At 69.2% G+C, this 48487-nt stretch carries 45 protein-coding genes and 2 pseudogenes; 28 read left to right on the top strand and 19 right to left on the bottom strand.

The genetic code is table 11. The annotated features are described in order from the left end of the window. Window positions 1-140: 140 nt before the first annotated feature. The 3 genes from R6V09_RS02535 to R6V09_RS02525 all read right to left on the bottom strand — a co-directional run bounded on the left by R6V09_RS02535 (window position 141) and on the right by R6V09_RS02525 (window position 4256). Entirely contained in the window at window positions 141-524 is a 384-nt protein-coding gene (locus R6V09_RS02535; protein ID WP_317879667.1) for a BlaI/MecI/CopY family transcriptional regulator, read from the bottom strand. 149 nt (window positions 525-673) lie between these two features. Continuing rightward, window positions 674-3346, bottom strand: a complete 2673-nt coding sequence (locus R6V09_RS02530; RefSeq protein ID WP_317879666.1) for an ATP/GTP-binding protein — start codon at window positions 3344-3346, stop codon at window positions 674-676. Window positions 3347-3431: 85 nt separating this feature from the next. Next, a complete protein-coding gene (locus R6V09_RS02525) occupies window positions 3432-4256 on the bottom strand; it encodes a GntR family transcriptional regulator (protein ID WP_317879665.1) in 825 nt (274 codons plus the stop codon). Window positions 4257-4374: 118 nt separating this feature from the next. Between R6V09_RS02525 and R6V09_RS02520 the strand changes: the two genes are divergently transcribed. The 5 genes from R6V09_RS02520 (at window position 4375) to R6V09_RS02500 (ending at window position 10982) form a co-directional block, all read left to right on the top strand. Next, window positions 4375-4638 (top strand): hypothetical protein, encoded by a 264-nt coding sequence (locus R6V09_RS02520; protein ID WP_317879664.1) that lies wholly within the window; start codon window positions 4375-4377, stop codon window positions 4636-4638. Between the two features lie 66 nt (window positions 4639-4704). After that, complete coding sequence (locus R6V09_RS02515) at window positions 4705-5637, top strand: zeta toxin family protein (protein ID WP_317879663.1); 933 nt, start codon at window positions 4705-4707, stop codon at window positions 5635-5637. 15 nt (window positions 5638-5652) lie between these two features. After that, complete coding sequence (locus R6V09_RS02510; protein ID WP_317879662.1) at window positions 5653-6498, top strand: zeta toxin family protein; 846 nt, start codon at window positions 5653-5655, stop codon at window positions 6496-6498. A 357-nt stretch (window positions 6499-6855) separates the two neighbouring features. Further along, window positions 6856-7554, top strand: coding sequence for an SDR family oxidoreductase (locus tag R6V09_RS02505; protein ID WP_317879661.1), 699 nt, complete (start codon window positions 6856-6858; stop codon window positions 7552-7554). A 455-nt stretch (window positions 7555-8009) separates the two neighbouring features. Further along, window positions 8010-10982, top strand: a complete 2973-nt coding sequence (locus tag R6V09_RS02500) for an Ig-like domain-containing protein (protein WP_317879660.1) — start codon at window positions 8010-8012, stop codon at window positions 10980-10982. 57 nt (window positions 10983-11039) lie between these two features. On the opposite strand, the gene R6V09_RS02495 is transcribed toward R6V09_RS02500, so the two are convergent. Beyond that, window positions 11040-11363 carry a hypothetical protein gene (locus R6V09_RS02495; RefSeq protein WP_317879659.1) on the bottom strand — a complete coding sequence of 108 codons (324 nt, stop codon included), beginning with the start codon at window positions 11361-11363 and terminating at the stop codon, window positions 11040-11042. Window positions 11364-11806: 443 nt separating this feature from the next. Between R6V09_RS02495 and R6V09_RS02490 the strand changes: the two genes are divergently transcribed. The 4 genes from R6V09_RS02490 to R6V09_RS02475 all read left to right on the top strand — a co-directional run bounded on the left by R6V09_RS02490 (window position 11807) and on the right by R6V09_RS02475 (window position 15716). After that, complete coding sequence (locus tag R6V09_RS02490) at window positions 11807-12577, top strand: SDR family oxidoreductase (RefSeq protein WP_317879658.1); 771 nt, start codon at window positions 11807-11809, stop codon at window positions 12575-12577. Window positions 12578-12586: 9 nt separating this feature from the next. Beyond that, complete coding sequence (locus R6V09_RS02485) at window positions 12587-13438, top strand: enoyl-CoA hydratase/isomerase family protein (RefSeq protein WP_317879657.1); 852 nt, start codon at window positions 12587-12589, stop codon at window positions 13436-13438. A 167-nt stretch (window positions 13439-13605) separates the two neighbouring features. After that, window positions 13606-14028 (top strand): tautomerase family protein, encoded by a 423-nt coding sequence (locus R6V09_RS02480; protein WP_317879656.1) that lies wholly within the window; start codon window positions 13606-13608, stop codon window positions 14026-14028. A 554-nt stretch (window positions 14029-14582) separates the two neighbouring features. Further along, a complete protein-coding gene (locus tag R6V09_RS02475; protein ID WP_317879655.1) occupies window positions 14583-15716 on the top strand; it encodes a glycoside hydrolase family 88 protein in 1134 nt (377 codons plus the stop codon). A gap of 151 nt (window positions 15717-15867) precedes the next feature. On the opposite strand, the gene R6V09_RS02470 is transcribed toward R6V09_RS02475, so the two are convergent. Both R6V09_RS02470 and R6V09_RS02465 read right to left on the bottom strand, forming a co-directional pair. Beyond that, on the bottom strand, window positions 15868-16914 hold the full coding sequence (locus tag R6V09_RS02470; RefSeq protein WP_317879654.1) for an LLM class flavin-dependent oxidoreductase: 1047 nt from the start codon (window positions 16912-16914) through the stop codon (window positions 15868-15870). Further along, on the bottom strand, window positions 16914-17426 hold the full coding sequence (locus R6V09_RS02465; protein WP_317879653.1) for an SRPBCC family protein: 513 nt from the start codon (window positions 17424-17426) through the stop codon (window positions 16914-16916). The genes R6V09_RS02470 and R6V09_RS02465 overlap by 1 nt, the downstream gene beginning before the upstream one ends. Window positions 17427-17543: 117 nt before the next feature. Between R6V09_RS02465 and R6V09_RS02460 the strand changes: the two genes are divergently transcribed. The 3 genes from R6V09_RS02460 to R6V09_RS02450 all read left to right on the top strand — a co-directional run bounded on the left by R6V09_RS02460 (window position 17544) and on the right by R6V09_RS02450 (window position 22382). After that, a complete protein-coding gene (locus R6V09_RS02460; RefSeq protein ID WP_317879652.1) occupies window positions 17544-18062 on the top strand; it encodes a winged helix-turn-helix transcriptional regulator in 519 nt (172 codons plus the stop codon). A gap of 376 nt (window positions 18063-18438) precedes the next feature. Then, window positions 18439-21195 carry an ATP-binding protein gene (locus R6V09_RS02455; RefSeq protein ID WP_317879651.1) on the top strand — a complete coding sequence of 919 codons (2757 nt, stop codon included), beginning with the start codon at window positions 18439-18441 and terminating at the stop codon, window positions 21193-21195. Between the two features lie 758 nt (window positions 21196-21953). Then, window positions 21954-22382 (top strand): OsmC family protein, encoded by a 429-nt coding sequence (locus R6V09_RS02450; protein WP_317879650.1) that lies wholly within the window; start codon window positions 21954-21956, stop codon window positions 22380-22382. 510 nt (window positions 22383-22892) lie between these two features. Here the strand turns inward: R6V09_RS02450 and R6V09_RS02445 are convergent. Together R6V09_RS02445 and R6V09_RS02440 are read right to left on the bottom strand one after the other, a co-directional pair. Next, window positions 22893-23042 (bottom strand): hypothetical protein, encoded by a 150-nt coding sequence (locus tag R6V09_RS02445; protein ID WP_317879649.1) that lies wholly within the window; start codon window positions 23040-23042, stop codon window positions 22893-22895. A 106-nt stretch (window positions 23043-23148) separates the two neighbouring features. Then, window positions 23149-24114 carry a GlxA family transcriptional regulator gene (locus R6V09_RS02440; protein WP_317879648.1) on the bottom strand — a complete coding sequence of 322 codons (966 nt, stop codon included), beginning with the start codon at window positions 24112-24114 and terminating at the stop codon, window positions 23149-23151. 57 nt (window positions 24115-24171) lie between these two features. Here R6V09_RS02440 and R6V09_RS02435 point away from each other — a divergent pair, with 57 nt between their 5' ends. The 5 genes from R6V09_RS02435 (at window position 24172) to R6V09_RS02415 (ending at window position 28231) form a co-directional block, all read left to right on the top strand. Continuing rightward, window positions 24172-24540 (top strand): DUF6616 family protein, encoded by a 369-nt coding sequence (locus R6V09_RS02435; RefSeq protein WP_317879647.1) that lies wholly within the window; start codon window positions 24172-24174, stop codon window positions 24538-24540. After that, complete coding sequence (locus tag R6V09_RS02430; RefSeq protein ID WP_317879646.1) at window positions 24537-25199, top strand: HD domain-containing protein; 663 nt, start codon at window positions 24537-24539, stop codon at window positions 25197-25199. Before R6V09_RS02435 ends, R6V09_RS02430 begins: the two co-directional genes overlap by 4 nt. Before the next feature lie 315 nt (window positions 25200-25514). Continuing rightward, window positions 25515-26552, top strand: coding sequence for an AraC family transcriptional regulator (locus R6V09_RS02425; RefSeq protein ID WP_317879645.1), 1038 nt, complete (start codon window positions 25515-25517; stop codon window positions 26550-26552). A 141-nt stretch (window positions 26553-26693) separates the two neighbouring features. Next, entirely contained in the window at window positions 26694-27725 is a 1032-nt protein-coding gene (locus tag R6V09_RS02420; protein WP_317879644.1) for a carbon-nitrogen hydrolase family protein, read from the top strand. A 359-nt stretch (window positions 27726-28084) separates the two neighbouring features. Further along, window positions 28085-28231 (top strand): hypothetical protein, encoded by a 147-nt coding sequence (locus R6V09_RS02415; RefSeq protein ID WP_317879643.1) that lies wholly within the window; start codon window positions 28085-28087, stop codon window positions 28229-28231. A gap of 53 nt (window positions 28232-28284) precedes the next feature. On the opposite strand, the gene R6V09_RS02410 is transcribed toward R6V09_RS02415, so the two are convergent. Then, window positions 28285-28917, bottom strand: a complete 633-nt coding sequence (locus tag R6V09_RS02410; protein ID WP_317879642.1) for an HD domain-containing protein — start codon at window positions 28915-28917, stop codon at window positions 28285-28287. Window positions 28918-29184: 267 nt separating this feature from the next. On the opposite strand from R6V09_RS02410, the gene R6V09_RS02405 reads away from it, so the two are divergent. The 6 genes and pseudogenes from R6V09_RS02405 (at window position 29185) to R6V09_RS02385 (ending at window position 34210) form a co-directional block, all read left to right on the top strand. Beyond that, entirely contained in the window at window positions 29185-30081 is an 897-nt protein-coding gene (locus R6V09_RS02405; protein WP_317879641.1) for an AraC family transcriptional regulator, read from the top strand. Window positions 30082-30328: 247 nt separating this feature from the next. Beyond that, the gene (locus tag R6V09_RS02400) at window positions 30329-31111 is read left to right on the top strand and encodes an alpha/beta fold hydrolase (RefSeq protein WP_317879640.1); all 783 of its coding nucleotides are present in this window, start codon (window positions 30329-30331) and stop codon (window positions 31109-31111) included. Between the two features lie 81 nt (window positions 31112-31192). After that, window positions 31193-31570 (top strand): YybH family protein, encoded by a 378-nt coding sequence (locus R6V09_RS02395; RefSeq protein ID WP_317879639.1) that lies wholly within the window; start codon window positions 31193-31195, stop codon window positions 31568-31570. 388 nt (window positions 31571-31958) lie between these two features. After that, window positions 31959-32204 (top strand): annotated as a pseudogene (locus R6V09_RS54515) (hypothetical protein); the annotation flags it as partial. 46 nt (window positions 32205-32250) lie between these two features. Continuing rightward, the gene (locus R6V09_RS02390; RefSeq protein ID WP_317879638.1) at window positions 32251-32928 is read left to right on the top strand and encodes a response regulator transcription factor; all 678 of its coding nucleotides are present in this window, start codon (window positions 32251-32253) and stop codon (window positions 32926-32928) included. A gap of 40 nt (window positions 32929-32968) precedes the next feature. Next, on the top strand, window positions 32969-34210 hold the full coding sequence (locus R6V09_RS02385; RefSeq protein WP_317879637.1) for a sensor histidine kinase: 1242 nt from the start codon (window positions 32969-32971) through the stop codon (window positions 34208-34210). Window positions 34211-34263: 53 nt separating this feature from the next. Here the strand turns inward: R6V09_RS02385 and R6V09_RS02380 are convergent, their stop codons facing one another. Beyond that, window positions 34264-34725, bottom strand: a complete 462-nt coding sequence (locus R6V09_RS02380) for a winged helix-turn-helix transcriptional regulator (RefSeq protein WP_317879636.1) — start codon at window positions 34723-34725, stop codon at window positions 34264-34266. Window positions 34726-34857: 132 nt separating this feature from the next. On the opposite strand from R6V09_RS02380, the gene R6V09_RS02375 reads away from it, so the two are divergent. Together R6V09_RS02375 and R6V09_RS02370 are read left to right on the top strand one after the other, a co-directional pair. Next, window positions 34858-35475: a nuclear transport factor 2 family protein gene (locus R6V09_RS02375; RefSeq protein ID WP_317879635.1), complete on the top strand. Its 618-nt coding sequence runs from the start codon at window positions 34858-34860 to the stop codon at window positions 35473-35475. Between the two features lie 73 nt (window positions 35476-35548). After that, the gene (locus tag R6V09_RS02370; protein ID WP_317879634.1) at window positions 35549-36409 is read left to right on the top strand and encodes an MBL fold metallo-hydrolase; all 861 of its coding nucleotides are present in this window, start codon (window positions 35549-35551) and stop codon (window positions 36407-36409) included. 63 nt (window positions 36410-36472) lie between these two features. Here the strand turns inward: R6V09_RS02370 and hpaD are convergent, their stop codons facing one another. From hpaD to R6V09_RS02340, 6 genes are read right to left on the bottom strand one after another with little or no spacing between them, the layout of a single operon-like run. After that, window positions 36473-37474: a 3,4-dihydroxyphenylacetate 2,3-dioxygenase gene (hpaD, locus tag R6V09_RS02365; protein WP_317879633.1), complete on the bottom strand. Its 1002-nt coding sequence runs from the start codon at window positions 37472-37474 to the stop codon at window positions 36473-36475. Further along, on the bottom strand, window positions 37471-38958 hold the full coding sequence (hpaE, locus tag R6V09_RS02360) for a 5-carboxymethyl-2-hydroxymuconate semialdehyde dehydrogenase (RefSeq protein WP_317879632.1): 1488 nt from the start codon (window positions 38956-38958) through the stop codon (window positions 37471-37473). The genes hpaD and hpaE overlap by 4 nt, the downstream gene beginning before the upstream one ends. Continuing rightward, a complete protein-coding gene (gene dapA / locus R6V09_RS02355) occupies window positions 38955-39887 on the bottom strand; it encodes a 4-hydroxy-tetrahydrodipicolinate synthase (RefSeq protein ID WP_317879631.1) in 933 nt (310 codons plus the stop codon). Before dapA ends, hpaE begins: the two co-directional genes overlap by 4 nt. After that, entirely contained in the window at window positions 39884-41329 is a 1446-nt protein-coding gene (locus R6V09_RS02350; protein ID WP_317879630.1) for a fumarylacetoacetate hydrolase family protein, read from the bottom strand. Before R6V09_RS02350 ends, dapA begins: the two co-directional genes overlap by 4 nt. Further along, the gene (hpaB, locus tag R6V09_RS02345; protein WP_317879629.1) at window positions 41329-42780 is read right to left on the bottom strand and encodes a 4-hydroxyphenylacetate 3-monooxygenase, oxygenase component; all 1452 of its coding nucleotides are present in this window, start codon (window positions 42778-42780) and stop codon (window positions 41329-41331) included. Before hpaB ends, R6V09_RS02350 begins: the two co-directional genes overlap by 1 nt. Before the next feature lie 40 nt (window positions 42781-42820). Then, window positions 42821-43324, bottom strand: coding sequence for a flavin reductase family protein (locus R6V09_RS02340; protein ID WP_317879628.1), 504 nt, complete (start codon window positions 43322-43324; stop codon window positions 42821-42823). Between the two features lie 200 nt (window positions 43325-43524). Between R6V09_RS02340 and R6V09_RS02335 the strand changes: the two genes are divergently transcribed. Continuing rightward, window positions 43525-44064: a MarR family winged helix-turn-helix transcriptional regulator gene (locus tag R6V09_RS02335; RefSeq protein ID WP_317879627.1), complete on the top strand. Its 540-nt coding sequence runs from the start codon at window positions 43525-43527 to the stop codon at window positions 44062-44064. Between the two features lie 169 nt (window positions 44065-44233). After that, entirely contained in the window at window positions 44234-44605 is a 372-nt protein-coding gene (locus tag R6V09_RS02330) for a hypothetical protein (protein ID WP_317879626.1), read from the top strand. 303 nt (window positions 44606-44908) lie between these two features. On the opposite strand, the gene R6V09_RS02325 is transcribed toward R6V09_RS02330, so the two are convergent. Together R6V09_RS02325 and R6V09_RS02320 are read right to left on the bottom strand one after the other, a co-directional pair. Next, window positions 44909-46390, bottom strand: a complete 1482-nt coding sequence (locus tag R6V09_RS02325) for an MFS transporter (RefSeq protein WP_317879625.1) — start codon at window positions 46388-46390, stop codon at window positions 44909-44911. An 8-nt stretch (window positions 46391-46398) separates the two neighbouring features. Beyond that, window positions 46399-46698: a hypothetical protein gene (locus R6V09_RS02320; protein WP_317879624.1), complete on the bottom strand. Its 300-nt coding sequence runs from the start codon at window positions 46696-46698 to the stop codon at window positions 46399-46401. Between the two features lie 186 nt (window positions 46699-46884). Here R6V09_RS02320 and R6V09_RS02315 point away from each other — a divergent pair, with 186 nt between their 5' ends. Next, complete coding sequence (locus tag R6V09_RS02315) at window positions 46885-47928, top strand: RNA polymerase subunit sigma-70 (protein WP_317879623.1); 1044 nt, start codon at window positions 46885-46887, stop codon at window positions 47926-47928. A 216-nt stretch (window positions 47929-48144) separates the two neighbouring features. Here the strand turns inward: R6V09_RS02315 and R6V09_RS02310 are convergent. Next, window positions 48145-48487, bottom strand: a pseudogene (locus tag R6V09_RS02310) (hypothetical protein); the annotation flags it as partial.

The following is a 48487-nucleotide window of genomic DNA, read 5'->3' as shown; positions in this document are numbered from 1 at the left end:
CCAGCAGGTGGCCGCCGCGGTCACCACGGCGGCGGCGGTCAGCACCCGTGCGGCCGGCGCCGGAGCCACCCGTCTGCCGATCGCCGGGCTGATCACGGCGAGCAGCACCGACAGCGGCAACGGCGTGTAGACGTCGAACCTCACCCCGTGCCCCCGGCCAGCAGGTCGCGCAGCGCCTTCTCCTCCTCCGGCCGCAGACCGCTCACGAACTGCTGGAGCGCGCCGATCGGATCCGGGCCCCGGTCCAGCGCCTCGTGCATCGCCTCGGCGGTCAGCTCGGCCGCGTTCTTCGCCGGCCGGTAGGCCCCACGCCGTCCGTCCGCGTCCCGCAGGACGAGCCCCTTGTCGTAGAGCCGCTTGAGGATGGTGTGCACGGTGTTGTAGGCGAGCGGGCCGTCGATCTCGGCCTGGATCTCGGCCGGTGTCAGGGGGTGGTCGGTCGCCCAGAGTGCGGCGAGGACCTCGCTCTCCAGCTCACCGGCGCTGCGCCGTTCCGCCCGGGCCCGCGGGTCTGTGCCAGCCATGGGCGTCACCTTACAGCTTGTAGGGTGCGCCTTGCCTACCGCTGGCGCTCTGACCTGGCTCTTCTGCCTGGTGCGGAGCGGACACAGTCAGTTGACCTGAGGAGACAGTAGATTCCGAGATTCGAGGGACGGAGTTGGCCCCCGTTCGCCTAATAGGTGCTGCACCGTTCGGTGACCAGCGTGCGCCAGCGTCGGCGGATGGTCTCTTCGCTCTCAAGCCACCGGACGGGCGAGGCGTCTGGGGTGATGGGCCGGTTGCCCATGAAGCACGCGATGTCGGCGAGGTAGGCGTGGTCGCCGTCGTGGGTGAGCCGGCGCAGTCGCTGGATGGCGGCGGCGAGGAGTTCCCCGTCGGCGCGGACGGCGTGGTGGAAGCAGATGGCGAGCTCAAGCAGGGGGAGGAGGGACGTCAGTCCGGCGGTCTCGATCTCGGCGCGCAGAGCCTGGGCGCGTTCGCCGGTGTGCGTGCTGTGGCCCGCGTCGCGGATGAGGCCGGCGATGTGGACGGTCAGGGTGGTGGCGTGGAGTGTGAGGTCGGTCAGGAGGTGGTGGGCGAGGGTGATTTCACTGTCTGCGGTCGTGGGGTCCGCGAAGGCCAGGGCAAGTGCGCGGTGTGCCTGGGCGGTTGCGCGTTCTCCTGCGATGCCGCGTTGTTCGGCATCGTTGCGGGCCTGTTCGTAGTCCTCGGCTGCTCGTGTGACGTCGCCTTGAGGCCAGTGGATGTCGCCGAGTACGCGGTTTTGTCGGCCGGCCCACCCCAGGTTCTGGGCAACGGTCAGGGCGGTGGGGAAGTCGCCGGCCAGGCGGGCGAGGTGGGCCAGGCCGCGGCGGGCGGCGGGGGCGAGGCGGCCTCCTCCGTCGGCCACCTGCTGCATCCCTGTCCGCGAGGCGACCGAGTGGCCCAGGTCGCGGTGGGCTTTGGCCAGGTAGTAGAGCGCCATCTGCCCCAGTTCCTCCGGCAGCAGACCGGCGTCGACGACGGCGGCGAGCCGGGTGGCCGTGCTGCGGCGGTGTTCGTGTTGTCGACGGCCCAGTGCGGTGAGCAGTTCGACCAGGGCGTCGGCCGGTGTCTGCAGACGTGCCTCGTCGCCGGTGTCCCGCGGGGCGGGGGTGACCGGCTCCCACACCGAGTCGCTGACGTACTGCCAGGCCGCCTCGGTCAGCCAGCCCAGGTCGAGGTGGAACTCGGAGGCGAGGGCGAGACCTTGGCGTAGGCAGGCGATCAGCAGACGGCGGCCGGGGCCGGTGTGCTCGGCCCACTGCCGGCCTATGGCGCTGTGTGCGCGTTCGGCCGCATTTCGCCAGTCCCGGGGTGACCAGCGGTCGTCGGTGGTGTCTTCGGCGGTGCGCAGGGTTGAGCGGATGAGGGCGTGCAGGTGGTAGGGCCACAGGCTGGTGGTGGTGTGGCGGATGAAAGGCCGCTCCAGCAGGCGGAGCACGGGGGCGTCGCGGCTGATTCCGGCGGTGGCGGTGGCGAGGGGGATGTCGAACGCGTCCAGGAGGCTGACCGAGCGCAGAACGTGGCGTTCGTCGGGGGTGAGGTCGGTGAGGGTGCGGGCGATCAGGGCGGGGAAGTCGCCGTCGAAGTCGGCCGGTTGTGGGGTGAGGCCGTTGCGGCGGATTTCGAGAAAGCGCATGGCGGCCAGGTCGAGGTACAGGGGCAGGCCGTGGGAGCGTTCGGCGATCACACGTCGTAGCGTGGGGTCGATCAGGGGCCGGCCGTCGGTGGTGAGTCGGTGGGTGAGGTAGTTCTGGCGGTCCTCGTCGCTGAAGTTCCCGATCAGGATCTGACGGCGAGAGCCCGGATCGTCGGGGGTGGCGCGGGGCGTCGGCAAGCCGCGCTCGGCCAGCCCGGGCCAGGCCACCGGGCCGGTCCAGTCGAGTTGGCCGTGCAGAGCCGGGTCGGCCCACTGCAGCCGGCTGCGTCCGGTCACGACGAAGAAGACGTTGGGCATGAGCCACACCACGTGCTGCAGCAGCCGCTCCATGTCCCGGTGGGTGCGGTCCCCGATGTCCTCGAAGGTGTCCAGCAGCACCACCGGGGCGATCTGCTTACGGGCGGGTAAGCGGGCCAGCTCCCAGGCAAGCAGGTGCGGGTAGTACGAGAGCGCCTCCAGGTCGGTGTCGGCCTCCAGAAGGTCGGCCAACCGCGCGCAGCCGGCCAACGCGCTCACTGAGCGGCGGTGTTCGCGCAGCGCCCTCACCAGCGCCCCGGTGAGCTGCCCGACCGCGGAGCCGAGCATCCCGGGCAGTGCCAAGCCCTGGGCGACCTCGCCGAGAGCCGCCTGCATCTGCTGCGGAAGCGCCTGCCCGAAGCGGGTCAGCAGGCCGTCACGGCGCAGGTGTTCCTCCAACGGCTCGCCCGGATGCCGGTGGTCCCAGTAGCGGCGCAGCGCGATGTCGAACGCGGGCATGGGCCGACCGACCGCGGCCGCGACGGCAAGCCGGATCGTGACGACGACGCGCTCGAAGTCGGTGTTCGCCGAGCGCGCCAGGTCGAGCCGGAGAGGGACGATCCGCGGCCCGTGCCAGACCGGTTCACCCCATTGCGCCGGCCGGTGTTCGGCATTCGCCAGCGCGGCCTCCAGCCTCCGTGACAGCGTCGACTTGCCGATGCCGCCGACACCGTGGAAGACGAGCAGGTTGCGTCGCGGTGCCTCCAGGTCGGCGGCGTCGAAACCCGCAGCGCTCACGTGCCGCAGGTGGCCCTCCAGGGCGTTTACGAATATCCGCCACTGGTCCTCCCGGTTGGTGAACGCCTCAGCCGCTCCCACCCGGTGGTCGTTGGAGCCGAACAGAGCCCGCAGATCCCGACCCGCCATGCCAACCCCCTGATGGTCAAACGATCCCGACCTGCGACTGCCGGTCCGCATGGCCGGCAGCCCTTCACCACGTGCCACGCAGCGGTCACCGCTCGCGGGGGGTCCCGCCCTGTTTGCTCCGCCGGGTCTCGGCAGCGTGACCGTCGTCCCCCTGCGAGCGATGCCCGTCGCCGAGGGGATCGCAGGCCGGTATCGGGATGTCGTAGACCAGTTCCCAACGCGTCTGCGGGAGAAGGAAAGTGGCAGTCTCGACCGGCTGGCCGGTGTCGGCCAGGTGGGTCCGATCCAGCTTGACGATCAGTGTGCGGCGGGTGATCCCGAGCCGCAGTGCCTCATGGTCATTGGGGTGCCGGACGTGCGTACGGACCTGGGCGTGGCCGACGCGGACGCCGACCGAGGCCAGCCGGCGAGCCACGCCGGTACCGGCCAGCGGCCCGTCCTCCGGCAGAAGAACGGGCGTGCGATGAGTGAGAGCCATGGGCTCCCACGATTCGCCGAGGGCCAAAGGGCGGGCGTCGCCCAGGTACTCGTAGCGGGTACGGACACACAGGGTGTCGACGTCGACCGCCAGCCGCCGGGCGATCGGCTCTGGAGCCGGGACCTTGACGTCCGACCGGTACTCCATGCCCGGGGTGAGCCCGGCCTGCCGGATCGCGTCCGGAATAGGCAGCAGCACGGGCAGCGCGATGCGTGTCTGCGGGGCACGGGCGAAGACGCCGATGCTTTTACGCCCCTCCAGCACGCCGGTGTCGATCAGTAGTTCCTGGCCCCGCTGGATCGCGGCCGGACTCGTCTGGTACTCGCGAGCCAGCTGGGCCCGCGGCGGCAGCTGCTCACCCGGGGACCACTCTCCTTCCGCTAGCCGCCTGCGCAGGTCTTCCGCGATGCGCTGATAGTCCGCAGTGGGCACTGCCTACTCCCGGAGAGGAACTCGCTACTCCTTGCAACTCCTTGACACGCTAATCGGTTAGCGGCACGCTAATCGATTAGCGATACGGACAGTAATCAGTGCGATGTGAGGGGGAGGAGTGGATGCGGTCCTGGCAGGGCGTGCCGCGGCACTCGCCGCCCGGCTTGCGGAACTTACGGGTGGCGCCACCCGGATCCAGGAAATCAACCAGGGCGCGCTTGTCCTGTGCACCATCGACCCGATCAGTTCCGAGGACGCCTGGGTCGACGTGCAGAACGCACTCGACGACGCCGACACCTGGAGCGTGCAAGGCCGCGGCCCCGGTCCCGAACCCCGGTTGCTGCGCGCCGAGCTCCGCTCGGCGGATCCCGGCACCGGATGACTGCGGCACTCCAGCTACGGAACTGAGTCCGCCCCGTGCGGGGGCGCACACGGCGTGGGACGCCGATTGACGCGGCCACATGACGGTGAACGAGGGTTCGCCCCCGCCGTACTGCCCGAAGAACGACATCGCGACCTGCTCGCCACCACGATCTTGCCGGCCGTTACCAAGCAGGCCACGGCCCGGACCTCCCCGGTCGTGGTGTTCGTGGCGGGTCAGCCCGGCGTCGGCAAATCCACCTTCGCCGACCTGGTGCACCACACGCTGGCCCACCACGGAGGCGCCGTGCGCATCGGCAGCGACGCCTACAAACGGGCCCACCCCTGTTATCCGACGCTCCTGGCGGTCGACGACCGCAGCGCCGGAGTGCGCACGCGCCCGGACACACGCCGCTGGCAGGCGGAGGTGGAGGACTACACCCGCCGTCACCGGTTGCACGCCGTCATCGAGACCGCTCTGGCCGACCCGGAAGAGGCCCGTACCACCGTCGGCGCCTACCGGCGCGCCGGCCACCGAGTCGAACTGGCGGTGCTCGCAGTTCCGCAGGCCCTCAGCAGCCTGGCCGTACTGCACCGCTACCTCCAGCAGGTGCGGGCCACCGGGGCCGGCCGCTACGTGTCAGCGCAGAACCACGACCACTGCTCCCGAGAACTGCCCGAAGTCCTGCGCATCATCGAAGCCGAGCGACTGGCGAACCTGGTGACAGTGATCGGCGCCCACGGCATTCGGTACCTCAACCGGCTGGCGCCGAACGGAAGTTGGTCGCGCCCACCGCGCGCCGCCCAAGAGGTGAGCGCCGAGCGGACACGGCCGTGGACTGTCACCGAAGCCCAGCATTTCCGCGACACCGTCGCACGCGTCGGAGAAATCGCGCGCCACACCCCGGGGCCGGCTCGCCGTACGGCCGTTGCCCAGGACATCCGCCACAGTCTCCGATGGGCCGAGCCACTGCTCCGTCGGCGCTGCGGCGATCCGCCCCCTCTCCAAGGAGCCGGCTAGCCCCGTCTCTCACCCGTGGAACACCAACGGATTTTCACAGACCTGATCGTCCCGTTCCATCTCGGCGACCCCGAGCCCCGATGCCACCCGATAGCGGTCTACGTGCTGGGGCAACCCGGCGCCGGGAAGACCGCAGCCTCCACCCTGGTGCTACGGGCCATGCGTCCCACCGCTGTCCGGGTGTCCAGTGAAGACTTCCGCGCGTTCCATCCCCATTACGCCCGGCTGCTCGCCCGGCGCCCGCGCACGGCGGGAGCCCTGCTGCGAGCCGACTACAGGGCTTGGCAGAACGAGGCAGAGCAATGGCTCCGAAACCGGAGGGCCGATGTAGTGATGGAGGCCGCGCCGGCCACCGACACCGACCTGCTGGCCTCAGCCTCTCGGTTCCAGGCCGCGGGATATCGGGTCGAGATGCTGATCCTGGCGGTACGTGCGGCCGACAGCCGTCAGGGCACCGCGCACCGGTTCGCTCTCGGCCTGGAACAAGGACTGCCCTCCCGCTTCACCACGCCCCACGGACACGACCGGTGCTACCGAGCGCTCGCCGCACTCGCAGCGGCCCTCGACCGCTCTCCGGCAGTGCGCACCGTCACGGTGACCGACCGGAACATGCGCCCACTTCGGAACCGGCACGGTGGTATCGCAGCCATGCTGGAAGGGGAGCGGCAGCGCTCCTACACGAACGCCGAGGCGTCCCGGTTCGCAGCGCTACAGCGCCGGCTGTGGGCATCGCTGCCACGACACCGCTCGGAACTCGCCGAAATCACTGCCTTGGCGGCGCCCCTGCTACCACCGGGCTTCCTGGTTCTCGGTCCGGCGAACGGGGCTGCGGATCGCCGCTTGCTGCCGGCGCAACGCTGAACGCTGCCGCAGTCATCGGCAGCGTACGGCCGTCGCCGTGACCGAGGGCTTCTGGACCACCTGTCGGCGAGCGTGTCGACATCACACGAGGTGATATCCAGCGGGACGGGTACGCCACCCGCCTGCCGCACGTCGGCAAAGAGGTGTGGGGAACGCACGGCGCCGACCACGTTCCGTGACGCCGGCCGTACGTAGTCACTCGTCGGCCCACACCACGAACCCCACGTGATGCGAGCGGCCCGCGCCTGCAAAACCATGAACGTGGCCCCCGCTGCACCACGCAGGGATCGGCCTGTCGTACGCGAGCCCGCGCCGTACCGAACAACTGCGGCAACCTGTGAAACGAGGTGTCCGACGATGAAGATCGAGGGTTCGGTCGCGCTGGTGACCGGAGCGAACCGCGGAATCGGGCTGGCGTTCTCGCGAGCTCTGCTGGCCCGGGGTGCCGCCAAGGTGTACGCGGGCGTCCGCAGGCCGGAGGACTTCCAGGAGCCCGGCCTGGAATCACTGCGACTCGACGTCACCGACCACGACCAGGTCGCGGCCGCCGCGGCAACGGCATCCGACGTGACCATCGTCATCAACAACGCCGGTATCCAGGCCGGACCGGGCCTGCTGGACGGCTCCTTGGAAGGTGCGCGGCGGGAACTGGAAGTGAACTATCTGGGCGCCTGGGCGGTGTCACGGACATTCGCACCGGTGCTCGCCGCCAACGGTGGCGGCGCCCTGGTGAACATGCTGTCCGTGGCCTCTTGGTGGGCGAACAGCCGGTTCCCCGGCTACGCCGCGTCGAAGGCCGCCGAGTGGTCGCTGACCAACGCGCTGCGCATCGGACTGCGAGAGCAGGGAACGCTGGTCGTCGGCGTGCACGTCGGCTGGGTGGACACCGATGCCACGGTAGGGGTCGACGCCCCGAAGGTGGAGCCGGCGGAGGTGGCCGCCAAGACCATGGACGCGATCATGCGCGATGAGCCGGAAGTACTCGTCGATGACGCGGCCCGGCGGGTACGCGCCGCGTTGTCCGGCCCCTTGGAGTTCCTCTACCCGACCGCGTGAGCGTGCCCACCGACTTCGGCGTCGTCGACTTGGGTTCCGGCTCAGGTAGCCGCGCGGCCACCCCTGTCCTGCCGTCGACGCGGTCGGCGCTCTCCGTGCCTAACTGCGGTGGCTCGCCCTTGGCTTGAAGCTCGGACACCCACACGCCAGGCCGATCCAAAAGACGCACAGGTACCCCGACGCCACCATCACCGGGCAGTCGCCTCGTGGCCGTCCCGATGCTCGTCGCGGCTGGACGGCTCGCGGGCGGAGCGCCTGTCACCTCCGGCGCGCAAAACTAGCTATACATCCGACCTATTGACTCACATTTACCTACGTGGCGACCGCCTCCTCCGCATTAAACCGTGCTTAACTCGTTGACAGTGCCAAGCGCGTGCTGCCACGTTGACCCCATTCATCGGATGTCTCAGCCTCCCTGCGGGCATGCCCGCGGCTTGACGGATCCCGGAGCGGTCATGAAATGGATGGCGTCGACGTGCAAGATCCTCGGTTCTGTACTCGCCTTCGGACTGGTCGGCGCGGGAGCGCTGGGCGTGTCGGCCGGTCCGGCGCGGGCAGCCACCGCATCGGTGCTGTGGGCAGCGCCTGACGGTCGCGGTGCGGCCTGCACGTCGAGGAATCCCTGTTCCCTGACCACCGCACAGGCCGAAGTACGCGCTCTTGAGCACGGCCGGAACCTGGTGAGCCCAAGAGTCCAACTCCTCGGCGGTACCTACCGGTTGAGCAAGACGTGGAGGTTCGGCACGGAGGACTCCGGCCGGCCCGCGCACCCCGTGGTGTGGGAGGCCGCGCCCGGCGCCCACCCGGTCATCTCCGGCGCCTCCCGGGTCACCGCCTGGCACGAGGTGGGGAGCAGCGGTGTGTGGTCCGCACACGTGCCCCACGGCAGCGCCACCCGCCAGCTCTACGTGGATGGCAGACAAGCCCCCATCGCCCAGGCCACCCCGGCGGCCCTGCACTTCACGGGCAACTGGACCGGGTCGGCCACGGGGTACGACCTGTCGAACGACGCCGCGGCCCTGGCCTGGTTCGCACACCTCACGCCCGCGGAACTGGCGCAGGTCGAGTTCGACTATCCCGCGGGCAACGGCGCGTGGACCGACTCCAAGTGCGGGGTCGCGCGGATGTCCGGCAGCACGCTGGTCATGGACCAGCCCTGCTGGACCGACGTCACCGACATCGCCCCGTTCAGCCAGGGCACCGGCGGCCTGCCGTCGATGCCCACCTCACAACTGCCGGCCACGATCCAGGGCGCCCGCAGCCTTCTGACACCCGGTCAGTGGTCCCTGGACAACGCCACCGACACGCTCTACTACACGCCCAGGAGCGGTCAGCGGATGGCCGGCCTGGACGTCGAACTGCCCCGGCTGGAGAAGCTGGTGCAAGGTGCCGGCAGCCTGGCCAAGCCCCTGCACGACATCACCTTCGTGGGCCTCCAGTTCTCGTACGCCACCTGGAACGCCCCCTCGTCACCGACGGGCTTCGCCGACGTGCAGAGCAACCTGCACAGAACCGGCGACAGCAACCAGGGGCTGTGCACCTTCTCCACACCCGCCGGCAGCTGCCCCTGGGGCGCACTCACCCAGCCTCTCGCCAACGTCGCCTTCACCGGGGCCAGTCACGTGTCGATCACCGGCAACCGATTCGTCGACCTCGGGGGCGCCGGCCTGAGTTTCATGTACGGGGGATCGCACAACGTCATCGACGGCAACGAGTTCACCCAGATCGCCTCCACCGCGCTGTCACTCGGCTGCACGTACGACCCGACTCCCACCGAAACACCGGCCTCGGTGATCAAGGACAACTGCACCCCTGACCCGAAGACCGTGCAGGCCGACCAGGTCGGGACGAACGAGATCCTGGACCACACCACGGTCTCGAACAACGTCATTCACGACGTCGGCACCGACTACCGCTCGGCCTGCGGCATCACACTTCTCTTCAGCCGCCACACCACGATCACGCACAACGAGCTCTACGACCTGCCCTACACCGGGATCACCGCGGGCGTCATCCAGGGGCACGTCGACGACGCCAACCATCCGCAGAACTCGACCAACATCAACGCCGACAACACGATCAGCGACAACCTGATCTTCGACGTCATGCAGGTCCTCGACGACGGCGGCGCGATCTACATGGAGGGCCACCAGGCGCAGTACGTCTATCAGTCCGACGGCGCCATCGACTCGGCGGCCACCCTGGCGCACGGCCTGCACGTCACCGGCAACGTCGTCTACAACGACGGCTCGCGCTTCAACGCCTTCTACGACGACGCCGGTTCGGAGTGGATCAGCTTCAGCGGCAACGTCGAGTTCCACCCGCTGGCCGCACTCGGTGCTCAGGGCGGCTGCTCGGCCACCGGTCACTTCTGGGTCACCGGCAACTACTTCTCCGACCCCGCGGAGAGCTACTTCTGCACGCAGCCGGTCGACTCCCACGCCGGCGACAACACCACCGTCCCGGCGTCTCCGGGCCCGGGTGACATCCCCGTCTCCCTCCTCGCCCGCGCAGGCGTCACCGACGGATACGGGTCGCTGGTGGACGGCCTCCCCCTCACCGCGAGCTACATCTCAGCGCCCACCCCCGTCGCCGGTTCCTCGACCGAACGGGTCCTCGTCGCCGGTGCCGGCTTCTCGCCCGGCACCCCGGTGTACTTCGGCGACCGGCGCGCGACCGACGTCCAGTTGATCTCCTCCGGATTCCTGATCGCCACGGTACCGACCGGAGCCGACGGCACGGACGTCACCGTCGGCACCTACGTACCCCGTCCGGCCATCACCGCTCCCACGAGCGGCACCATCGGCCTGGCGGGCACCTTCACGGTCCGCGGTACGGCGCTGGCCGGCAACACCGTCGCGGTCACCGACAGCGCGAACCAAGCCGGCTGCACCACAACCGCCGCCGCCGACGGCGCCTGGTCGTGCACGCTCACCGACTCCTCGCCCGGCCAACAGCACCTGTCGGCCACGCAGTCCGACAAGGACGGAGCCACGTCCAAGCCATCGGCAGCCGTCCTCGTCTACGTAGGCACCCCGCCGGCCGCAGCACGCCTCAACGACACCGATGCGTCGATCGTCTACAACTCCTGGGACTACTTGGGAAGCCGGGGCTACGGCGACCACGACGACGACGTCCACTACGCGACGACCGACGGCAGCAGCATCACATACACGTTCATCGGCACCGGGATCAAGGTGTTCGGCGAGGAGTTCACCGATCAGGGCGACATCGGCGTGTCGATCGACGGCCGGCCCGCCACCGTCGTCGACACGGTGCCTGCCGACGGCGCGCGCCACACCGATGTCGCCGTCTACACCAACACCGCACTCGCCGCCGGTGTCCACACCATCGTGGTGACCAAGCTCTCGGGCACCTACGCCACCTTCGACGGCTTCGAAATCGACAACCCCGCCTCCTCCCAGTAACCCTGGAACGCGCCGCCCCACAAACGCGGTTCACGCCCCATTGGGCTCCGGACAACGTCAAGCCTCCGTGCGGTGGAGGGAATCCCACCGCACGGAGGCTGCGTCACCCGCACCAGCGAGGACTCGTTTCCCTGCCAAGCCCACCGTGACGACGATGCTCGGGTTCAGGGCGGCGATGGCGTCCAGGTTCGCGATCCATGCCTCGCGTGACGTGGTGTCGGTCTCGATGGGAATCTCGCCGGGGAAGATCCCCTGCCAGTACTTCCGCAGGCCCGTGTCGGTGGCCTCGGCGCAGTCGGCCAAGGCGTCGACCTGGTCGAACGTGATGAGCGTGTCGACCGGGACGTCATCCCGTTCGCCGGCGATGAGTGTGCTGCTCAACGGGGACCACATCGGCCGGTCCCCGGAAGCCTGCGCGGCCGTACCCGTCGGCGAGGTCCTCGATCCGGTCGGCCCCTGACGTGACCCCGAACCGCTGCCGCCGCCGAGCCGTTTGCCGACCCTGCCCCGGCCCGTTCCCCGACGGTCGTTCAGTCCGCAGAGACGCATGATCGTCCAACGGGTGCGGGGAACGCACGTCGCCGATCGCCTCATGCTCGGTATGCCGGCGCGCGAGGGGCAGGCCGGGTGCCAACAGCGCGCGATTGATGACCACTATGTGCACGTCACACATGGTCCCGGCCGCGGGTCGTAGTGCTGCGCCGAGGCCAGGACCACGTGCTGCACGGGATTGCCGCACGGCGCCGCGCAGGAACGATGAGCTCGGACGGCACCTGCCACGCGCGCAGGAGCCGACCTCAGCACGTTCTCCTGGAGAAGGCCTCATGACTTCACCCTCTGCCCCGCTTTCCGGCCGTGTCGCCGTGGTGACCGGCGCATCCAGCGGGATCGGTGAGCACGTCGCCCGTGCGCTGGCCCGCGACGGAGCCCATGTCGCCCTGCTCGCCCGACGGGCGGAGCGGCTGAAGGAGATCTGTTCGCGCATCGAGGCGGACGGGGGACAAGCGGACGTGTTCACGGTCGACGTCACGGTGGCTTCGGCACTCGACGACACCGCTCAGCACATCGCCGCGACCTTCGGGCCCGTGGGCATCGTGGTGAACAACGCCGGGATCATGCTGCCGACCCCCGTCACCGGGTCCTCCGCCGAGGACTGGAGCAGCCAGACGGCTCTGAACGTCGACGCGGTCAACAACACCGTACGGGCCTTCAGCGGGCAGCTGATCGAGGCGGCCGCCGCCTATGGGGCCGCCGATCTGGTCAACACCGCGTCCATCGCGGGCAGGACGCTCTTCCCGTCGTACTCGGCATACGCCGCGACGAAGGCCTACGTGATCCATCTCGGCCGCAACCTGCGGGCCGAGCTGGGGCCCAGGCAGGTGCGGGTCACCACCATCGAGCCGGGCATCGTCGACACCGAACTGCAGTCGAAGATCCCCAGCGCCGAATCCCGTGGCCGTCTGGAAGACACCCGCTCCCAGATCGAGTGGCTCCTGCCGCAGGACGTGGCGGACGTCGTGGCCTACGCCGTCTCGCTGCCTCCTCGGGTGAATCTGGCCGAGATCGCAGTTCTCCCCACGCGGCAGCCGGCCTGAGGAGCGTTCATGACCGCCCCGAGCCTGGAACTGACCCAGTTCACCGTCCGAGAGACGGCGCCGGGTTACTGGCGCATCACCTTCGACCATCCGCCGGCCAACCTCATGACCGCCGTCACCGCGGCGGAGCTGCGAACGATCGTCGAGGCCGCGGAGACGGCGAGCGATCTGCGGGTGATGGTCTTCGACAGCGCGAACGAGCAGTTCTTCTTCGCCCGCTACGACGTGTCGCAGGGACCACTGCCCGCCGACCCGGGGCCCACAGGCCTGCCGATCTTCCTCGACACGACCGTCCGGCTCGGCGCCCTCCCCGCGATTTCCATCGCGCAGATCGCAGGACGAGCAAGGGGCGGAGGCAACGAACTGGCCCTGAGCTGCGACCTCCGCTACGCGGCGCTCGAATCGGCGGTCTTCGGCCAGCCGGAGATCGGCTCCGCCCTGGTGCCCGCCGGCGGAGGACTGGAACGGCTGGTTTCCCTGGTCGGGCGCAGCCGCACACTGGAGATCGCGGCAACCGGCAACGACTACGACGCGGCGACTGCCGAGCTGTACGGGTGGATCACCAGGGCCGTGCCCGCCGCGGACCTTCCAGGCTTCGTAGACGCCCTGGCCCGCAGGATCGCGGGTTTCGACGGCGCCGCCCTCGCGGAGATCAAGCGCCTGGTCGGTCGTACCACCCTGACGGATCCCGCCGCGCTGCTCGACTCCTCGGAGACGGCGACGAGGCTCACCGGAGGGCCCGGCTTCCGGCCGGCCCTGGAACGCGTCCGAGCCCGCGCGCGAGCCGTCGGCGCCGACTTCGACCTGCGGATGGGCTTCCATATCGGAACGGCCGATGAGGATCGGGCCCCTCGGCGTTAGCCAGGACCTTCCGGCTGTGTGGCGATCACCCCTACGAACCCCATTCGCACGGACTACGTGCATCACGGGATCTCTCAGGCCCCCGGAGCGGGCATGATCACCAAGCGGCTCCATGCCCCACCAGACCGTACGGATGTTCAGCACGCAACAGAGTGAGGACCGATCTCATGCCCATGATCGACGTTTACGCCGCCAAGGGGACCATCAAGGACCGCAAGGCTCTGGCCCAGGAGCTCGCCCAGGCGATCATGCGCTGGGAGAAGGTCCCCGCCATCCCGTTCTTCTCGGACAACACCGCCGCCTTCGTCCATGAGCTGGACGCGGACGGCTTCTCCACCGCCGGCGGCAGCACCGACCACGTGCGCGTCGCCGTCACCACCAACGCCGGCGCACTGGACAGGGAGCAGCAGCTCGGTCTGGTCAAGGAGATCTCGGAGCTGGTGGCATCGGCCGCGGGCGATCCCTCCCTCACCGACCGCACCTGGGTCGCCCTGACCGAGGCGGTCCCCGGCGGCTGGGGCATCGGCGGTCACGCCTACACCAACGAGGAAATCGTCCAGCACGTACGCGAACTGCTCGGCAAAGGCTGAATCGGAGCCGTTCACCATGGACGGCGAACACCAGTGAGCCACAGACGCGATGCTCCGCGCGGTGCGTGGACGCAGACGGTCCCCGAGGGGCGGAAGGGGAGGGCACCGGCCGTCCGCGCCGGGTTCCAGCCGCTGTGCAGGGAGTTCCTGACAACGGCGACTGCGATCCGGCGGGCGACGTTGGCGGGCGCGATGGTGTTCGCCACGCGGGTGGGGCGTGTACGAGGGGGAGGCGTACCGCGAGCGAATCATCTGGCTGTAGGCCGCGGCCTGCGGGGCCGGGATGCCGGTGTCTGCGGCAGCCGGGCGGACTGTTCGGTCGAGGCCGGCGTCGTGAGGCCCCCGCCAGCAGCGCACCGACCGCTGCGAGGAGGGCGGGCGTGAGGGCTCCGCTTCGCATCAGGGGAGTGCCTTTCCGTCGGCCAGTCGTCCATGTGTATGACTGGTTTCCGCTGATGTGAATATCACGATGCTTTGAGTCGGTGACTTGCCATGGACGTGACAAGGTCTAGACCTGCATCATGTGTGTCCCGGAACTCAGAAGGGATGTTCACATGGACAGACGGCAACTGATCTTTCGGGGCGCCGCCATGGCATTCGCCGCCCCCACCCTGCGGGCCCCCGCGGCCCACGCCGCCCCACCCTCCGGCCAGTTACCCGCCCGCGCCGAGATCATCGCCGTACTGCGCCGGGTGGCCGACCAATGGATCAACGGGCACAGCGACTCGGGGGACAACGGCTGGGCCCGCGCCACCTTCTTCAGCGGGCTCATGGCCGTCTACCGGCTCACTCGCGACGCCCGCTACCTCACCTACACCCGCGCATGGGCCGAGAGGCACAACTACGGCATCAACGGCGGCGTCACCACCCGGCACGCGGACAACCACAACGCCATCCAGGCCTACCTCGACCTCTATGAGATCGAGCCCGAGGCGCGCAAGCTCACCGCGTCCGAGGACACCCTGCGCCACATGATCACCGACCAGCCCGGCAAGGACGACGACTGGTGGTGGGTCGACGCGCTTCACATGGCGATGCCGCCATTCGCCCGCTTCAGCCGACTGCGCAACGACGACGCCTTCGCCGCCAAGCTCTACCGCCTCTACAACCACACGAAACGCGTCCAGGGCGGCCCCGGCCTGTGGGCCCCGACCCTCGGCGGCCTGTGGTACCGCGACGACCGCTTCCTGCCCGGCGGCATCCTCTCCCCGGGCGGCAAGCCCGTCCTGTGGTCGCGTGGCAACGGCTGGGCCGCGGCCGGCCACGTCAAAGTCCTGAAGGTCATGCCCCCGACAGCGCCCAACGTGCCCGAGTACCGCGACACCCTCACCCGGCTCGTCACCACACTGCGGCCCGTCCAGCGCGGCGACGGCTTCTGGAACGTCAACCTCGGCGACGCCACGCACCTCCCCGGGCCGGAGACCAGCGGCACGTCCTTCTTCGCCTACGGCACCGCGTACGCAATCGCCGCGGGGCTAGTGCCCTCCGCGACATACCTGCCCGTGGCGGCCCGCGCCTGGAACGGGCTGGTCGCGACAGCCGTGCATCCCGACGGCTTTCTCGGCTACGTCCAGAACGTGGGAGACCGTCCCGAGTCGAGCCAGCCGGTGACGTACGACTCGACCGCGGACTTCGGGGTGGGAGCGTTCCTTCTGGCGGGAACGGAGCTGGCGGGCCTGGTGAGTTAGGCGGCGACCGGGAAAGTTTCACCCGGCGGGCCGGTTGCGGGCACGCCGCTCCATGACCAGTGCGGGATCGCGGTCCAGCGGACTTCGATGAGCCGGGCGTCGAGCTGGTGGAGCCGGTGGGGAGCGGCGTCGCCGTGCCTGCGGCATGGTGTCAGTGAGGTGCGATCGAGCGGACGAGGTCGATGCCGCGGCCGAGGTTGTCGATACGGGCTTCCAGCGTGGTGCCGGCAGGGTAGAGGCGCACCGTGTCCACGCCGGCCTTCTGCCAGACTTTGAGGCGTTCGCGGACCATGTCCTCGGTGCCGATCAGGGTGGTGGCCAGGACCATGTCGTCGGTGATCGCCGCGGCGGAGCCGTCGCGGTCCCCCGCCTGCCAGCGCTCACGCACCTGAGCGGCGACGTCGGCCCAGCCCTGGCGGCTGTAGGCGTTGTTGTAGAAGTTGGTGGAGCCGGAGCCCATGCCGCCGAGGGAGAAGGCGAGCTCCATTTTGCGGCTGCCGATGATGTCGGCGAGGTCGTCCTCGCGGGTGACGATGTTGATTTCGGCACCCTGGCAGACGTCGAGCTGGGCTCGGGTGCGGCCGCCGCGGGCGAGGCCCGCGTCGAGGTGGGTGAAGTAGGCGCCGGCCGCCTCTGGGACGAAGCTTGTGCCGAGCCAGCCGTCGGCGACTTCGCCGGTGAGTTCCAGCATCTTGGGGGAGAGGGTGGCGAGGTACACCGGTACGGGCACTGCCGTGAGACTGAGGCGCATGGGGCGGCCTTCGCCGTCAGGCAGGGGGATGGCGAACTGGCGGCCCCGGTAGGCGATCTTCTCTCCGGTGAAGGTGCCGCGGATGATCTCGACCGTCTCCCGCATGCGGGTCAGCGGACGGGCGAACGGGATGCCGTGCAGGCCCTCGATCACCTGGGGGCCGGACGCACCGAGCCCGAGGAGGAAGCGGCCCTCGGACAGTTGGGCGAGCGTCATCGCGGTCTGCGCGATGGTGACCGGGGAGCGGGTGGCGAGCTGGATGACCCCGGAGCCCAACAGCATCCGGTCGGTGCGCGCGGCCAGGTAGCCGAGCGGCGAGGGAGCGTCGCTGCCCCAGGCCTCGGCCACCCAGCAGATGTCCAGCCCGAGTTTCTCCGCTTCGAGTACGAAGTCGACGCTCTCGCGCCAGTCGCCGCCCGAAGCCTCGATGGTGGTCGCGGTGCGCATCACATCTCCCGTTCCGCGAGATCCTTGAGGGCTGCGAGGTTGGCCTTCATCCCGGTCTCGAACTCGCGGAGCCTGACGAACACGATCTTCTGCTCCTTCTCGGGCATGGCCTCGATGGCGAAGGTCAGCCCGGACGGCGCCGGCCCCATCTGCGCCCACTGCTCCAGCTCGGTTCCCGAACCCTGCCGGACCAGCGTGAAGCGCCACACGCTGCTGGGACGGTCAGGGTCGCCCACTGCCCAGCCGAAGCGCTCCGGAGCCTCGTACTCCACGACAGTGTTCGTCGTTTCCCAGCTCCCCAGGTCGGGGTGCGAACTGCGCCCGACGAAACGGCGGCCGGGCTGTGGGGCACTCGCGCCGTCGAGCCACTCGACCTCCTGGAGTTCCGCACTCAGCCGCGGCATCAGGTGAATGTCGCTCACCAACGCCCACACCCGTTCCGCCGACGCCTCGATGCGGGTGCTCACGGACACCGTCGGAGCGTCCGCATAGACCTGTCCCGTCCATTCCATGGTGCGTACCCCTCCTCGCCGATGACCTGCATAGTTGCGTATTGAGACCCACTGTGGCAAGGGTCGGGAAGTGCAATGGCCTGCTGAGTTTCAAAGAGAGACCCTTATCATCGGGTCATGAGGCGCACTACGTTCGCGAACTGGCCCTGCTCGCTGGCCAGGAGCATGGACCTGTTCGGGGACCGGTGGACCCCCCTGGTGCTGAGGGAGGCGTTCTACGGCATCAGCAGGTTCGACGACTTCCAGCAGGAGCTCGGCATCGCGCGCAACACCCTGACCGAGCGGCTTCGCCGGCTGGTCGACGCGGGACTGATGGAGAAGCGCGTCTACGAGACCCAGCCGATCAGACACGGGTATCTGCTCACCGAGGCAGGTCGCGACTTCTACCCCGTGATCCTGGCCATCACCGCTTGGGGCGACCGATGGCTGGCCGAAGAGGCAGGAGCGCCGATCACCACCCGTCATGAGGCATGCGGCCACGACACGCGCGCCGAAGTGGTCTGCTCGCACTGCAAGGAACCCCTCGCCTGCGAGGACGTCACCCCTCGGCCGGGTCCGGGATACCCGCCCAAACTGCTCGACCGTCCCGACGTCCGACGGAGGTTCAAGCTCGATGCCCTGGAAGAGCCGGCGTAAGCCGTCCACCGACCCCCGCCGTCCCGCGCCCGGTACCGCCCGAACCGCGGTCGTCCGAGAGCTGGACGGCGACGGCGCCCTGCCGCCGAACGCGGGGCCCAGCGGTAGGGCGCGCCGGACACGGGCCCGCTTGAGGAGTACGCGTGTGCGCTCGCCTCCCAGGTCAGGCCCCTGCCGCCGTCGTCCAACGCACCGGCACCCGGCCGAGTCGAGTTGTGCGTAACGGTCGGCGAGGGCGTTCTCGATCGTGTGGAATGACCCGATGTCGGCGTATGGCCTGTGCTCCCCGGGCGCGTACGGACGAACGGTCATGTGTACACCGCTGCTTCATTGGACAGTAGGGTCCCGCCCTCCTCCAGCACATTGAGGTTGACCTGTGGAAGAGCTGTTCGGGCGTGACGCGGAATGCCGCCGGATGGGGGCTTTGCTGGACGATGCCCGGCGGGGATTGAGCGGGGTCCTTGTTCTGCGGGGCGATCCAGGCGCCGGTAAGAGCGCGCTGCTCGACCACCTTCAGGCCACGGCAGCGACCGAGTTCGAGATCACGCGCTTCGACGCGGTGGAATCCGAGGCCGAACTCGGCTTCGCCGCACTGCATCAGCTGCTCAGGCCGTACCTGGGGCAGGTCCCGAAGCTGCCTGATCCTCAGGGTGAGGCGCTCTGCCAGGTCTTCGGGCTTCAGGAACGGACCAGCCCGCCCGACCGCTTCCTTGTGGCGGTCGCTTCTCTCAGCCTGCTTGCCGCGCGTGTCGGCGACAGGCCCCTGCTGTGTCTGGTGGACGACGCTCACTGGCTCGACGAGGAGTCCGCGGCCGTACTCGCCTTCGTGGCGCGCCGGCTTTACGCGGACCCGGTCGTGATGGTGTTCGCCGCCCGTGACGGGGCTGACGGCCTCGACCATCTGGCCGGACTGCCTCAACTGGCCGTGCCCAGCCTGCACTCCGAAGCGGCCGGCGAACTGCTGAAGTCGGTTGTCCCGGGCGGCCTCGCCCCCGATGTCCGCGACCGGATCGTCACCTCCACCGGAGGAAACCCGCTGGCTTTGATCGAAGCGGCCAGGGAACTGACCGCTGACCAGCTGACCGGCCAGGCGCCTCTGCCGGAGCCCGTTCCGCTCGGCCAGGCCCTGGAACGGATCTATCTCCGTGAAGCGCTGGCGATGCCGCCCATGACGCGCACCCTGCTCCTGACCGCCGCAGCCGACCCGACCAGCGATCCGCAGGTGTTGTGGCGGGCCGGTCGCGAACTGGGCTTCGACGTCACCGCCGCGGTGGCCGCCGAGCAGGGCGACTTGCTCTCGATCCGGGAGACCGTGAGATTCCGCCACTCGCTGATCCGCTCAGCTGTGTACTACGGCGCCCCGTTGTCCGAGCGCGCACGTGTCCACGCGGCACTGGCCGCGGTCGCCAGGGGACTCGGTGAGATCGACCTGTGTGCCTGGCACCTGGCGGCAGCCGCGACCGATCCCGACGAAGGCGTCGCCACAGAACTCGAGCGCGCCGCGACGCGCACCCGGGACCGCGGTGACTGGACAGGCAGCTCGGCCCTTCTGGCGCGAGCGGCGTCCCTGACCTCCGACCTGCCCGTGCGCGCCCGACGTCTCCTGGAGGCCGCGGAGGCCGGCGCCGTGGCCGGCTCGTCCGGACGGGCCCAGGCCCTGCTGGACGAGGCGGCCGCCTACCAAGAGGACCAGCGCCACAACGGCCTGGTGCATCGGGCGCAGGCACGGATTCACCGGCTGACCGGCTCCCCGGCGTCCGCGACCTTCGCATTGCTGACGGCGGCCCGGGCGCTGGGACCGGTCGACAACCGCCTCGCCCGTGACATTCTCGTGGAAGCGCTGGTCCAGGCACAGATCAGCGGCACGCTCGCTCCCCAGGGGGCAACCCGCCTCAGCGTGGCCGAGACGGTTCGTTCCCTCCCGCTCCCGGCCGAAGCGCCGGCCACGACGGGCGATGCGGTCCTGGAGGCCGACACAGCGGTTCATCTCGAAAGACTCGACGACGCCGGCCCGAAACTGCACCGAGCGATCACCGCGGTGCAGCGCGAGGACTCAACTGCCGCCGAGTCGCTCCAGTGGCTGGCGGCTGCCTGCTCGCATGCGACGATCCTCGGCGACGACATCGCCCTGCACGACCTTGCCTGGCGCCTCGAAGCGGAAGCCAGGCGCCTGGGAGCCGTCATCCCGATGGCTCTGGCGCTGAGCCACACCGCGTTGTCCGAACTGATCGCCGGACGGCTCGCCGAATCGGAGCGTCTTTTCGATCAGCGCGCCGCGTTGGAGGAGACCCGCGGTTCCCGCATCTTCCTGGGCGCACTGCTGATCGCCGCCTGGCGAGGCAGGGCAGAGGAGGCCGAGAGCCTGGCGGAAGCCGTCCGGGAACACGCCTCCCGCACCGGCCAGGGATACCAGTTGGTGTTCTGCGACTACGCCCGCAGCGTCACCGAGCTGAGCCGATGCCGCTACCACGAGGCCTACCTCGCCCTCGAAGACCACATGGGGGACACCAGCCAACTGAAGTTCGCTCTCGCCGACATGATTGAGGCGGCAGTCCGTAGCGGCAAGGACGACGAAGCGATCGAGCTGCTCCACCGCCTGTCCCGGCTGGCAGCGCAGACCCCCGTGCCCGGGCTTCTCGGCGACCTTGCCCGCGCACAGGCTCTGACCACCGCCGACACCTCAGAGGCGGAAACGCTGTACCTGCGGGCCATCCACCACCACGAGAACACTCGGGGCCCGGTCCGTGGAGCTCGCAGTCATCAGCTCTACGGAGAGTGGCTGCGCCGTGAGCGCAGAAGCAAGGAGGCACGCCACCAACTCCGGATCGCCTATGAGCTCTTCGACGCGATGGGGGCCGCGGGCTATGCGGAGAGAACGGAGCAGGAGCTTTCCGCCGCGGGCGATCCGGTTCGACCCTCCGGCGGCGCTCCACGTGAGACGGACGTTCTGACGCCGCAGGAGGCGCGTGTCGCCCGCCTGGCTGCCGGCGGGGCCACGAACGCCGAGATCGCCGCCCAGCTCTACCTCAGCGTCCATACCGTCGACTACCACCTGCGAAAGGTGTTCCGGAAACTTGATGTCCGCTCGCGCCGCGAGTTGGGCGACCTGCGCGACCGCATCGCCTCCGCGTAACTGTGCCGACGACGCTGCTGCCTTGCCGTGCGAGACGCAAACGATCAACGTCCGACCGGATGCACCGGGTGCGGTGCAATCAGGGAGAGCGCGGCATCGGCCGCTTGCGGGGCGTACCGCTCGATGGTGTTTCGTTCGCGCCCATGGCCTGCTGCCGCCGCCCGTCCGGCTACGACGACGACCGCAACCGGCCCAAGGCGAAACGGCCATCGGCGGCGTGGATGCCGCTCTTTCCCGGGCCGGTGGCCGCTGCGAGGTCGTAGGCCGAGACGCCGCCCCGGCCGGTCGTAGCCGCCCGAGGTGAATGCGGCCTGCCCCGACCGTCCTCACGCCGCGGGAGGTGCCGCGCGGCGGCGTGGCGGGGAAACTCCTGCCAGTGGTTGAGATGCTCCGTTTCCCGGGGACGTTGTCAACTTGGCTGAGGAGCTGGGCGGTTGGGTTGATCTCTGCCCGAGGTGCCAGGTCGACGACGCCGTGTGGCCGTCGGGAAACCGCCCGTCGAGTTCCCGGATGCCCGCAACACCTCTGCGTGCTGCCTGGCCGGGTATGTCGTCGCCCTCATCCGTGTTGTTCCGTGGCGCCTGGTGGCGGGACTACGAGTCGCGGGACTACGCGTGGTACGGGATGCCGCGACGGGGGTGCCGCGACAATCTGCAGGGGCGGTTCGGAACGGCCTTTGCGCGACGCGGCGCGGTCTTGAGGGCTGTTCCCGGTTGGACGGGAAATGCGGCGAGATTCCCTTGGGAGGTGCTTGGTCGATGGCTGTCGTTCGTATTGCACACACGATCTGGGAGGGTGACGTCCCGACGGGCAAGGGGGTGATCACCTTCGACTCCTCCGGGATCCCGGACCAGCCGGTTACCTGGGCCTCGCGGTCGCAGGAGGCGAATGGGAAGACCAGTCCGGAGGAGCTGATCGCCGCTGCACACACCGGTTGCTACTCCATGGCGCTGGCGAATGGCCTGGCCCGGGCGGGACACCCGCCGACCCGGCTGCGCACCACTGCGGAGGTGGGCTTCTCGCCCCGTGACGGGATCACCGGGATCGCTCTGACCGTCGTCGGCGCCGTGCCCGGTCTCGGCGAAGCCGAATTCGTCGAACTCGCTGAGGATGCCAAGGCCAACTGTCCCGTGAGCCAGGCACTCAAGGCCGTGCCGATCACCCTCAAAGCAACCCTTGAGGCGTAACTGAGGACGCGCGGAACGCGCTTCACACCGGCCTGCAGGGGCAGTCGGAGCGGGGCGTGCTCGTGTCTTTTTGTGCTTCTCGGAGAAGTGCGCAGCCGACGCGCCGCCGAGCACCTCGGCGCCGTAGTCGTGGCGACACAACGTCCCAGGGGGTGCCCGAGGTGTGGCCGGCGAAGGCCTCGCGAGGGGAGGTCCGCTCCGCGATGACCTCGCCGTTCGGTCTTTCGAACGCGACCCGTTCGGGCGTTCGTGCCGCTTGCCACCGATGGAGACCTCCATGGGCGACGAGCACAAGCTTCAGCAGATCGGACGTGCACCGCGTAGTCCGCGGAGCGGGCCGGCTCCGGTGGATCACGCTGAATCCCGGGGTCGCATCAGGGCGGCGTCGGCGGCCCTGGAAGCCGACCGCAGGCGGGGGAAGTCCGGTCTTGGACGCCTTGACCGCCGAGTCCAGGCCGGCAGCGACCATGACCTGGGCGGCTGCCGGTTTGGAGATGCGTGCCCGTTCGGTCACTCGGTGGACTCGCCGAGCAGTGTGACGGTGCCCGGCGTCTGCCCGGGGTGACCGAAGCAGGCCGCTTCGGCGGCGAGGATCACATCGGCACGGAGCGCGAGTCCGAGGCGGCTGGCGGAGCGCGGCCCGTGGACGGCGGCGATCACCGGTGTCGCCGCCGCAGCCAACCTCTCGGGCGCCGGCCGTGCGCTCGTCGGCCGGCGAGCAGTGAGCGACTCTGCCCGCGCTCTGTTGGGAGACGGAGGGCAGCGGTCAGGCGGCGAAGGTGCGGCGATATCTCGACGGACTGGTCCTGGTCGCCGCGGTGAAGTGGATGCGGAGTGACTCCGCGGAGCCGAAGCCGCATTGGTGGGCGATGTCGTCGATGCCGAGACGGGTGGTCTCCAGGAGTTCGCGCGCGCGGGCTACGCGTTGCACGGCCACCCAGTTCATGACGCTCGTTCCGGTGACGGCCCGGAATCTGCGGCGCAGGGTTCGTGTGCTCATGTGGCTGTGCCGGCTGACCGACTCCAGGGTGAGCGGCTCGGCGAGGTGTTCCAGTATCCAGGTGATCACGTCGGTGATCTCGGAGTCGCCACCGGGCGGGACGTGCTCGATGAACTGGGCCTGTCCTCCTTCGCGGTGGGGCGGACTGACCAGGAAGCGGGCCATCGTGTTCGCGGCTGCCTGACCATGGTCGAGCCGCAGGAGGTGCAGGCACAGGTCGGTTCCGGCGAGGACACCCGCGGAGGTGAAGACGCCGGTGTCCTCGACGTAGAGCTCCGCTTCGCGGACGTCGACCGACGGGTGGCGGTCTCGCAGCAGTCCGGCCCAGTGCCAGTGGGTGGTGGCGCTACGGCCGTCCAGGATCCCGGCCGCCGCCAGGGCGAAGGCGCCCGTGCAGATCGACACCATACGGCTGCCCCGGTCGTACGCGTCACGCAGCCGTTCGACCAGCTCGGCGTCCGGAGGCTCGGTGGCGTCCTGCACTCCGGCCACGATCACGGTGTCCGCCGTGTCCAGCCGGTCGAGCGGCTCGACCTCGCGGGGTACCAGCGAGTTCTCCGCCGGAACGGTACTCACCAAGGTCAGTTCGTAGGGGGAGCCGCCGGGCCAGTAGGCCGTCACGTAGTCCGGCCAGTGGCCGAACACCTGCTGGGGCACGGCGACGTCCAACAGGACGAAGCCCGGCTGCACCACGACCGCGACCTTGGCCGGATCCTTGGGATTGTTGTCCATCTGGCCATCGTACGGCGACCTCGGTCTTCCTAGGCTGGTCGCATCACGCTGATCACGATGAGTGAGGAGATGCGCAACATGTACGTAGTTGTCGAGACGTGGACCCCGAAGCCCGCGTTCTTCGCCGCCACCGAGGAGGCGCGGAACGACCTGTTCACAGGGATCCAGGAAGCCATGAAGCAGCTCGCGGGGATCGGATTCGTGACGCTCGGCTGGGGCAGGGTGGAACCAGCCTCGCGTTCCGCCTCCTACGAGTGGTTCGCGGTCTGGCAGGCCCCTTCGAGGGAAGTGGCCGACGTGTTCCTGAACGGTGTCGAGAGCTCCGGCTGGTACACCTACTTCGAGCAGTCCAACGTCGTGGGCGAGCTGCGGCCGGCCGAGACGGTCATCGCCGAGCACCTGGCACTGGAGGCTGAGGCCAAGTGAGCGTGCTCGACAATCTGCCCGAGGAGATCGGAGGGTGGCCGCGTACTGCGGCTACGGAGGCCGCTGTTGCCTTCACGGCCGAGCACTCTCCGGAATGGCTGCTCAACCACACTGTCCGCAGTTACTTCTACGCCCGTAGCATCGCCACCGCCAAGAATCTCGTTGCAGGCGTGGACTACGACGACGAGACGCTCTTTCTCGCCACGGTGCTGCACGACATCGGTCTGACCGACGCGGGGCAGGGACCGAACCGGTTCGAGGTGGACGGTGCGTTCCGGGCCGCTCGATTCGCCCGGGAGCACGGACTGTCCGATGTCGCCGCCGACCAGATCTGGGATGCGGTGGCGCTGCACACCTCCGCGGGGATCGCTCCCCACAAACACACGCTCGGCGCTCTCGCGCATTTCGGTATCGGTGCCGACATGTTCGCTTTCGGTATCGAGGACGTGGACCGGGCGGTACTGCACGCGGCGCACGCGGCGTTTCCGTTTCTGGATCTGCGGAACAACATCCATGCGCAGGTGGTCCACCAGATCGACGAACAGCCGTCGAAGTGGGCGCCGGTGTCGTTCGTCGACATCGTGTATCGCAAGCACCGGCCGGACAATCCGTTCCCAGGGCTGGACGAGCTGATCGCCGCCCCGGTGCTTCCGGACTGACGGCGCTTGGCGGGGTGGCCGCGGTCGGATGCCGAGGCCGTTTGCCGACGGGTGGCTGCAATGAACCAGGCGCGGAGCCACGAACACAACCGTGTCTTCCTCGACGGCGTCGCCGCCGCGATCACCGCCGACTCCGACTTCGTCGACGGCCACTACAGGGAGCAGGCGTATCACGCACTGGGATTCAAATCCTGTGAGGAGTTCGTCGTCGGCACGCTTCGAATTGCCCGGTGTGTGGGGGCACGCGGCCGGGGCGGGGGTGAACCCGGTCGACAACGCAGTCGTCGACCGGCTGACCCGTGAGCTGTTGGAACAATGACCGAGATCTCTGCCGTGCTGCACGGCAATGGCAATGTGTCGACGGATTGCTTTACGCGCGAAACTCCCGCGGCGCAAACTGGCTCCATGGCAATCCATGTCGCCCGTGGTGCAGACGAATGGGCCCGGGTGATTTCGGAGAGTTTTGTTCCGCTGTCGCTGGTCACCATGTCCGGTGCTGTCACGGGTTCGGTGCGCTCCAGTGCGCTGGGGCCCGCCGTCACACTCTCCGCGGTCAGGGTGCAGGGCCAGTCGGTCGCCGCCAGGACCTCCAGGCTGGTGCGCACCGAGCCGCGGGACGACTTTCTGTTCTCGCTTCATCTCGACGGTGATGGCGCCGTCGTGCAGGACGGCCATGAGGCGGTGCTGGCGCGCGGGGGTGGGGTGCTGTACGACTCCGCACGGCCCTACCAGCTGATTTTCCCGACCAGCCATCGTCAGTTGGTGCTGCAGATACCCCGGCACCAGTTGTCCGACCGGGTGGGCCGAGTGGCGGAGGTGTGCGGGCGGGCGCTGCCTCCCGCCGGCCCCGGCGTCCGGGTCCTGGCGGCCTGTGTGCGCGAACTCGCCGAAACCTGCGAGAGCCTCACCAGCACTCCCCGGGCTGAGCTGGGGGTCACGACCGTCGACCTGCTGGCCACCGTGCTGCGTGCGGCTCTCGGCCACGACGTCGGCCCGCGCGGCCTTCCAGGGCGGGCCGCCTTGTTGGCATCGATGCGGACGTATGTGCGCGACCACCTGTCCGACCCTCGTCTGTCGCTGACGGAGCTGGCCCGGTGCCACGGCGTGTCCGTGCGCTATACGAGCGAGTTGTTCGCCGCTGAGGACTCATCTCCGGCCGCGTTCATCCGCGCGGAGCGACTGCGTGCCGCGCGTCGCCTGCTGGCCGACCCCCGCTACTCCGCGCTTACGGTCTCCACCGTCGCGACCCGCTGCGGTTTCGCCGATCGCACCACATTCACTCGCGCCTTCGTGCGGGCGTACGGCCTGCCTCCGGTCGCCCTTCGCGCGGCACACGGCGACCAGTCCGAGTAGCGCGCGGTCCAGCCCGTCGTCGGCGACCGCAACCGACCGCCGAAAACGCCGCTCACCCGTGCGCACAACGCCGCGTCGACCGGTTCGCTCACGCCTACGTTTTTGGCCACCTCAATAACACCCACTCGCCCGGAGGCCATCATGTCGTCCGTGTACCGTGTCGCCGCCGTGCAGGCCGAGCCCGTATGGCTCGACGCCGGCGCCACCGTTGAGAAGACCATCGGACTCATCGAGGATGCAGCAGCGCAGGACGTGGCTCTCGTCGCCTTTCCCGAGGCATGGATCCCGGGCTACCCGCTGTTCCTGTGGCTGGGAGCGGTGGCCGGGCAGATGCCATACGTCGCCCGGTACCACGCGAACTCCCTCACGCTGGACAGCCGTCACCTCACGGCGATCCGCGAGGCAGCCCGCCGCACAGGTGTGTCCGTCGCGCTCGGCTACAGCGAGAAGGACCACGGCAGCCTCTACATAGCGCAGACCGTCATCGGCTCCGACGGCGGTGTCCCGCTGCACCGCCGCAAGCTCAAGCCCACCCATGTCGAACGCAGCCTGTTCGGCGAAAGTGACGGCAGCCACCTCAAGGTCGTCGACACCCCGCTCGGTCGGCTCGGCGCGCTGAACTGCTGGGAGCACCTGCAGCCGCTGAACAGGTATGCCATGTACGCCCAGCACGAACAGGTCCACGTCGCGGCCTGGCCCGCCTTCGGCCTGTACAAGGGCATCGCCTATGCCTTGAGCGCCGAGGCCAACCTCGCCGTGACGCAGACCTACGCCCTGGAGGGCGGATGCTTCGTCATCGCCCCGAGCCAGGTAGTCGGCGAACGGGCCATCGAGACGTTCGTGACCAACGACGAACAGCGCGCCCTGCTCACCACGGGCGCCGGTAACTCCCGCATCTACGGCCCCGACGGATCGCCCATCGGAAAGAACCTCGACGAGTACGCCGAGGGATTGGTCGTCGCCGACATCGACCTGTCGCTGATCGACCTGGCCAAGAACGCCGCAGACCCCACCGGCCACTACGCCAGGTCGGACGCCACGCGACTGCTGCACGACAACCGGCCCAGGCCGGCCGTGGTCCGGCCCGGCGAGGCTTCCGGACCTCACTTCGTCGACCTGGACGAATCAGCGGGCAGCACCGTCGTCGAGGTTCCACTTTCAAGCCCGGCCTGAGTCCGTGCGGTAAGCGCGGTTCTCACGGCCTCGGCCGGGGACCGCGCTCGCCCGATGCGCCGCTCGGAGCCTCACCAGCTCCCAGTACAGGGCCGAATGTGCCGGAGCGCTCCGCGCCGCGTGCACATCCTCCGTACCCCCTGAGGGGGATCGTCATGTACCTCATCGGCGAACTCGCCGCCAACGCCGCCCTTCACGGGCGCGCCGGAACCGATGCTGATGAATACGGTCGCGGCTGCGAGCTTGTTCGCCTGTTATCAGAGTGGACGGCCGTGCAACAGACGCCCCAGTCTTCGCCCGTACCGCCTCCTCGGTGACGCCCGGAGCAGGCCGAACTGCCGGTCGGCTGGGGTACCCACGTGTGGGACGGCGCCGCAGGCACGTGGTTCTGGGCCGCCCCTGAACACGACCTGCAGTACATCGGCCTGATCCAGCTGCTGTCGTACAGCGCGCCACCGTTGCAGGCGATCACCCAGCGGCTGATGGCCGACGCAATCCTTGAGTGAGCAACGCGGGCGGCTTGTTCAGTGCCGCCGGGACCTGCGCCCGCCCGCTGTGTTCACTCTCCCCAAGGGGAGGACGCGGCGCCGAGTTCGAGGGCGGTGATGCCGTCGGCGCGGCGTTCGCGGAGCAGCTCGCCGCCGATCGAGTAGCGGGGCCCTGCCGCGGCGGACCGCGCGGCCCGTTCCACGATGGCGTCGGTCAACGACCGGGCCATCGCCAGCCGCGGATACGCACCGTGGATCTCCTTCTCCCAATCGGCGACCAACTCCGCGTTGCGCCCGAAGTCGACACCGACGCCCTCACGGGTCAGGTAGGCGAGCAGCCCGCGCCGTTCGGCGATCCCCGGTGAGGTGTGCAGGGCGATCGCCTCCCACACCCTGTCCACGTCCCGCGCGTCGACACCGTGCTCGTTCAGCAGCGCGGCAGCGAGATCCGCGCCCTCCACCTCGAACCGCGCGTCGCCATGCGCGAGATCGCCGGCGCCCAGGTCGTGCATGACGGTTGCCGCGAAGAGCAGATCACGGTCGTAGGCGGCATCATCGAGGGCGCCTTCGTGCTCGGCGAGAAGCTGCGCGAAGAGGAAGCTGCGCACGCTGTGATTCGCGATCGAGGCACTCTCCGAGGACTGCACTTTGTTGAGCACGGCATCGGCCAGCGGCCCGGTCGGCAGATCAAGGGTGAATGGCATGCCTCGACGCTATGAAGCCGGCCGTCCCACTCGCCAGTGGCCCGAGGGCCACCTGTCGCTGTGATCGGGCCATGCGGGCGACCGGTCGACACCGCGTCACCGCAACGAGTGGGCGGGCAGGCCCAGTTCGTCGAACGCCTACGTCTGGCCCCGAGCGGCACCGGGACGGGGACCTCGCCGCCGGCCTGGCCGGCCCCGTGGTCAGTGGCCTCAAGGCGAAGCAAACTCGTTGCCGGCGTGGTCGGCCGTAGCTGCGATCATCGGTGCATGGCTGGTTTTGGAAGCCCGGATGTTGTCGATGTCAGCTATGACAATCCGGATCAGCCCCGGCTGGGGCTGGAAGTTCTGTCCTTCGCGACATTGCGTGAGCGGCTGGTGCCGTCCGTCGCGGCGGCGCCCAGTCGTCTGAACTTCCATCAGCTGACCCTGATCACCCGTGGCGAGGGCGCCGCGTTGATCGACTTCGTGGGGTACCCGTGCGCTCCGGGAACTCTGCTGCATGTGCGTCCTGGTCAGGTGCAGCGTTTCCCTGCCGATCCTCATGGGGGCATCGCGGATCTTGACGCGACCTTGGTGGTGTTCACGCCTGCCTTTCCACCGCCGGTGCCCGCCAGTGCGGCTGTCATCGACGAGGGGCTCGGTCCTGCCGCTTTCTCGCTGTCCGACGTGGAGTACCGGGCCATGTCCGTGGCGGTGACCGAGATAGCGGCGGAATACGCCACGCTGGCCGAGCGGGATGCCGCGCAGGCGGAACTCACCGTGGAACTCCTGCGGCAGCTCCTTGCCGCGCTGCTGGTGCGTATTGCCCGGCTGCCACATCCCGGCGAATGGAATCCCGAGGCGGGCGGCGAGGTGTTCCTGGCCTTCCTCGGCGAGCTGGAACGCGCGTTCGCCACGAGGCGCCGCGCTGCCGAGTATGCCGCGTACCTCGGTTACTCGCCGCGGACGCTCACGCGGGCCTGTCTGGCTGCCACGGGCCGTACCGCGAAGGATCTCATCGACGACCGTGTCGCCCTGGAAGCCAAGCGGCTGCTGGTTCATACCGGACTTCCTGTCGCGTCCGTCGGACGCATGCTCGGTTTCACGGAGCCCACCAACTTCGGGAAGTTCTTCGAGCGGACGGTGGGCGCCACTCCCGGGGCCTTCCGCGCCACCCAGCGCTGACAGCCTCCGCCTGCTGGGACAGCCGGCGGCATCTGGGCCGCGAGCCGGAGACACGCCGATTCCGGGCTCTCTGAGGCTGACACCTTGAGCGGACCTACGAGTCCATTTTTGACCATGCCGCGTCTCTTGCGCACCTCGCCCGCGCCAGCGGCATCGCGCATTGTTTAAGCAAGCAGTCAGCGCGTTATCCGCTTCCGGTCAAGCCTCTGACTGCCTGGTGAGGCCGGGAGGAAGGGAGAAAACAACCATGCCGTACGCAGATGTCAACGGTGCCCGCCTGTACTTCGAGGACAGCGGTGGTGAGGGCCCGGTCGTGGTCTTCAGCCACGGCAACCTCATGGACCGTGACATGTGGGCGCATCAGGTCCAGCTCCTGGCCGGCGACTTTCGGGTCGTCGTGTGGGACGAGCGGCTGCACGGCCGGACCGAGGACGACGGCAAGACCCACACCTACTGGGACTCGGCTGCCGACCTGATCGGGCTGCTGGAGCACCTGGGCGTGCGGCAGGCGGTGCTGGTGGGGCATTCACAGGGCGGCTTCCTGTCGATGCGGGCCGCCTTGCGGGCGCCTGAACGAGTCAAGGCCCTGGCACTGATCGACACGACGTCGGTCGCCTGGCCGCCCGAGGCACTGGCGCAGATGCGTGGTGTGTCGGAGGGGTTCCGCGGCGCAGGTCCGGACGCGGTCGCCCCGGTATTGCTGGGGGTGCTGCTGGGACAGCCCGCCATCCACGATCAGTGGCTGGCGAAGTGGAAGGCGCAGCCGCATGAACGGCTCGCCGACGCGGTGCAGGTGCTGATGGGGGCGGACGACATCACCGGCCGGCTCGGTGAGATCAAGGTGCCCGCCTTGGTCGTCCATGGCGACGCGGACCAGCCGATCCCGTACCCGTTGGGCCAGGCACTGGCCGGGAAGCTCCCCGGCGCCCAGGAACTGGTCACTGTGACCGGGGCCGGGCACACGCCGAACCTCACTCATCCCGACCGTGTCAACCCGGCGTTGGCCGGCTTCCTTCGCCGGTACGCCTGACGGTCCGGCGCTCCGGCCTCAGCACTCGCCATTTCAACTGCTCAACGATCCGCACGACATCACATTCTGGAAGGAACGACCATGTCGACTCCCATTACCGACCCGGCGCAGCTCCCCCCGGCCTTCGAGAAGGCCATGAACTCCGGGAATCTTGATGAGGTCCTGAGCCTGCTCGCGCCCGGCGCCGTCATGCGTACCGTCACCGGTGAGACCGTCACCGGTCAGGCGCTGCGCGACTACTCGGCCGGGTCGATAGCCGGCAAGGCCCACCTGTCCAACGGCCCGTCGCGCGTCGTGGCCGGCGACGACATCGCGTTCATCACCGAGGAGTGGACCCTTGAGGTCACCACCCCCGACGGCAATCGGAAGAAGGCCACCGGCACCACCGCCAACGTCGCCCGCCGCGGCAAGGACGGCGGCTGGCGCATGGCCATCCTCAACCCCCTCGGTACCGCCTGAGTGTCCGTGGGTGGCCGGGCTCCCCGGAACCCGGCCGCCCCCTCGGCCAACCGGTGCTCAGCCCTGGTCATCTACGGCATCGAGCAGCGCCTCGATGTCGAGCGCTCCGCATGTGGTGCACCGGGCCAAGCGTTCGGGCCAGGGCGGGCTCCTCCAGGAGGCAGCGGACGTCTTGCGGGCCGCTCCGCGCCCGGCGGTTCGCGCGGATGTCGCCGACGATCTGGGCCGGGCTCTGCTTGCCGAGGGGCGTCGAGAGGAAGGGATCGCCCACCTTGAACGGGCCTGGCAGCTGTACCACGACATCGGTATCCGAACGTCCACGCTGCCCGTCCAAGAGGCACTTCGGGGTGCGGGAGTTCGACGCGCGAAGTGAGCGAACCGGGCCGTCGCAGACCACCTGGGCCTGTTGCCCGACACGATCGGCACGCACGTCCGCTCGGTCTTCGCCGAGCTGGGGATTCACTCGCGGGTGCAGCTGGCGAACGCACTCCACGGAAGGGAAGCCGACTTGTCGGGTCGGAGTCCGGGGTCATCGCGAACTTCGGACCGAACCGAGGGCAGCCGGATCCGCCGGAGCGGTCGCAGTTTCGTCGGCAGTCGGATCCGTCGGCTGAAGGGCCGCAGAGCGTCCTGAAGATCCTCTTCAGCTCCTTCGGCGAACGGTGAGGCATGGTGGGGGCATGCGTGTGCTGGTGATGGACGACGATGCCCGTCTCGTGGAGCTGCTCCAACAGGGCCTGCGAGCGGAGGGGTTCGCGGTGGACACCGCGAGCGACGGTCTTGACGGTCTGGCCAGGGCGGCGGCCGACACCTACGACGTGATCATTGTCGATGTCATGATGCCGGGCCTCAACGGCTACAAGGTGTGCGCCCACCTGCGGTCGAGCGGCGACAACACCCCGATCCTGATGCTGACCGCAAAGGACGGCGAGTACGACGAGGCGGAAGGACTGGAGACGGGGGCCGACGACTACCTGACGAAGCCCTTCTCCTTCATCGTCCTCACCGCTCGCCTGCACGCCCTGATGCGCCGCGCGCGTCCGGAGCGGCAGATCGTCCAGCACTTCGGGGACCTGGAGATCGACACAGGGGCCCGCCGCTGCCGCCGCGAGGGCAAGGACATCGCCCTGACTCCCCGGGAGTTCGATGTCCTGGCGCTGCTCGCCGCAACCCCGGACATAGCCATCAGCAAGTCCGCCGTGCTGGAGCGGGTCTGGGACAGCGCGTACGAGGGCGGCCCCAACATCGTGGAGGTCTACGTCAGTGCTCTTCGCCGGAAAATCGACCGGCCCTTCGGCCGGGCCAGTATCGAAACCGTGCCCGGCGGCGCCTACCGCCTCCGCTCCGACGGAGCCTGACCGTGCACGCCGCCGACGCCTCCGGCTGCGACCGCAGACGGTGCGCGGCCGGGCCACCGTGGCCGTCGCCCTTGTCGCCAGCCTTGCCCTCGCCGCCTGCTCGGTGGTCCTGCTCTACGCCGTCCACACCAATCTGGTCGCCTCCGCCCAGAGCGCGGCCCGCGACCACGTCGAAAAGGCAGCGAGCCAACTCGCCTCAGGGATGTCTCCGGGCGACGTACGGGCCGAGCTGCCGGACGTCACCATGGACACCGCCCCTCTTGCCGGATCCACGTCCACGATATCGGCCAACCAAGGGGCCAGTGCCAGTGTGGGCACGCCTACGGGGACGATGGTGGTGCAGGCCTTTCCGAACCGTGCTCCCGCGCGTACCGCCGTCATCACTCTGACCTGGGCCCTGGTCCCGTGCACCGCCCTGATGGTGCTGCTGGTCGCCTGCCTGGCCTGGTACGCGATGGGCCGGGCGCTGCGACCGGTGGAGAACATCCGTGCCGAGTTCGCCGACATCACGGCCCACAGTCTCCAGCGGCGCGTCCCGGTGCCCGACTCCGACGACGAGGTCGCCTCGCTGGCACAGACGATGAACGGCACCCTCGACCAACTCCAGCGTGCCGTCGGCCGGTTGCGGACCTTCACCTCCGATGCCTCGCACGAACTGCGCGGTCCCCTCACCACCCTCAAGGCCCGTCTTGAGCTGGCTGTGGCCCGCCCCGACCGCGCTGAATGGACCGCGGTCGGCAAAGAAGCCCTGAGCGACACCACACGTCTGGAAGACATCGTCACCGATCTCCTGCTCCTGGCCCGCCTGGACGCCCACCAGCCCCTGAAACTCCAACCCCTGTGCCTCACCGACCTCGTACGAGGGACCCTCGCCGAGCGCTACCCCCGTCAACCGGTCGTCCTCATCGCAGACCCCGACCCCGACGACACGGTCCTGGGCAGCCGCACGGCACTCACCCGCCTCTGCGCGAACCTCCTCGACAACGCGCTGCGCCACGCACACGGCACCGTGACCGTAGAAGTGCGCCACACCGGACGTGAGGTGACCGTCGAAGTCGGCGACGACGGTCCGGGCATCCCCGAAGCCGACCGCGAGCGGGTCTTCGACCGCTTCACCCGACTGGACAACGCCCGTACCCGCACCGAGGGCGGCACGGGGCTCGGCCTCGCCATCGCCCGCGACATCGCGACCGCCCACGGCGGGACGCTCACCGCCGAACCGCCTCGGACCACCGACGGGGGCGCCCGCCTGCTCCTGACCCTCCCTCACCTGCTCACGTGAGAGACAAGCAGCTGATTGGTCATTGACGCCAGAACCAGAACGGGCGGAGCGGCTCAGAGTCGTATCTGCGGTGGGTGTGTGCCTCCCACCACGGTCAGGTCCTCGAAGCGGATCTCCTCGCCGCAGGCGGCGCAGTCCGCCCGGGTGTGCAGGACGGCACCGCATCGGTGCTGGAACTCCGTTGTGGCGATGCCGTCGCGGCAGTAGATGTCGCCCCACTCCTTGAGGGCGGCGAGCACGGGGAGCAGGGCCTGGCCCGCTTCCGTGAGGACGTATTCGTCGCGCGGCGGATGCTCGCTGTAGCGCCGCCGTTCCACCACGCCGGCCGTCTCCAGCCGGCGCAGCCGTGAGGACAGGAGCGTCCGGGAGAGCCCGACGGCGTCGGCGATCTCGGAGAAGCGCCGGTTGCCGTACAGCAGCTCGCGCACGATCGGCAGCGAATGACGTTCCCCGACGACGGCTATCGCGTCGGTCACAGAACAGACGCGGGGCGTCGGTACAGATTCAGTACTCACCGTGCTAGGTTAGCGTCATAAGTGAGTACATATTTTGTACTCACCTCTCCGGTGTGGCCGCTGCCCTCAACCGGGTCCGATGCGGCCGTACGACAGCCAAGCCCCGCTCACGAACGACAAGAGGCGAACGCAATGAGCAACGAAGCCAACAAACAGGTCGTCCTCGCGGCCATCGACGACACCACCGGCCGCAAGAACCAGGTTCACCGCGTGCTGGCACAGGGGGACTTCGTCGTGACTCACGCCACGACCACCCTGCCCGAAGGCGGCCAGGCCGCGGCCTTCGATCTCTGGCGGATCGCGGACGGGCGGATCACCGGCCACTGGGGCGACCAGGAGCCGATCGTGGAACAGACGGCCAACGGGCACACCCAGGTCGACGGCGTCGCCGCCATCGACACGACAGCCGACACGGACGCCACGCGCAGGGCGGCGGAAGAGGCGGTGCGCACGATTCTGGTCGACAACGACTTCTCCGACGTCGACCACTACCTGGCGGGCGAGTCCTACGTCCAGCACAATCCCCGCTTCGCCGACGGCGTCAGTGGACTGGCGGCCGCACTGGGTGAGTTGGCGAAGTCCGGCCAGTCCCTCAAGTACTCCGACGTACTGGACGTCGTCGCCGAGGGGAACTTCGCCTACATCCGTTCGGTGGGTGTCTTCGCGGGCGCCGACTTCGTGTTCCACGACCTGTTCCGGGTGGCGGACGGCCGAGCCGTCGAGCACTGGGACGTCATGGTCGCGAGGTGAGAGGGGCGGCCGAGCCGGCCGTCCCCGTCAAGTGCCACCAGGCAACCACCACACGGAAAAGGGCGTGGTAAAGATGGTCTCCCAGACCGATCTGGCGTACGAAGTCTTCATTTCCGATCCGATCCCCACCAGCGTCACGGATCCCATTCCCAATGGGGAGCTGTTCTCCTGGTCGCCGATGTCGACCACGCTGATCTACGGGGAGAAGAACGCGGTGCTGGTCGACCCGCCGCTGACGATCGAGCAGGCCCGGAAAGTGGGTGACTGGGTCGAACGGTCGGGCAAGCACCTCGAACACATTTTCATCACGCACGGCCACGGTGATCATTGGTTCGGCTCCGGTCCTCTGGTCGAGCGCTTCCCCGGCGCCGTGGTCCTCGCCGGCGAGGACAGCATCCGTCTCATGCGGCAGCAGAGCTCGGCGGAATTCAGAAAGCAACAGTGGGACAACCTGTTCCCCGGTCAGATCCCGCCGACTCCCGTGCTGGCACGGCCCGTACCACCGCAAGGGTTTCTTCTGGAGGGCAACGTTCTGCGCTCCGTCGAAGTCGGGCACAGCGATACCGACGGCACCACCGTGCTGCACGTTCCCTCGATCGGGCTCGTCGTCGCAGGCGATGTCGTTTACAACGGCGTGCACGTGTACCTCTCCGAATCCGCGGACGGCGGGCGTGCACAGTGGCTTCAGGCGCTCGACGCGGTCGAGAAGCTCGCGCCGCGCCACATCGTCTGCGGACACAAGAACAAGGCACTTCCGGACAGTCCGGCCACCATCGAGGAAACCCGGCAGTACATCCATGACGCGGACCGGCTCCTGAAGGAGACGACGAGCCGGATCGAATTCTTCGATGCCATGTGCTCCCTTCATCCCGAACGCCTCAACCAGGCGGTCGTGTGGCTCACGGCCACCGCGCTCATGGATGCGCAGAGCTGAGCGTCCGACCGGTCTCGCCCGGGGCCGCACATGGCGTGGACAGGTGTGTTGGCCCCGGGAGACTCAGCCGAGGCCGTCGGCGCCGACCTTGACGGCGGTCTCGTCGAGGAGGGCGTCGGAGACGGGCTGTGGGTGGCCGTCGAGGTCGAGGACGGGAGTGGCGTCCTTGTACCAGGACTCGATGACGGCGTTGCCCCAGAAGTCGCGGCGGCGGTCGTCGTGGACGTTCCAGACGTATGTCTCGTGGTCGGGGTCGCCGGTGTAGTAGTCGGAGGTGTAGATCTCGACGCGGTGGCCGTCGGGGTCGCGGAGGTAGACGTAGAAGGCGTTGGAGACGCCGTGGCGTCCGGGGCCGCGTTCGATGTGGTGTTCCTTGCGGACGGCGCCGAAGAGGTCGGCGGTGCGCAGGACTTGGTGGGATTCGTGGGTGGCGAGGCCGAGGTGGTGCAGGCGGGGGCCGTTGCCGCCGGTGAAGGCGACGTCGTGCACGGTCTGCTTGCGGTACATCCAGGCGGCGTAGAGCTCGTGTTCGTCGCCCTCGATGGTCTCGGAGCAGCCGAAGCCGAGCGACTTGTAGTGGGCGTAGGCGGCGGGGATGTCGGGGGTGCAGATGTTGAAGTGGTCCAGGCGGGCGATCTCGGCGCCGCGGTGGAGGTCGTAGCGCTGGATGAGGCGTTCGGCGCGGTCGATGTCGTGGAAGAACTCGACGGGGAAGCCGAGCGGGTCGACGACGCGGACGGCGTCACCGACACCGTGAGTGCCCTCGCCCCGCTTCAACCGCCGTACCGGGCAGCCGAGTTGGCGGAAGAACTTCTCCGCCTTGTCGAGATCCTCGGGGGTGCGGACGCGGTAGGAGATGTGGTCGAGGGCCGCGGTCTCGCCCTTGCGCAGAACCAGGGAGTGGTGGGTGAGCTCGTCGGTGCCGCGCAGGTAGAGGGAGCCCGTGTCCTCGTACTGGACGTGGAAGCCGAGCATGTCGACCCAGAACCAGCGGGCCGCGCCGAGGTCGGTGACGGCGAGCTGGGCGTACGCGGAGCGGACGACGTCGGGGGCCGGGGTGCTCATGAGGCAGCGCCGAAACGGGGAGTGTGGACGTCACCGAGGGCGACATGGACGATCTTGGAGTCGGTGTAGAAGTCGATGGAGTGGGCGCCGCCCTCGCGGCCGACGCCGGAGTCCTTGACCCCGCCGAAAGGGGTGCGCAGGTCACGGACGTTGTGGGAGTTGATCCAGATCATGCCGGATTCGACGGCATGGGCGATGCGGTGACCGCGCTTGAGGTCGGAGGTCCAGATGTAGGCGGCGAGGCCGTACCGGGTCGCGTTGGCGAGTTCGATCGCCTCGGACTCGTTGTCGAAGGGGGCGACGGCGACGACGGGTCCGAAGATCTCCTCCTGGAAGATGCGGGCGTCGCGTTCCACGTCGGCGAAGACGGTCGGCTGGAGGTAGTTGCCGTCGGTGAGGTGGTCGGGGCGTGAGCCGCCGGCGACGAGGTGGGCTTCCTTCTTGCCGATCTCGACGTAGTTCAGGACGCGGGCGTAGTGCTCGGCGTGGACGAGTGCTCCGACCTCGGTGGCCGGGTCGGAGGGGAGGCCGACGCGGACGTTCGCGGCGCGTTCGGCGAGGCGGCGGGTGAACTCCTCGTACAGCGGGCGTTCCACGAGGACGCGTGAACCGGCCGTGCAGCGCTCGCCGTTGAGGGAGAACACGCCGAACACGACGGAGTCCAGGGCGGCTTCGAGGTCGGCGTCGGCGAAGACGACGACCGGTGACTTGCCGCCCAGTTCCATGGAGGTGGTTTTCAGGTGCTGGGCGCTGGAGCGGATGATGTGGCGGCCGGTGTCCGTGGAGCCGGTGAAGGAGATCAGTGGCACGTCCGGGTGGTCGACGAGCGCCTGCCCGGCCTCCTCCCCGATGCCGTGCACGATGTTCACCACACCGGCCGGCACGCCCGCCTCCTCGAAGATCTCCGGCCACAGCGACGCGGACAGCGGGGTCCACTCGGCCGGCTTCAGGATGAGCGTGCAGCCGGAGGCCAGCGCGGGCGCCAACTTCCAACTCTCCAGCATGAACGGCGTGTTCCAGGGCGTGATCAGTCCGGCCACTCCGACTGGAGTGCGCCGGACGTAGGAGAACTGTTCCTCGCCCTGGCGGAACGCCTCCTCGCCGAGGGCGACGATGACGTCCGCGAAGTAGCGGAAGTTCTCGGCGGCCCGGAGTGCCTGGCCGCGTGCCTGGGTGATCGGCAGCCCGGTGTCGTACGTCTCGTAGGCGGCGAGCCGGTCATGACAGGCCTCGACGGCGTCCGCGACGCGGTACAGCGTGTTGGCGCGGGCCCGGTTGGACATCCCGGCCCACTCCGGGAAGGCGGCGCCGGCCGCCTGCACGGCCCGGTCGACGTCGGCCGCCGAACCGCGCGCGGCCTGCGCGTACGGGGTGTTGGAGACCGGGTCGGAGACGTCGAAGGTGCGGCCGTCGGCGGCGTCGACGAGTTCGCCGCCGATCCAGTGCCGGATGACGGAGGGCAGGCCCTCGGGGACGACAGTCACTGAACGACTCCGATCGGTGCGGTGAGACTGCCGCCCTCGGCGAGCAGCGTGCGGATCTGTGCCAGACCCGCGTCGGTGGGAGTGATGAGGGGCGGGCGGACGAACTCCGAGGCGATACGGCCCTGTTGGGCGAGCACCCACTTGGCGGGGGCCGGGTTGGTCTCGACGAAGAGCAGGTCGACGAGCGGGTGCAGCGCGTAGTGGATGTCGCGCGCGGCCTCGAAGTCGCCGGCCTCCCACAGTTCGTACATCCGGGCGACGGCCGTGGGCGCGAGGTTGGAGACCGCCGACACGAAGCCGGCCCCGCCCAGCGCGAGCAGTGGCAGGCACAGCAGCTCGATGCCCGACCACACCAGCAGCGAGCGGCCACAGGCGTGCAGGACGCGGGAGAAGTGCTCGAAGTCCTTCGTCGTCTCCTTGACGCCGACGAAGTTCTCGAAGTCGGTGAACAGGCGCTTGACCGTCTCCGGCGCGATGTCGACCGCCGTGCGCGAGGGCACGTTGTAGGCGACGACCGGCAGGTCGGGGAACTCCCGGGCGACCGTGGAGTACCACTTGTAGAGCGCCTCTTGCGTGGGGCGCGCGTAGTACGGGGTGATGACGAGAGCCGCGTCCGCGCCCAACTCGTGGGCGGCGGCGGTGATTTCCAGGGTTTCGTCGAGCTTGGCCGAGCCGGTGCCCGGCAGGAACGGGACACGGTCGCCGATCTCGTCCGCGACGGTGCGCATGCCCGCGATCCGCTCGGCGGCGGACTGTGCGCTGGGCTCGCCGGTCGAGCCGCCCAGCGAGATGCCGTGCGAGCCGGACTCCAACTGGAAGCGGATCAGTGCCCGCAGGCTGTCGTGGTCGACGGCGCCGTCTGCCGTGAACGGCGTGACGACCGGGGCGATGGACCCGCGGATGACGGATGGGTCACTGCGGAACTTCACAGGGATTCTCCTCCCAGGTTGTGCTGCTTGAGCCACCGCTCATAGGGCCCACGCCACTCGGGACCCAGCGGATAGAGCCCGTCGATGCCGTGTCCGGCCCGCACCTGCTCGGTGATGAACCGCTCCTGTGCCTCCTGCTCACGGCAGTCGGCGATCAGCTCCCCGGCCAGTTCCGGTGGCACGACCACGACTCCGTCCGCGTCGCCGACCAGCAGGTCGCCGGGCTGGACGAGGGCGCCGCCGCAGGCGATCGGCACACCGGTGTCCCAGGGGACGTGCCGGCGGCCGAGTACTGACGGGTGCTCCCCGCCGTGGTAGACCGGCAGGTCGAGTTCGGTCACCGCCGCGCTGTCACGCAGCCCGCCGTCGGTGACCACGCCGGCCGCACCGCGTTGCTGTGCGCGCAGAGCCAGGATGTCGCCGAGCGTTCCTGCGGTGGTGTCCCGCCGGGCGTCCATCACCAGCACCTGGCCGGGGCGCAGTTCCTCGATCGCCCGCTTCTGGGCGTTCATCCCGGCGCCGTACCTCTTGAACAGGTCCTCGCGCAACGGGAGATAGCGCAGGGTGTGGGCGACGCCGACCATGCCGGTGTCCGGCCGGGTGGGACGTACGCCGTCGATCGACATGTGCGGCAGACCGCGCTTGCGCAGCTGTGCGCTGAGCGTGGCGACCGCGACCGACCGCAGCCCGTCCTCGATCTCCTTGCCGAGCAGCGGCTCGGGAACGTATCGCGAGCCGTACGCGGCCTCGCGCTCCGCCGGATCGGCGCGGGGCATGGCTCCGTACGGGGCGAGCGCGGGCCCTGCGGCGACCGGGTTGCGCAGTCGCCCACTTGACTGGCCGACGCCGCTGACCTCGACCTCCACCACGTCACCGGGGGAGACGACCGAGGCCCCGGCCGGGGTGCCGGTGAGGATCACGTCCCCGGGCTCCAGCGTGACCAGCCGGGACAGGTCGGCGACGAGCTGCTCGAACGGGAAGAGCAGGGTGTCGGTGGTGTCGTCCTGGACCAGTTCACTGTTCACCCAGGTCCGCAACCGGAGGGCGGCCGGGTCGAGTTGGCGTGCGTCGAGGAGGCGGGGGCCGATCGGTGTGAAGCCGTCGGCGCCCTTGGAACGGAGGTTGGAGCCCCGGTCGGCCCTGCGCAGGTCGTAGACGCCCGCGTCGTTGGCCGCCGTCACCCAGCGCACGTACGACCAGCCGTCCTCGGGCGTCACCTGCCGGGCGCGTGAGCCGATCACCAGCGCGATCTCGCCCTCGAAGCCGAGGAGTTCGCACCCCTCGGGTCGGACGATCGCCTCCTGCGTACCGGACAGGGACGACGGCGGCTTGAGGAAGTACGACGGCTGCGACGGCACCCGGCCGCGCTCGCGCGCACGGCTGGGGTAGTTGAGGTGAACCGCGATGATCTTCGTCGGCGGGTTCCCCAGCGGATGCGTCATCACGAACGCTCCAGGAAGGCCTGCACGTTGGCCTTGTAGGGTTCGCGGTCGTACGACTTCACGTACGCACCGGCCATCCGCACCGGGTCGCCGAAGAAGTAGTACTCGTACAGGGCCTGGCGGCTGGCGAAGGCGGAGACGCAGGTGTCCCACACCAGCCGGAACAGCCTCACGCGCTCCGGGCCGGTCAGGGTCGCGGACTGCAGATAGGCCTCGATGTCGGCGGCGGCCGGGCCGTTGATGTCGAGCTCGGTCGGCGTGGCCATCAGGCCGGAGGCGCCGAGCTTGCGCAGGATCTGCGGGAAGCGCTGGTAGAGCTTGGGGTAGAGATTGCGGGCCGCGTTCAACGGGGCGAAGGCCGGCGTGAGGACGCCGAACTCGTTGATCACGGCGTCGGCCTCGGCGGCGCGCAGGAACGCGCGCAGCATCTCCAGCGTGGTGATGATCTCGGCGATGTCCTCCTGGACGTGCTGGAACTGCTCGATGCCGATGGCCTCGGTCAGCAGGGACACCAGGCCCAGGATGTACTCGGTCTTGGCGGACGTCCGGGTGACGACCTGGTGCGTCATGTGCGCCACGGACGACGTCCGGGAGTAGAAGCCGTTGCACAACTCGGCGTCGCCGAGCGCGAAACAGCGCTCGAAGGGGACGTGCACGTCGTCGAAGACGACCACGCAGTCCGACTCCTCGAAGCGGGAGGCGAGGGGGTGGTCGTGGTGGGGGCGGTCGTAGTCGAGGGGTTCGCGGGCGATGTAGCGGAGGCCGGGGGTGTCGTTGGGGATGGCGAAGGCGTACGAGTACGGCTTGTCCTCGGGGGTGCCGCGCAGCACGGTGGAGGGGAAGACGAGCATCTCGTCGGCGAACGGGGCGATGGTGGCGAGCATTCGCGCGCCGCGGACGACGACCCCGTTGTCGTCCTCCTGCACGATCCGCGCGGCCAGCTTGCCGCCGGCCTGCTGGGTGCCGGCCACCGCCCGGTTGACCTGCGGCGGGATCAGGGTGTGCGTGCACAACAGGTCCTCTTCGCGGACCTTCTCGTAGTAGCGGCGGATGTTCTCGCCGAACGCCGGGTCGGCCTGGGCGAACCAGTCGGCGGCGGAGGCCAGCGCCATCAGGGAGCTGTTCATGTAGTCGCCGGTGCGGCCGAGCATGCCGTTGCTGTGGTCGGCCCACACCTTGAACGCCTTGCGCCGCTTGACCAGGTCGTCCGGGGTCTTCGGGGTGAGGAACGAGGTGCCGACCGGTTCGCCGGAGGTGGGGGAGGCGTAGGTCAGGGTGTCCTTGTGGTCGGCGGAGTGCTGAAGGTCGTACAACTCGGCGTAGGTGCGCACGACATTGCGGAAGGCCGGGTGGTCCTGGACACCGCCGGTGATGGTCTCGCCCTGGATGTGCACGGTGGGGCGGGAGGCGGAGAGTCGCTCAAGGTATTCCTTGCCGGTACGTGCGGCCATGGTGGTGCTCCTGAGGGGAAGTCGGCGGGAAGGCGGGACGTCAGATGAGGTGCTCGATGCCGTCGGACGACTCGGCGGCCGTGCCGAAGCGGCTCCAGGTGTAGGTGAGGGCGTCACCGTCGCGGTGGCCCAGGTCGGTGACATGACCGATGACGAGGGTGTGGTCGCCGCCGTCGTACGAGCGCCAGGGGTCGCACTCGATCCAGGCGAGGGGACTGGCCAGCCGTGGCACCCGGGCTCCGGCCACCCAGCCGGGCTTGCCCAGGCCCTGGGCCCCCGCGAACAGGCGGGCCAGTCGCTCCTGTTCGGCGCCGAGGACATTGACGCAGAACGGCTGACGGAGGAGCGGGTCGTGGCAGCGGGCCCGGCGGGCGACGCTGAGCAGCACCAGCGGAGGATCGGCCGACACGGACGTGAAGGAGTTCATGGTGGCTCCACGAGGGCCGTCCTCGCCGTCGTAGGTGACGACGGTGACGCCCGTGGCGAATCGGGACATGCAGGCGCGCAGGGCGCCGGGGCTGGGGGGAGCTAGGGCTTTGGGCATGAGGACTCCCATGAGTGGCACCAACGAACACAAGGTGCGAAACAGGAGAAAAGGGGTGAATGGAATCGGTAGTAATCACACCGAAACGCTGTAATCAAAGCTTTGACTAATTGGACCGTACCCCCTCCGTCGGTCCTTGGGAAGGCCTTGCGCCTCGGCGGTGAACCGGCCCGTATCCGCCGGCGGCCTAGACTCCGGGGATGGCCCTGGAACCGTCCGACCCCGAGCATCTGCACTTCTGGTCGTTCATCGACTACGCCGTCGAGCGGGTCTCCCGGGAACTGCCCGGCATCGAGCCGCTCGCCATGCGGCTGGTGTTCACCCTCCACCGGGCGGCCAACATGGTGGTCTACGACCTCGAATCCTCCGTGCACCGGCCGCGCGGCTGGTCGTGGCCGGGGTTCCGTGTGCTGTTCGCGATCTGGCTCTCCGCCCCGGTCGAGGCGAAGAAGGTCGCGGAGTTGTCCGGCATGAGCCGAGCGGCCGTGTCGGCGCTGGTCAACACGCTGGAGCGGGACGGACTGGTGCGCAAGGAGCGCGCGGCCTACGACGGACGCGCCGTGGGACTCTCGCTCACCGATGCCGGCCTGGAGGCGATCACCTCCGCGTTCCTCGCCCACAACAAGCGGGAGCAGGAGTGGGCGGGAGCCCTCAGCGAGGACGAGACCCGCACGCTGATCGAGCTGCTCGGCAAGCTGACCACACACTCCGTCGACTTCGACGCCAGGCATCGGGCCTGAGACGCAGGTGTCGGGCCTGAGGCATCAGGTGCTGAAGGGGATCTTCAGAACGTTCAGCGGATCTTCAGCGGGCCCGGACGAGAGTTGCCTCGTACTCGATCCCGAGGGAAACGGGACCGGACTCGTGCCGGTGCCCCTGTCTCCCTCCACCTGCGAAGGAGTTGGTCACATGAAGGTGCGTAGCAACAGCATCTCGCGTCGTCAGGGTGCCGTGATAGCTGGTGCGCTGGCCGTACTGCTCGCCTCGGGCGGGGTCGCCGCTGCGGCCTCGACCGGCGGCAGTACCGCCAAGCACCACGGCAGCACGGTCTCCGAGGCGCCCGGCAACCCGCACCCGCAGCACGTCAAGCCGGGCACCGCGAAGAAGCTGCGAGACCTCCCGGTCGTCGAGGGCGGCCCCGTCACGGGCGAGAACCCGTCCGACGTCACGCTCGTCGAGGTGCCCGGCGCGAAGCCGAAGGGCTGGGATCTCGGCGAGGCCACGCCGGTGAAGGACGCCCCCGTCGTCGTCGGCGACGAAGGCAACACCACGCTGCGTTAGCCGCACAGTGACACGGCAGACACGGGGGCTGCCAAGTCACGGAACGCCCGGCCGGAGAAGTCCGGCCGGGCGTTTTGCATGGCAGATGCGGGACATGTAGTCGGATTTTTGACCATGGACGGATTCCGGAAAGGACGAAGCGCGATGAGCCCTGTGGAGCGCACTCGGCTGACCTACGCCTTCGCACCCGCCTTGCAGGAGGTCGCCCTAGGCCCGCTACCGCAACGCCCTCATAGAAGACGCACACGCAAAGAGAATCCCGGGATGGCGTTGAACGCCATCCCGGGATTTCGTTGTGTCGAGTTATGCGGGGTCGTAGGAGGGTTCCAGGTTTTGTTGGGTTTCTGGTGTGTCGGCGGGGTCGCCGCGGGTGTTGGAGGCTCGCAGCGCGATGGCTCCGGCTGCCAGGAGGCAGAGGGCGCTGACGAGCAGGGCCCGCTGGAATCCGGCGGTGAGTGCTTCCGGGGGCGGGGTGTGGGCGGCCAGCAGGTGGTTGGTGCGACTGGTCGCGATCCCGCTGAACACCGCCAGGCCGAGCGCTGACCCGAGCTGGAAAGAGGTGGTGATCAGGGCCGCGGCCAATCCGGACTGGTCCTCCGGCACGCCCGCGTTCGCGGCCGTCTGCACACCGGCGTACAGCAGCCCCAGCCCGGCCGCCATGAGCACCAGCGGGGCGAGCAGGTTGCCGAGATAGGTGCCGTCCACCGGGATGCGGGAGAGCCAGAAGATGCCACCGGCAGCGAGCAGCGCACCGGAGACGATGATCGGGCGGGTACCGGTCCGCACGAACATCTTCGTCGCCAGGGCCGAGCCGAACCCGATGCCGACGGTCGCCGGCAGATACGAGAGCCCGGTCCGCAGTTGGGAGTAGCCCAGGACGTTCTGCATGTACAGAGTGACGAAGAAGAACATCGAGTAGAACCCGGCCCAGGCGATCACCTGGGTGGCGTCGGCCGCGGCCAGGCCCTTGATCCGGAAGATCGACATCGGGACCAGCGGATGGGCGTGCCGCTGCTCATTGATCCCGAACGCGGCCATCAGTACCGCCGAGGCGGCCAGCCCACCGATGGTGCGTCCCGCATCCCAGCCCTCGTCCGGCGCCTTCACCAACGTGAAGATCAGCAGCAGCATGCTCGCGGTGACCAGCACCGCGCCGACCGCGTCGAAACCGCCCGGCACGGACCGGCCGTGGTCGGCCTTCAGGATCCGGAACGCCCCGATCAGCACCAGCGCGCACAGCGGGAGGTTCACGAAGAACACCCACCGCCAGCCGAGGTCCTGGGTGAGCAGCCCGCCGAAGAACACTCCGACCGCGGCGGCCAGCCCGCTGATCCCGGCCCACACGCCCAGCGCCTTGTGCCGGTCGGAGTCCCGGAAGGTGGTGGTCAGGATGGACAGCGCGGCCGGGGACATCATCGCCGCGCCGAAACCCTGGGCGAGCCGGGCGCCGACCAGCACCGCCTGGCTGTCGGCCAGCCCGCAGGCCAGCGAGGAGGCCGCGAACAGCGCGGTCCCGGCGATCAGCAGCCGCCGTCGCCCCAGCAGGTCCCCGGCCCGACCGCCCAGCAGCAGGAACCCGCCGTAGGTGATCAGATAGCCGCTGACCACCCACTGGAGGTTCTGCACCGAGAACCCCAGATGCGTACGGATGGTCGGCAGCGCGACGTTCACGATCGAGCCGTCCACGACGTCCAGGAACGTCACCGCGCACAGCAGCGCCAGCGTGACCCTGCCGCGCCCGGTCGCCAGGAACGACCCCTCCGGCGGCGCCGTCGATGCGGTCATGGCGTCGCTCACGACCCGGCGGCTTCCATCACGGGGCCGACCTCGACCCCGCCGCCGACCCGCAGCACCGGGCAGTCCTTGGCCAGCGCCAGCGCGGAGTCCATGTCCTCGGCGGACACCAGCGAGTAGGCGATCATCCGGGAGCCGCTGCCGCCGACCTCGCCGAGCGAGGCGTATTCGGTCACCGCGTTGCCGACGTTCACCAGGGCCGGGCCCAGCCCGGCGAACCAGGCCTGCCACTCGGCCGGCGTCCCGGCGTGGGGCGCGTAGTCGGAGGGCACACGGAAAGAGAAAACGTACTTGGTCATGATCTGTGGTCCTGATTCTGTGTCCGGGGCGCGCCCCGGACCGGGACCGCCTCCAATCGGGTAGACGGCGGCACGGTCATGAATTGGGCGCGCGGACACCGCCCGATTCGCGGGCCCGGCGGCGTCGGTATCGATAGACGAGCCGAACGCGCCCTGCGGAAAGAAGAGAAGCGAGGATGCCTGCCGATGGAGATGGACACGACGGACCTGATCGCCCGGGCCCGGGCCGGCGACCAAAACGCGTTCCGCGACCTGGTCCAGGAGCACTCCCACGAGTTGCAGGTGCACTGCTACCGCATCCTGGGATCCCTGCAGGACGCCGAGGACGCGCTCCAGGAGACCCTCGTGTCCGCCTGGCGCAACCTCGGCGACTTCGGCCGGCGGTCCTCACTCCGGACCTGGCTCTACAAGATCGCGACCAATCGGTGCCTGAGCATGTTGCGCGCCGACAGCCGGCGCCCCCGGATCGCCCCGCCGCTGCCCGAGGCCACGCTGCCCGAGCCCACCGGTGCCGGTGACGCCCCGCCCTGGTTGGAGCCCTACCCCGACGTCCTGCTCGACCACCTCGTCGACCGGCGCCCCGGACCGGAGGCCCGCTACGAGACCACCGAGGCCATCTCCCTGGCCTTCATCACCGCCCTGCAACTGCTGCCCCCACGCCAACGCGCCGTGCTCGTCCTCCGCGACGTCCTGGGCTACCACGCCGCCGAAGCCGCCCACATGCTCGATGCCACCCAGGAATCGGTTCAAAGCGCCCTCAAACGCGCCCGCGCCACCGTCGACAACCACCTCGCCGACTCCAGCGGCACCGACACCGGTAACCGCAGGCCTGCACGCCAACCCGACACCGCCGCCGAACACCGGCTCGTCGCCCGGCTCACCGACGCCCTGGAACGCGCCGATCTGGACGCCCTGATCGAACTGCTCGTCAGCGACGTGAGGCTCTCCATGCCCCCGGCCATGCTGGAATACCGCGGCATCGAAACAGCCCAGCGCTTCTTCGCCGCCTCCACCTTCCGCCCCGGCCGCACCTACCGCGTGGTAACCACCCGCGCCAACGGCCAGCCGGCCGTCGGCCTGTACCTGGCAGACCCCCACGCCAGTGTCCACCGCGCCTACGCCCTCCTGGTCATCAGCACCGCCGGCGACCGGATCACCGCCATCACCGGCTTCAACACCAGCGTCATGACGCGCTTCGGACTACCCCGGACCCTCCCCGAAACGGACTGAGGGACTTCTGGCGCCACCCTGTTGTCCCGCGCCTGAAGGCAGAGCAAAGACCGCCTCGACATCGCCGGTGCCCGCTGGGGCCTGGCGCGAACAACGGGAGTACGCCCGCAACCACCAGGCCCGCTACCGCAACGCCCTCATATCCGCTGCCTGATCACACAGACACCCTCCGTAGATGCACACCCGACTCACCCGACTCGCTCGCAGGGGCGAGGGCTATTTGGGCTTCTTGCCGTTGCCCTTGGCTCCGCCTGTCTGGCCGTTGCCGGAGGAACCGGTGTTGCCCGCCATGCCGTTGCCGGCGTCCGCGGCCTCGCTGGGTTTGCCCGTGCCGACCGACTTGCTCGGCGTGGACGTCGCCTGCGCCAGTTGCTCGGAGCAGTACGCGGTGACCTTGTCGCTCTCGCCGGCGCCCGCGACGAGCTGCTGCCAGGCCGTCGCTTCGAGCGCCTTGCCGCGGTCTTTGACCTGCTCGTAGGCGCGGCAATGGGCTTCGGCGTCCTGGGCGCGGGACGAACCGTCGGCGGGCCGGCCGGCGCCGACGAGGCCGCACTGCCCG

Origin of the sequence: Streptomyces sp. W16, assembly GCF_033194735.1 — a bacterium.
Lineage (GTDB): Bacteria > Actinomycetota > Actinomycetes > Streptomycetales > Streptomycetaceae > Streptomyces.
Note: the sequence above shows the minus strand (reverse complement) of the source record. Positions and strands in the feature narration are given on the sequence as shown.

Bases quoted from the DNA above. Each gene is read 5' to 3' on its own strand.
- R6V09_RS02535 (WP_317879667.1), bottom strand. From the start codon at position 524: ATGGCTGGCACAGACCCGCGGGCCCGGGCGGAACGGCGCAGCGCCGGT.
- R6V09_RS02530 (WP_317879666.1), bottom strand. From the start codon at position 3,346: ATGGCGGGTCGGGATCTGCGGGCTCTGTTCGGCTCCAACGACCACCGG.
- R6V09_RS02505 (WP_317879661.1), top strand. From the start codon at position 6,856: ATGAAGATCGAGGGTTCGGTCGCGCTGGTGACCGGAGCGAACCGCGGA.
- R6V09_RS02500 (WP_317879660.1), top strand. From the start codon at position 8,010: ATGAAATGGATGGCGTCGACGTGCAAGATCCTCGGTTCTGTACTCGCC.
- R6V09_RS02490 (WP_317879658.1), top strand. From the start codon at position 11,807: ATGACTTCACCCTCTGCCCCGCTTTCCGGCCGTGTCGCCGTGGTGACC.
- R6V09_RS02485 (WP_317879657.1), top strand. From the start codon at position 12,587: ATGACCGCCCCGAGCCTGGAACTGACCCAGTTCACCGTCCGAGAGACG.
- R6V09_RS02480 (WP_317879656.1), top strand. From the start codon at position 13,606: ATGCCCATGATCGACGTTTACGCCGCCAAGGGGACCATCAAGGACCGC.
- R6V09_RS02475 (WP_317879655.1), top strand. From the start codon at position 14,583: ATGGACAGACGGCAACTGATCTTTCGGGGCGCCGCCATGGCATTCGCC.
- R6V09_RS02470 (WP_317879654.1), bottom strand. From the start codon at position 16,914: ATGCGCACCGCGACCACCATCGAGGCTTCGGGCGGCGACTGGCGCGAG.
- R6V09_RS02465 (WP_317879653.1), bottom strand. From the start codon at position 17,426: ATGGAATGGACGGGACAGGTCTATGCGGACGCTCCGACGGTGTCCGTG.
- R6V09_RS02460 (WP_317879652.1), top strand. From the start codon at position 17,544: ATGAGGCGCACTACGTTCGCGAACTGGCCCTGCTCGCTGGCCAGGAGC.
- R6V09_RS02450 (WP_317879650.1), top strand. From the start codon at position 21,954: ATGGCTGTCGTTCGTATTGCACACACGATCTGGGAGGGTGACGTCCCG.
- R6V09_RS02440 (WP_317879648.1), bottom strand. From the start codon at position 24,114: ATGGACAACAATCCCAAGGATCCGGCCAAGGTCGCGGTCGTGGTGCAG.
- R6V09_RS02435 (WP_317879647.1), top strand. From the start codon at position 24,172: ATGAGTGAGGAGATGCGCAACATGTACGTAGTTGTCGAGACGTGGACC.
- R6V09_RS02425 (WP_317879645.1), top strand. From the start codon at position 25,515: ATGACCGAGATCTCTGCCGTGCTGCACGGCAATGGCAATGTGTCGACG.
- R6V09_RS02420 (WP_317879644.1), top strand. From the start codon at position 26,694: ATGTCGTCCGTGTACCGTGTCGCCGCCGTGCAGGCCGAGCCCGTATGG.
- R6V09_RS02410 (WP_317879642.1), bottom strand. From the start codon at position 28,917: ATGCCATTCACCCTTGATCTGCCGACCGGGCCGCTGGCCGATGCCGTG.
- R6V09_RS02405 (WP_317879641.1), top strand. From the start codon at position 29,185: ATGGCTGGTTTTGGAAGCCCGGATGTTGTCGATGTCAGCTATGACAAT.
- R6V09_RS02400 (WP_317879640.1), top strand. From the start codon at position 30,329: ATGCCGTACGCAGATGTCAACGGTGCCCGCCTGTACTTCGAGGACAGC.
- R6V09_RS02395 (WP_317879639.1), top strand. From the start codon at position 31,193: ATGTCGACTCCCATTACCGACCCGGCGCAGCTCCCCCCGGCCTTCGAG.
- R6V09_RS02390 (WP_317879638.1), top strand. From the start codon at position 32,251: ATGCGTGTGCTGGTGATGGACGACGATGCCCGTCTCGTGGAGCTGCTC.
- R6V09_RS02375 (WP_317879635.1), top strand. From the start codon at position 34,858: ATGAGCAACGAAGCCAACAAACAGGTCGTCCTCGCGGCCATCGACGAC.
- R6V09_RS02370 (WP_317879634.1), top strand. From the start codon at position 35,549: ATGGTCTCCCAGACCGATCTGGCGTACGAAGTCTTCATTTCCGATCCG.
- hpaD (WP_317879633.1), bottom strand. From the start codon at position 37,474: ATGAGCACCCCGGCCCCCGACGTCGTCCGCTCCGCGTACGCCCAGCTC.
- R6V09_RS02350 (WP_317879630.1), bottom strand. From the start codon at position 41,329: ATGACGCATCCGCTGGGGAACCCGCCGACGAAGATCATCGCGGTTCAC.
- hpaB (WP_317879629.1), bottom strand. From the start codon at position 42,780: ATGGCCGCACGTACCGGCAAGGAATACCTTGAGCGACTCTCCGCCTCC.
- R6V09_RS02340 (WP_317879628.1), bottom strand. From the start codon at position 43,324: ATGCCCAAAGCCCTAGCTCCCCCCAGCCCCGGCGCCCTGCGCGCCTGC.
- R6V09_RS02335 (WP_317879627.1), top strand. From the start codon at position 43,525: ATGGCCCTGGAACCGTCCGACCCCGAGCATCTGCACTTCTGGTCGTTC.
- R6V09_RS02330 (WP_317879626.1), top strand. From the start codon at position 44,234: ATGAAGGTGCGTAGCAACAGCATCTCGCGTCGTCAGGGTGCCGTGATA.
- R6V09_RS02325 (WP_317879625.1), bottom strand. From the start codon at position 46,390: ATGACCGCATCGACGGCGCCGCCGGAGGGGTCGTTCCTGGCGACCGGG.
- R6V09_RS02320 (WP_317879624.1), bottom strand. From the start codon at position 46,698: ATGACCAAGTACGTTTTCTCTTTCCGTGTGCCCTCCGACTACGCGCCC.
- R6V09_RS02315 (WP_317879623.1), top strand. From the start codon at position 46,885: ATGGAGATGGACACGACGGACCTGATCGCCCGGGCCCGGGCCGGCGAC.